Source organism: Caulobacter sp. FW305-C-30-S16, assembly GCF_058783025.1.
Genome location: NZ_JBYSYH010000002.1, coordinates 754,054 through 808,190, shown reverse-complemented (window position 1 = coordinate 808,190; position 54,137 = coordinate 754,054). Strand labels below are relative to the sequence as shown.

Below are 54,137 nucleotides of genomic sequence, written 5' to 3'. Positions count from 1 at the left end.
GATCACGAGGATCAGCGGCAGGACCTGGAAGGCGAAGACGAACGGCCCCTGGGCGTCGCTGAGGACGTAGGGCTGGTTGCCGCCGCCGAGATACCCAAACACGAACTGCGTGCCCTGGGCCGTCGCCGCCGACAGGCCGTCGACGCCATCACTGATCCCCTGGACCACGCCCCGCGCGGCGGGCAGGCCGAACAGCAGGAGCACCAGCCCGACCTGAACCGCCAGGGCGCCGAGCGCGAGCCGCCACGGGAACCGCGACCGGTCCTCCGACAGCGCCCAGCAGACAAGGAGCGTAAGGGCGATGCCCACGAGGCTTTGCGCGTTCTCGAGCCGAAACATCCAGATCCCCCGGCCGGGTCTTGAGTCCCCCGGCCCTTCACGGCGATTGACTACGAAGGCGGGCTGGCGCGCAAGGGCCGGGCGTTCTGCCCGACCCACATGCCGACTATGCCGCCAGCGACGTCGTCGCTACACCGCTGTCGGCGGTCAGCTGCTCGATCAGGCGAGCCAGCAGATCGGACGCCTCGGTGGAGAAGCCCGAGGCGGTCTGGTCCGTGGTCTGCAGGGACGCCAGCAGCTCCGCCATGCTCACTTTGCCGTCGCCGTCCGTGTCGAGCGGGTCCGTTGAGGTTGAGGCTGAAGTTACGGCCCCGCCCTCAGCGGGCGGTGGTGGAGGTCGCGGCCCCTTCGGAGCGGCGCTCTTGAACTCCTCCATCGACAAGACGCCGTCGTCGTCCGCGTCGGCCTTGCTGAGGAAGTTGGCGGCCATCGCCGCCGTGTCCGCGCCGGCTGCTCCTGGTGGTGCATGTGCCGCCATGTCAGCCGCCATTTCCTCGGCTGTCAGGGTTCCGTCACCGTCCGAGTCCGCGCCGGCGAAGACCTCGGCGGCTCGGGACTCCTGTATGGACAGCAACGAACCCATTGTTGCAGAAGCGAAATTCTCGCCGCCGCCGCCGCTGCTGTGACTCGCCCTCGCCGGTCGAGACCTGCCGGGTTCCGGCAGGTTCTGCCCTATCGACTGGAATTCGTCCCTGGATAGCTGACCGTCGGTATTGAGGTCAGCTTTGGCGAACATCGCCTGCAGCTGCTGCTGCAGGGCGGACGATCCGCCTATACTGGTTGGGGTCATGAGGTTCTCCCACTGTCAGGAGGCGCTCGCGGTCAAACCGCAGACGCCGCTCCGGAACGGCCGGAGCGCTCAGGACACAGCCAGAACCATTCCCTGTTTCAGCGCGGATACAAACTGCAGCTACTTGCCGGTCAATTCCTTCACCAGCGCATCCCGGCCGTACACCTTGGTCAGGGCCTCGGTGATGGCCGCCGTCGAGACGACGACGCTGCGGTTGACCGCCTCGTCGTAACCATAGGCGCCGGCGATGCTGTGGATATTGCCGTCAAAGACGGCGCCGATAACCTCGCCGCGCGCGTTCACGACCGGCGAACCGGAATTGCCGCCGATGATGTCGTTGGTGGTGACGTAGTTGAACACCGTGTCGGGGTTCAGACTTTCCTTCGCCGCCGCCCAGCGCGGCGGCAGGGCGTAGGGCTCCGCGCCAGTGGCCCGGGCGAACAGTCCGGCGAAGGTGGTGTAGGGGCCGGTCTCGGCTCCACGCCAGGTCCAGCCGGCGACCTTGCCGTAGGACAGCCTCAGGCTCGACGTCGCATCCGGATAGACGCTGTCGCCATAGGCCGCGAACCGGGCCTGGGCGACGCGCTCGGCGGCCTGGTCTGTCGGCGCGGTGACGTCGGTCTCCCAGGCCTTGCGCGCGGCGCGAGCCGCGGCGTCGATCTTCAGCGCGTATTTGATGAGCGGATCGTCCGACGCCTTGATGGCCTCCGCTCCGCCCTCCCACAGCGCCTTGCGGACCGCCGGGTCGCCGAGTTTGGTGGTCGTGACCAGTCGCGCGGCGAGGCCCTGGGGGTTTTCGGAACCCAGCAGCATCGTCAGGGTCGCGGTGTCGGTCCCGAGATACTCCCGCGCCTTGAGCAGCCAGAACTCGAGATAGAGCTGCTCGAGCTCCGGCTCGATCTTGCCCGGGCTCAGGGCGCGGCGTTCCGCGGCGGCGAGGCGGGCGTCGGTGAACTCCGGCAGACGCTCGGTCGAAGGCTTGGGACGCTCCTCGGCGGCGCGGACCAGCAGGCGCGCCCAGTCGAACAGGCGCGAGCTACGGCCCGCGTCCGATTCGAGCTGCCGGTAGGGCTGGTAGTCGCGGAAATAGGCAGGCTGAACCGCTTCCAGATCCGCCCAGGGGTCGCCGACCCGTGCGGCCAAAGTCTTGTCCGCGGCCACCTTGGCTCGCAGTTCTGCCTCCGCCTTGCGCCGGGCGGCCATGAAGCCGGCGTCGTTCAGGGCGAGCTGCCGGCCGTAGGCGACCTTGAAAGCGTTCTCCGTTCCGAAGATCGCGTCCGCGACCATCCTCTGCGCGGCGGGCGAGCGGCGGCCGAATTCGATCAGTCGCCCGCGCAACTCGGACCGCTGCAGCAGGCTCGTCGGCACGGCGAGGTCACGGGCGGTTTCGAGCTGGCTCATCGTCAGCAGTCGCTCGGTCGAACCCGGGCTCCCGGGAATGAAGGTCACGTCGCCGGCCTTGGGCGCCGCCGCGTTCCACGCCAGATAATAGGGCGTCTTCACCGGCTTGCCGTTGTCGTAGAGGCGCAGGAAGCTGGAATCGAGATTGAAGCGGGGGAAGTTGAAGTTGTCCGGATCGCCGCCGAAGAAGGCTGCCGCGAACTCCGGTGCGAACACCATCCGCACATCGGTGTACCGGCGGTAGCGATAGACAGCGAACTTGCCGCCCCGGAACAGGTTGATCGTCTGGCAGCGGCCGGCCGCAACGGTCTTGCAGACCTCTGTCTCGGCCGCCAGCGTCGCGGCGTCGCGCGCCTGCACATAGTCGCTGCCGGTCCTTCCGGCGGTCGCGGCGGTGATCTTCGCGGTCACGTCGGTGATCGAGACGAGGATCTCGGCGAACATCCCCGGGCAGGTCCGTTCCTCGGTCCGGGCGTCCGTCAGGAAGCCGTCCTTGAGGTGGTCGGCGTCCTCGTCGGACAGGGCGACCAGACAGGACACGATGCAGTGGTTGTTGGTCAGGATCAGACCGTCCTTCGACACCACCGAGGCCGAGCAGCCGGGAATGCGGACCGTCGCCGCCTGCACCCGCTCCAGCCACCGCTTGTCGATATTGACGCCGTAGGCCGCCCGGACGCGCGCTGACGGAAACCCGTCGAACGTCCACATGCCTTCATCCGCAAGGGCCGGAACAGCCGCGACGGCCCCGGACAGGGCGACGACCACGGCCAGCAGGAGACGGTTCATTGCACTCTCTGGAATAGCCCGTTCGGAACGATGACGTTCTTCCGACGTAGCGCGGGCCTCGGAGTCTGACCAGACCCGGAGGCAGGGCCTTACCCCGATTTAACTTGGCCGGGCGCGAACTCCGTTCCAGAACCCTGCTGCGTCCGGGTAACCCGGTTCGGGGAGTTGTTGTTGTCATGTCGCTGGCGTTGGCCACGCTGATCTACGAGTGGCGCCGCTACATGGCGGCCGTCATGGCGTTGGCGCTGTCGGGCCTGCTCGTGCTCGCCATGACCGGCGTGTTCATCGGCATCGGCCAGAGCTTCACCGCCCAGACCGAGCGCTCCAGCGCCGACATCATGGTCATGCGGCCGGGCGTCACCAACATGATGAGCGGCCCGTCCGGCGTGCCGCGCCGTTTCATCCCGCTGGTCTACAACCACCCGTCGGTGGTCGAGGTGCAGCCGTTCGACAATGCCGGCGGGACCTTCCAGTCGCTGGAGACCTTCGATCCCACCCTCAGTCAGGCCGAACGGGCCAGGATGAAGGGGCCGAAGCAGAAGTTCGTCATGACCAGCATCATCGACACCATGCCCGGGTCGGTGACGATTCCCGTCGACTATGCGCCGGAACTGGTCGACGCCCTGCGGCAACCCTACACCGTGGCGATCGACGAGACCGTGCTGCCGGTGCTCGGCGTCAAGCTCGGCGACAAGGCGATCTACAACGGCCAGACCGTCACGGTGGTCGGCGTACTGCGCGGCTACCCGAACATGATGCAGCCGGTCATCGTCATGTCGCGCGACACCCTGCGCCTGCTCGGCCAGGCCGACACCGGCGCCCGGGTCGGCCCCCTGATGGTCAAGGTCAGCGACCCGGCCCGCGCGGCGCAGGTGGCTGACGACCTGAACAAGATGGGCAACGGCCAGTGGAAGGCCTGGACCCGTCAGGAGCTGGCCGACGCCAACGCAGGCGCGATGTTCGAGGAAGGCATTCTGGTCATCATCATCGGCGGCTGCGTCGTGCTGGGGATCATCATCGGCGTGGCCATCACCTGGCAGACCCTGCGCGGCGCGATCATGGCCAACATCAAGGAGTTCGCCGCCCTGCGCGCCCTGGGCGTCGGAATGCCCTCGCTGCGGCGGGTGGTCGTCGAGCTCAGCTTCTGGGTCGGATGCGTCGGCGTCGGCGCCGCCATCGGCCTGACCTGGCTGGTCAAGCTGTTCGCCGCGGCCAACGCGGTGGTCATCGGCCTGCCGATCCCGCTTCTGATCATTGTCGGGGCCGGCCTGATCCTGATCGCCATCGGATCGGGGATGCTGTCGCTCGGCGTGCTCAAGAACAGCCAGCCTGCGGATCTGCTGCGATGAACGCTCACACCAAGGTCCACGGCAAGCACGGCGACTTCGCCATCGAGGCCAGACATCTCGTCAAGCGCTTCAAGTCGGCCAAGTCCTACATCGAGGTGCTCAAGGGCGTGGACTTCGACGCCCGCCACGGCGACCTGACCATGGTCATGGGCCCCTCCGGGTCGGGCAAGTCGACGCTGATCGCGGCCTTGTCCGGCCTGCTCCGTCCGGAGGAAGGCCGCGTCGATGTGCTCGATGTCGATGACCTGTGGACGCTGCCGTCGGGCAAGATCGACCGGTTCCGGCTCGACCATTGCGGCTTCATCTTCCAGGGCTTCAACCTGTTCCCCGCCCTGACGGCGCTGCAGCAGGTCACCACGGTGCTGAAGTACCAGGGCCTGTCGCCGGCGAAGGCGAAGAAGCGCGCCATCGAGGCGCTCGAAGAGGTTGGGCTCGGCCCGCGCCTGCACCAGCGCCCGGCCGAACTGTCCGGCGGCGAAAAGCAGCGCGTGGCCATCGCTCGCGCCCTGGCCAAGGACCCCAAGATCCTGTTCGCCGATGAGCCCACCTCGGCCCTCGACGGCGAGAACGGACAGGTGGTGATCAAGCTGCTGCGGCGCGCCGCGACCGAGCACGGCGCCGCCGTCATCTGCGTGACCCATGACCCGCGCCTGGAGGCCTGGGCCGACCGGGTGATCAAGCTCGAGGACGGCACGATCATCGACGACCAGCGCCGCACACCCGACCCCAACGCCTCTCTGGCGCAGCACTGACCGATCCCGAAGGACTGACCCGATGCCCGCTATCCTGAAGAACAAATGGCTGTGGTTCGCCCTGGTTCTGCTGATCCTGGTCGGCGCCGGCTGGACGATGTCGAACAAGGCCAAGGCGCAGAAGGCGGCGGAAGCGGCCAAGACCGCGCAGACCAAGGTCGAGAGCCCGTACGCGGCGATCGCCAACGCCAAGGTCGATGTCGAAGGCGGCATCATCCAGGTGGCCGCCCGTCGCGGCGGCGTGGTCAAGGCCGTCTACGTGCAGGAAGGCGAACGCGTTGTCGCCGGCCAGGTTCTGGCCCGTCAGGAAGACGATGAAGCCCGTCTGGCGGTTGAACGCACCCGCGCCCAGGTGCTGCAGGCCCAGTCCCAGATCCCCATCCTGCAGGTGAAGCTGGATACCGCCCGCCGCGAACTCGCCAGACTGAACGGCCTGGTCGAGGGCAATTTTGTCGCCGCCCAGCGCATGGACCAGCAGCGCGATGCGATCCGTGACTGGGAAGCGCAGATCGGCGCCCAGCGCGCGGCCGTCGCCACCACGCAGGCCGCCCTGCGCGAAGCCGAGTACAATCTTGAACTGACGGCGATCCGCGCGCCTATGAGCGGCCGCATCGCCCGCCGCTACGCGAACCCCGGCGCCGGCGCCTCGACCCTGAACGTCTCGACGATGTTCGACCTCGAGCCGGACGCGCCGCGCATCGCCCGCGCCGAGATCGTTGAAAGCGACATCCCCAACGTCCGCGTCGGCCAGCAGGTCGAGATCCAGCCCGAGGGCGATCCGTCCAAGGTCTATATCGGCACGGTGCTCCGCCGCGCGGCGGTGTTCGGCGCGCGCAAGCTGGCCTCGGACGATCCCTCGCAGCGGTCGGACGAACGGGTCGTGGAAGTGGTCGTCACCGCCGACGGCGCGCCGCTGCTGATCGGCCAGCGGGTGCTGGTCAAGTTCATGAAGCCCGGCAAGGTCGCCGGCGCCCAGAAGGTCGTCACCCGCGGCGTTCCGGCGGACCGGGCGATGAAAACCCCTGACGCCAGGCCGAATTAGTCAGACGGGCGTCCGCAGCCTCAGGCGCAGGCGCCCTCAACGCTTGACGCCTACCCTGCTGCGCCGCAAAACGCCGCCAAATCCAAACAGGCGTTAGCGCAGAGGAATACGCACATGGCCGATATCCGCTTCGACGGGAAAGTCGCGATCGTCACCGGGGCCGGCGGCGGTCTGGGTCGTCAGCATGCGCTGGAACTGGCCCGGCGCGGCGCCAAGGTCCTGGTCAACGACCTCGGCGGGTCGATGGACGGCTCGGGCGGCAACTCCGCCGCCGCTGAAGCGGTCGTGGCCGAGATCAAGGCGATGGGCGGCGAAGCCCTGGCCAACGGCTCGTCGGTCACCGACGATGCGGGCGTGGCCAAGATGGTCAAGGACGCCATGGACGCCTGGGGCCGGATCGACATCCTGATCGCGAACGCCGGCATCCTGCGCGACAAGTCGTTCTCCAAGATGGAAGTGGCCGACTTCGAGCTGGTGCTGAACGTCCACCTGATGGGCACCATGAAGCCGACCAAGGCGGTCTGGGAGATCATGAAGGCCCAGAACTACGGCCGGATCGTCGTGACGACATCCTCGTCGGGCCTTTACGGCAACTTCGGCCAGTCCAACTACGGCGCGGCCAAGCTCGGCATCATCGGCTTCATGAACACCATCAAGCTCGAGGGCCAGAAGAACAACATCCACATCAACGCCATCAGCCCGGTCGCCGCCACGCGCATGACCGAAGGCCTGATGCCGCCGGAAGTGCTGGAAAAGCTGAAGCCGGAGTATGTCACCCCGGGCGTGGTCTACCTGGTGTCGGAAGAGGCCCCCACGGGCGCGATCCTGACCGCCGGCGCCGGCGTGTTCGCGCTGTCGCGGATCATCGAGACCGAGGGCGTCTACCTCGGCGAGGGTGGCCTGTCGGTCGAGGAAGTCCGCGACAACTGGGCGAAGATCACCGACGAGGCCGGCCAGAAGGCCTATTTCGCCGGCGGCGAACAGGGCCAGAAGTTCTTCCGCAAGATGGCCGGCGGCTGATGCAGTCCGGGACATGCGCGCCGCGCATGTCCCCGCAAGGCGACATGGAGGGGGCGCGCACGCAGGTGAGCGCCCCCTTTTCCATGTCCGCGCCCTCCCCCCCTTCATGGGATGCGGACGACGCTCTGCGGCATGACTCTGGGGCGATCCACAGGAGGGACCGCAATGCGACCATGGCCCATTGTTCTGCTTTGCCTGCTCGCCGCGCCGGCGCTTGCCGCTGATGGCGGCAAGTGGCCCGTCAATCGCGAGAGCTGCGTCGGAGCCTACGGCGCACTGGACAACCAGGGCGCCATTCTCAGCGTCGTCATGCCCGAGCGCCTGAAGGGCAACATCGGCGCGATCGACTGGGCCGCGCGCCGGGCGGCGGTGCTTCGCGGAAGCTCGGTGATCGAGGCGGCCTCGGCGATCTACCTCGCCACCTTCGACGCCGCGCTGGAGGACTTCCAGACCGCCGGACCGCCCGCCGAGGCGGAAGAGGTCTTCAAGCTCGCCGCGCAGTGTGACCGGCAGTTCGGGCAGGTCCCGGCGCTCACGGCCAGGACCCGGTAGCCAGGGACGCGCCGCGGCGGCCGTCCGGACCGGCAAGGCGCCTCAGACGCGGCACTTCGCCGGATCGTCGCTGCGGACAACACAGACGATCCGACGGCCGCGATCGCTGCCGTAGACATGGAGCACGCGCTGCTCGAACCAGGCCCAGCGCATCCGCGTGTCCTCGGCCGCGACGTCCATCGCCAGGGTGTAGACGCCGCCCTGCCCGCGCGGCGCGCCCCGGGTGTCCTTGTTGAGGGTGGCGTGCTTCACCCGCCCCGCGCAGTGCCGGCTTTCCGGAAAGCCTTCATAGCAACCGCTGATGAGGCCGTCGGGAAAGCGTGCGTCGCCGAGGGTGATGTCCAGCCAGTCGATCGGCGCGGCCTGGCCCATACCCGGCGGGTCCTCCAGCCGCGCGCCCGCTCGCCGCAAGGGATCGACCCAGTTGCTGTGGGAGTAAAAGTCCTGCGCCGCGTGAAGCGCGAGACCCATGTTCTCGAGCACGTTGCACTTGGCCCGGCCGCTCCGGCCATTGTAGCGGCAGCCCGGCGTGATCGAGGCCTGCCGCATGTCGATGGCCAGGTCATCGGAAGGGGCGACCAGCGCCCCGGCGGCCTCGACCGCCTGCTCCATCCCCAGGAAGATGAGCGTCCGGCAGGACTCCAGCACGGTCCGGGCCTCCTCGCGCGAGCGCGGGTAGCCCGGACGGTCGAGCCAGTCGCCATTGTCGCAGTGAACCTCGCTGGCCGACATCAGCCCCCGGTCCGGCCGGTCCGGCGCGCCGACGGCGCCGAAGCTGCCGCGCTTGCCGGCGATTTCATCCATCGTCGCCGGGCCGATGCCGAAGCCTCCGAGCCCCTGCCGCGTGACCCGCTCATGCTCGGCGCTCTGGCCCAGGCTGCGGATGGTTCCGAAGGCCTCGGCCTGCACGGCGCCCAGCAGGACCGTCGCGCCGGCCATCGCCAGGATGACACCTGTTCGCATGGAAGCCTCCCCCTCGATCCCGGGAAGCTTGCGGCCGGTCCGCCATCCTGTCCATGGCTACGAATTCATTTGCTCTTCCCCAGCGGCATGATCCGATCCTCCCCCGGACGCACGCAGATGCGTCAGGGGAGACCGACTTGAGCAACAGCAATTCGTCCGGCCGGATCAAGGCCGGGACAATCGCCGCCTTCTCGATGGCGACCATTCCTGTCGGGGCCCTGACCACGCCGCTGCTGGTCCACCTGCCGCCGCACTATGCGGGCCTGCTCGGACTGCCGCTGGCGGCCGTGGGCGGCATCTTCTTTCTGGTCAAGGTGCTGGACCTGATCTTCGACCCGGCGTTCGGCCTGCTGATGGACCGCACCCGCACGCCGATCGGCCGTTACCGGTTCTGGCTGATCGTCGCGGCGCCCGTGCTGATGCTCGGGGTCTGGCAGCTGTTTCTCGCCAAGCCCGGCGTCAGCCAGCTGTACCTGCTGATCTGGCTGTCGGTGCTCTACGTCGGCTTTTCGCTTCTGGTGCTGTCGCAATCGGCCTGGGGCGCCGTGCTGGCGACCAACTATGACGAGCGCTCACGCGTCTATGCCTGGGCCTCCGCCAGCGGCACTTTCGGTGCGATCGCCGTGCTGATCCTGCCGCTGATCCTCAAGCTGCCCGACACCGAGGTGGTCCCGTTCATGGGGTGGATGATCGTCCTGTCGATCCCGATCACGACCCTGATCGTCGCCCTGGGAGTCAAGGAGCCGGTCGTGCCCCGCCGCGAGGCCGAGGACCGCCTGTCGTGGCGCGACTTCCCGGCGCTGATCGCGCGTCCGACCATGGCGCGACTGCTGGGCGCGGACCTGCTGTTCACGCTGGGCCCGGCAATCACCTCGCCGCTATATCTGTTCTTCTTCATCCAGGCGCGTGGCTACACCCTGACCGAAGCCAACGTCATGCTGCTGTTCTTCATCGTCGCGGGGATCTTCGGCGCGCCGCTGTGGGCGATGGCCGCCTATCGCTTCGGCAAGCACCGCACGCTGATGGCCGGCGCGGCCGCCTATTCGCTGGCCCAGGCGGCGATCTTCTTCATCCCGAGCAAGACCTTCTGGATGATGGCGCCGGCGATGTTCCTCGCGGGCGGGATCCTCGCCTCGCTCGGCTTCCTGATCCGGGCCATGGTCGCCGACGTCGGAGACGAGGTGCGGCACCAGACCGGCAAGGACCGGGTCGGCCTGCTGTACGCTCTGGTGTCCAGCACCTCGAAGATCGGCACGGCGTCAGCGGTGCTGGTGACCTTCGCTATCCTCGACTGGGTCGGCTTCAACGCCGCGCCGGGCGCAGTGAACTCGGGGAGCGCCATGAACGGGCTGGTCCTGACCTACGCCATCGCGCCGGTGGTGCTGGTGATGGCCGGCGCGTTCGCTGTCCGGGGCTACAGCCTGAGCCGCGAGCGACATGACGGCATCCGCGCCGATCTCGACGCGCGGGACGCCGCCGCCATCGCCGGACAGTCGGCGGCGGAAGCCGTCGCCGCCGCCCCGACGCCGGCGGCAGGCGCCTAGAGCAGCGCCTTCGCGGCGGCCCTGAAGGCCTCGGCGGCGGCGCTCTGGCCGCCCCCGGCGGTCAACGGCGCGCCGTCGTCGCCGGCCTGGCGCAGGGCGATCTCGATCGGGATTTCAGCGAGCAGGGGCACGCCCAGCGTCTCGGCCTCCGCCCGCGCGCCGCCGGTCCCGAAAATCGGGATCGGCGCGCCGGTCGAGGGGTCGGCGAAGAAGGCCATGTTCTCAATCACGCCGAGGATCTTCGCCCCGGTCTTCTGGAACATGCCGACCGCCCGCCTGGCGTCGATCAGGGCGATCTCCTGCGGCGTCGAGACGATGACCACACCGTCGACCGCGAAATTCTCGACAAGGGTCAGGTGGATGTCGCCGGTGCCCGGCGGCATGTCGATGACCAGGATGTCCAGCGGCGCCTCGGGCGTGGCCCAGCGCACATCGTTGACCATTTGGCGCACGGCCGAAGAGGCCATCGGCCCGCGCCAGATCATCGGCGAGCCCTCGTCGACGAGGAAGCCGATCGACATGACGGTCACGCCGTGCGCCTGCAACGGCTGCAGCTTGCCGTCGATGAACAGCGGCTCGCCGTCGACGCCCATCATCCGCGGCGCGGACGGGCCGTAGACGTCGGCATCGAGCAGCCCGACCTTGAGGCCGAGGCCCGCGAAGGCGCAGGCGAGGTTCACGGCGACCGTGGACTTGCCGACGCCACCCTTGCCGCTGGCCACGGCGATGACGCGTTTGACGTTCTCGGGCCGCTTTACCTCTTTGCGGGGCTTCAGCTCGGCCTTGGGGTCGCCGGCGACCCGCGCGCCCTTGCGCTGGCGCGTGACGCCCTCGGGTGCTGAGGCGGTCAGCACCACCTGGGCCTTTTCGATTCCCGGCAGACCGGCCAGCGCCTTCTCGGCGGCCTCGCGAATGTAGCCGTAACGGGCGGCGTCGGCGGCCGGGACCTCGAGCATAAAGCCCGCCCTGCCCTCGCGCAGAACCAGCCCCTGGACCAGTCCAGCAGCGGCCAGACCCTTGCCGGAACGGGGGTCGATGATCTTGTCCAGGGCCGCAAGGGCGGCATCTCGGTCGGCGGATGTATGAAAGCTCATGTCGGACAGCTTGCCTTGGCGGGCGCGGCGTCACATATCCGCTTGACCGCGCCGGCTTGCAAGCCCGCCGAAACACGACGGAAAAGCGACGCACAAAACATGCCCTGGAACGACAACGGCAATCCCGGACCCTGGGGCGCTCCGCCCCCGTCCGGAGGGAAGAACGAGCCCGAGCGCCCGGAGCGCGGGGGACCGGCTCCGCGCGGTCCTGGCCGCGGCCCCGGCGGGACCCCGCCTGACCTCAACGATATCCTGCGCCGGATCGAGGCGTACCTCGGCGGCCTGACGGGCGGCGCGGGCGGCGGCAACGGCCAGATTCCGCTGCGAAAGCTGGCTCCGCTGGCGGGCGGCGGTCTGCTGGCGCTGTACGTGCTGGCCGGCATCATCGTGGTCGGCCCTCGCGAAGAGGCCGTCGTCACCACGTTCGGCGCCTGGACCCGCAGCTATGGTCCGGGCATCGGCTATCACCTTCCGATGATCGAGCGGGCCGAGAAGCTGGACGTCACGACGCTCCGCACCCAGAGCGTCGGCGGCGGCACGGGCGAGGATGACACGCTGATGCTGACGGGCGACGAGAACATCGTCGATCTGAGCTTTTCGGTAACCTGGCGCGTGTCCAGCCCCGGCCGCTTCCTGTTCAACATCAGCGATCCGGAGGCCACCCTCTCGGCCGTGGCCGAAAGCGCCATGCGCGAGGTAATCGGCCGCAGCGAGCTGGACGCTATCATCAGCCGCAGCCGCGGACAGATCCAGATCGAGGTCGCCTCGCTGATGCAGCGCATCCTCGACAGCTACGGCGCGGGGATCATCATCGACGGCGTGCAGATCAGCGACGCCAATCCGCCGAAGGAAGTCGTCGACGCCTTCCGCGATGTGAACAACGCCAGCCAGAACGCCGCCTCGCTCGCCAACCAGGCCCGCGGCACCGCCGCCCAGGTCCGGAACCAGGCGATCGGCTATCGCTCGCAGGTCGTGCGCGAGGCCGCCGGTGAAGCGGCGCGCTTCAACCAGGTCTACGCCCAGTACAGGCTGGCTCCCGGGGTGACCCGTGACCGCCTCTACATCGAAACCATGGAGCGGGTGCTGACCAAGACCAACAAGGTGATCATCGACAGCAAGGGCGCCAGCGCCCCGATCATCCTGCCGCCGGACGTCTTCCGCCCGCGCGTGACGACGCCGTCCACCAGTACGCTGACCACCCCGGCCCTGCCCCAGCGCGTTTCGGGAGGCGCCCAATGACCAATCCTCGCCTGACGTTCTACGGCATCGTCGCCGCCGTCGCCCTGATCGTCCTCAGCCAGACCTTCTACGTCGTCGACCAGACGCACCAGGCCCTGGTGATCCGCCTCGGCGAAGTGGTCCGCACGGTGAACGCTTCGCCCGATGACGGCCCCGGCCTGAAGATCAAGGTTCCGTTCCTCGAGAGCCGCCTGCTGTTCGACAAGCGCAACCAGCCCATCCAGGTCGTCCGGCAGGAAATCCTGACGGCGAACCAGGAACGCCTGATGGTCGACGCCTTCGTGCGCTATCGCATCAACGATCCGGTCCGCTTCTACACGGGCCTGGGCGACGACCGGACCGCGAAGGACCGGCTGAACTCGGTGGTCAACGCCTCGCTCCGCCAGGTGCTGGGCTCGGTCAGCTCGGAGGACATCATTTCGCGCCGCCGGGCCGCGCTGACCCGCCAGGTTCGCGACAACCTGTCCGACCGGACGACCCGCTCGCGGCTCGGCCTGCAGGTCATCGACGTTCGCATCCGCAGCGCCGACCTGCCGGAGGCCAACCAGGAGGCCGTCTTCGACCGGATGAAGACCGCTCGCCAGCAGGAGGCCGCGCGCATTCGCGCCGAGGGCGCCCAGCGCCAGCGCGAAATCGTCGCGACCGCAACGCAGGAAGCCGAGACCATCCGGGGTGAAGCCGACGCCGAGCGGGCGAAGATCTTCGCCTCCAGCTTCGGCCAGGATCCGTCGTTCGCGGCCTACTATCGTTCACTGCAGGCCTATGACGCGTCGCTGGGACAGGGCACGACCCTGGTCCTGTCGCCGGACAGCGCCTTCTTCCGCTACTTCAGCAAGGGCCCGACCGGGCAGTAGGCTCAATCGGGGACATGTACCGTCTTCGGTACGTGTCCCCTGGAGCCAAGGCTCGATTGGGGGACACGTACCTGCGGTACATGTCCCCGGCCTAAGCGAAGGCTTCGGCCCGGTAGCCCTGGAAGTACAGCAGGGCGGTGAGGTCGGCGTGGTCGACGCGCGCATCGGCCTGCGCCGCGACCACCGGCTTGGCGCGGTAGGCGACGCCCAGACCCGCAGCCTCGATCATCGCCAGGTCATTGGCGCCGTCACCGACCGCGAGCGCGTCGGCGGGCATCGCGCCCAGCGCCGCGACTTCTTCCTGCAGCGCCGCCAGCTTGGCCTCCCGGCCAAGGATCGGCTCGCCCACGCGGCCGGCGAGCGCCGCGCCGTCCTCGATCAGGGTGTTCGCCCGGTTGTCGTGAAATCCGGCCGCCGTCGCCACGCGACCGGTGAAGAAGGTGAAGCCGCCCGACACCAGCACGCAGCGCGCCCCGTGGGCGGCCATGGTCCGCACCAGGATCTCCGCGCCGGGGTTGAGCCGCACGCGGTCGTCGTAGCAGGCCTGCAGGGCGTCGAGCCCCAGCCCCTTCAGCATCGCCACCCGCTCGCGCAGGGCGCCCTCGAAGGCCAGCTCGCCGGCCATGGCCCGCTCTGTGATCGCCGCGACCTGCGCCTTGACCCCGGCGAAGTCGGCCAGTTCGTCGAGGCATTCGACGTTGATGATCGTTGAGTCCATGTCGGCGATCAGCAGCCGCTTGCGGCGGCCCTGGGCGGGCTGGACGCAGACATCGACCCGGCGGCCGGCGAGCGCTGCCTCGGCCTGCTCGCGAACGACAGCCGGCGCCGCGCTCTCGACCGGCAGGTCCGCCGCGTTCGGACCCAGCAGGTCGGCCTCGCCCACCAGCGTCCCGCCGCCGGCGACGGCGAGTTCGACCGCCTCAAGCGCGGCGGGAAGATCATGGGGATCGGCGGCGACCAGGGTGACGACGAGCTGCATCCGCGCGGCCTAGCCTGCTTTCGCGGGGTTGGGAACAGCCGCAGCCGTTCCTGACCCCCTCTTCCTCGATGGACGAGGGGGAAGTCTGGCAGGCTGCCCCCTCATCGCGTAAGTCCGCCCCATGACCCCGCCCATCCTGCTGATCGCCGGACCGACCGCGAGCGGCAAGACCGCGCTGGCCCTGCGCGCTGCGCGGACGCTGGGCGGCGAGATCGTCAATGCGGACGCGCTGCAGCTCTATGCGGACCTGCGGGTGCTGTCCGCGCGACCGAGCGACGAAGAGACGGCTGTCGCGCCTCACCACCTGTTCGGCGTGGCGGACGGCGCGGACGGCTGGTCCGTCGGTCGCTGGCTGCGCGCGGCCTCGCCGATCCTGGACGAGATCCGCGGCCGTGGCCGGACGCCCGTCGTGGTCGGCGGCACCGGCCTCTACTTCAAGGCCCTGACCGAGGGGCTGGCTGATGTGCCGCCCACGCCCGCCGCCATCCGCCAGAGCGTCACGGCAATGTACGACGCCCTTGGCGAGGCCCGCTTTCGCGAGCTGCTGGCCACCGCCGATCCGGACGCCGCCCGCCGTATCGAGGCCGGCGACCGGATGCGCCTTTCCCGGGCGATGGAGGTGCTCGAGGCGACAGGCCGCCCCCTCACCGCCTGGCAGGCCGACACGGCGCCGGCGCTGGAGGCTGACGACTGGCGTGCGGTGGCGATCACGCCCGACCGCGCCGACCTCTACGCCCGCTGTGACGCGCGGTTCGACGCCATGCTGGCGGCGGGGGCGCTGGACGAGGTCCGGACCCTGCTGACCGCGGGCCTGGATGCGGATCTGCCCGTGATGAAGGCGGTCGGCGTGCGCGAACTTCAACGGCATCTGGCCGGCGAGATCTCCCTTGCCGAGGCCGCCGACCTCGCGCGTCAGGAAACCCGGCGCTACGCCAAGCGGCAGCTGACCTGGCTGCGCAACCAGACGCCGGACTGGCCGAAGATCACCGAAACGGACACGGACGCGGCCTGGGGGCAATTCCTTGCGCTGGAGCCAGCCTTGACGCCAAAGCCGTAGCGTGGCATCTCAAACGGACGCGATTTGGAGCAATCTTCGTGCGCAACACGATCATCGTACTTACCAAGCGGCCGACAGCGGCGTGACCTGACCCGTCACGCTGTCGCCGGTCGCGCGCATCCCAGGCCCCTCACGGGCCTTTTTTATTGCCTTTTTCGCCCCACGAACGAGCCCGACAATGACCGCTTCCACGACCCGATCCGCCCCCACCGACGCCGCCAGTCGCGAGATGACCGGCGCCGAGATCGTCGTGCAGGCGCTCATCGACCAGGGCGTCTCGACGCTGTTCGGCTATCCGGGCGGCGCGGTGCTGCCGATCTATGACGCGCTGTTCCAGGACAACGAGCGCAACGGCGACCGCCTGCGCCATATCCTCGTCCGCCACGAACAGGGCGCGACCCATGCGGCCGAAGGCTATGCGCGCTCGACCGGCAAGCCCGGCGTGGTGCTGGTCACCTCGGGCCCTGGCGCCACCAACGCCATCACCGGCATCGTCGATGCGCTGATGGACTCGATCCCGATGGTCGTCTTCACCGGCCAGGTCCCGACCCATCTGATCGGCACGGACGCCTTCCAGGAAGCCGACACGGTCGGCATCACCCGCGCCTGCACCAAGCACAACTACCTGGTGAAGGACGTCGCCGACCTGCCGCGGATCATCCACGAGGCCTTCCACATCGCCACCAGCGGCCGTCCGGGCCCGGTGCTGATCGACATCCCCAAGGACGTGCAGTTCTCCAAGGGCGTCTATCAGACCCCCGACGAGGTCAGCTTCAGCCATGGCTATGCGCCGCGCACCAAGGGCGACGCCGGCAAGATCGCCGAGGCGGCGCGGATGATCGCCAAGGCCCGCCGGCCGATCTTCTATACGGGCGGCGGCGTCATCAACGCGGGTCCGAAGGCCAGCGAGAGCCTGCGCGCGTTCGCTGCGATGACCGGCGCGCCGGTGACCTCGACCCTGATGGGCCTGGGCGCCTTCCCGGCGGCTGACCCGGCGTGGCTCGGCATGCTGGGCATGCACGGCACGTTCGAGGCCAACCACGCGATGCACGACTGCGACGTGATGATCTGCGTCGGCGCCCGTTTCGACGACCGGGTCACCGGCCGGCTCGACGCCTTCTCGCCGGGCAGCAAGAAGATCCACATCGATATCGACGCCTCCTCGATCAACAAGAACGTGCGGGTCGACATCGGCATCGTCGGCGACGCCGGCAGCGTTCTGGACGACCTGATCGCGGCCTGGAAGGCTGAAGGCCTCAAGGCCAACCGCAACGCCCTGGACGACTGGTGGCGGCAGATCGACGGCTGGCGCGCCCGCCAGTGCCTGAGTTTCCGCACCAACGACACGACCATCAAGCCGCAACAGGCCATCGACCGGCTGTATGCGCTGACGAAGGATCGCGACACCTACATCACCACCGAAGTCGGCCAGCACCAGATGTGGGCCGCCCAGCACTACCGCTTCCAGGACCCGAACCGCTGGATGACGTCCGGGGGCCTCGGCACCATGGGCTATGGCATGCCGGCCGCGATCGGCGTGCAGCTCGCCCACCCGGACAGCCTGGTCATCGACATCGCCGGCGAAGCCTCGATCCAGATGTGCATCCAGGAGCTGTCGACCGCGATCCAGTACGACCTGCCGATCAAGATCTTCATCCTCAACAACGAGTGGATGGGGATGGTCCGCCAGTGGCAGCAGCTGCTGCATGGCGAGCGCTATAGCCACAGCTACTCCGAGAGCCTGCCGGACTTCGTCAAGCTGGCGGAGGCCTATGGCGCCGTCGGCATCCGCTGCACCGACCCGGCCGAGCTGGATGCGAAGATCCTCGAGATGATCGACAGCCCGCGCCCGGTGGTCTTCGACTGCCGCGTCGAGAAGAACGAGAACTGCCTGCCGATGATCCCGTCCGGCAAGGCGCACAACGAGATGATCCTGCCCGAGGACGGCGCCGACATCGGCTCGGTGATTGACGACGCCGGGCGGCGGCTGGTCTAGACAACGCCATGACCACCGATCCCCAGCCCGCCTCCGCCTACGATCTCTCGCATGTCGACGAGACCGAGAACCTCGCCACCTTCGCCCTGCTCGTCGACAACGAGGCGGGTGTCCTGCACCGCGTGGTCGGGCTGTTCGCCGCGCGCGGCTACAACATCGAAAGCCTGACGGTCGCCGAGACCGACCGGAAGGCTCACACCAGCCGCATCACCATCGTCACCCGCGGCGCGCCGCACGTGCTGGACCAGATCGAGGCCCAGCTCAGCAAGGTCATCAGCGTCCGCCGCGTGCATGATGTCACCCGCGACCCGCGCGGCATCGAGCGCGAACTGGCCCTGGTCAAGGTGCGCGGAACCGGCACGGACCGGGTCGAGGCCCTGCGCGTATCGGACATCTTCCGCGCCAAGGTGGTCGACACGACCTCCGAGAGCTTCGTGTTCGAGATCACCGGCGCGCCGTCGAAGATCGACAGCTTCGTCGACCTGATGCGGCCCCTGGGTCTGGTGGAACTGTCCCGCACGGGCGTGCTGAGCATCGAGCGCGGCGCCGAGGGGATGTAGGTCCGCCGCCGCCCGGATCATTCCGAACGGCGGCTTTGGCCCTATGCCTTCAACAGATTGAACCGGAACAGCGCGCCGCCGATCACTGCGCCGATGGCCGGGGCGACGATGAACAGCCACAGTTGCGAAACGGCCTCGCCGCCCGCCAGTACGGCCGGACCGAAGCTGCGCGCCGGGTTGACCGACACGCCGGTGACCTGGATGCCGACGATGTGGATCACCGCCAGGGTGATGCCGATGGCCAGGCCCGCGAACGCGCCCTGCCCCTTCTCGCCGGTCACCCCCAGGATCACGATGACGAAGATGGCGGTGAACACGATCTCGAAGATCAGCGCCGCGTGCATGGAATACTCACCGAGGTAGCCTGCCCCCCAGCCGTTGCGGCCGAGACTGCTGGCCGCACCTTCCTTGGCGAGCAGCATCAGGATCGCCGCGCCGGCGAGAGCGCCGAGGAACTGCGCGACCCAGTACAGCCCCATGTCCCTGACCGACATCCGGCCCGCGACACAGGCGGCCAGACTGACCGCCGGATTGACGTGACAGCCGGAGATCGGCCCGATGCCATAGGCCATGGCGACGATGGCGAAACCGAACGCCAGGGCGATGCCCAGCTGTCCGACGTTGTCTCCGCCCAGAACGGCCGCGCCGCAGCCGAACAGCACAAGCACAAGCGTGCCGATGAACTCGGCAATGAACTTGTTCATTGGATTGCCTCCCGTTTCCCCCGCCTTGAAGACCGGCGTTCGCTGAGCCTGCCTCTTTTGCGTGAGTCCGGGAATAGCGGCGTCCCGGCGCGCAGCGTCCTTCCCCCGGCGACGGATCGCCCCTATATTGGGTTTGTCCGGGCTTGCCCGGACTATGGACATAAACGCGCGCGTAATAACCGGACTGGACCCGGGTGCGATTCCCGGCGGCTCCACCATTTCCTTCTTCGGGTTATCGCCGGAAGTATGGGGCCGATCAGCATCGACAGACGTCTAAAGGCGTAGCTTTGTCCCGGCGTGGCTCACCGATCCGGGCCATTAAACTAACTGCGAACGATAACTTCGCTGAAGAGTATGCAATCGCCGCGTAATGCGGTGCTAGCGCACTCAGCCTAAACTCCGGGGGGTTCAGATCCTCCGGCGGGGCCCGGGGGAGCCTGCCAACAGAATCCCCCACCTTCTCCCTGCCTGCTTGCCGAACCTTCGCCAACGTCGTGACTCGGCATGGCTTTGCGAGTCCGTCGCGACACGCTACGCTCGCTGTTCAAACCGGTGTTCGAGTCATGGCCCAGCAGCAGAAACCGCCTGAAGACCTGATGAACTACGAGGCGCTGGCCCAGGACGCGCTGCGCGGCGTGGTCAAGGCCGCCTTGAAAGTGGCGGCGGCGCCGGGCGGCATTCCCGGCGACCATCATTTCTACATCACCTTCCGCACCAAGGCGCCGGGGGTCTCGGGGCCACCCGATCTGCTGGGCAAGTATCCCGACGAGATGACCATCGTCCTGCAGAACCAGTACTGGGACCTGGCGCCGGGCGAGACCTTCTTCACGGTGACGCTGAAGTTCGGCGGTTCGCCGAAGAAGCTGTCGGTCCCCTATGCGGCGGTGACCCGTTTCGTCGATCCGCACGTCAAGTTCAGCCTGCATTTCGAGCCGCCGCCGGTGGATGTCGAGCCGGTCGGTCTCGACGAGCCGGAAGAGCCGGCCGCCCCGGCCCGGCCCGTCGACGACGGCCCGAAGGTCGTTTCACTCGACCAGTTCCGCAAGAAGTGAGGCCGGGTTGACGGACGTCGCTTCGCAGGAGCCGGAAAGCCTCACCGACGAGGCCATCCTGGCGCGGTTCACCAACGCCAAACGCCGCCCGCCGGGGTCCGAGCTGCTCGGCTTCCGGATCGTGCGGGTCAGCCAGGCGGACCGTGAGGTCGAGGTGGCCTTCACCGCCACCGAACAGCTGACCAATCCGATGAAGCAGATCCAGGGCGGCTACCTCTGCGCCATGCTGGACGAATGCATGAGCGTGGCGTGCATGGTCGCGTCCGGCATGACCAGCGTCGCGCCGACGGTCGAGATGAAGACCAGCTTCTTCCGCCCCGCCCTGCCCGGCGAGATTACCGGCGTCGGTCGGGTGGCGCGCTGGGGCAAGACCATCGCCTTCACCGAAGGCGAGTTGAAGGACAGCGAGGGCCGCATCCTGGCCCGGGCCACCGGCACGGCGATGCCGACTCCTTTCGCCCGGTACAAGGGCTGAGCCCCGGTGCGCGGCTGGCTCCTGGCGATCGTCGGCCTGCTGGCCGTTCTCGCAGGTCCCGCCGCGGCCCAGACCACACCCGCCAGCCCGTTCAACAGCTGGGCCTCGGTCGTCATCGCCGGCGACTGGCGCGCCGCCAACGGCAGTCAGGCTGAAGCCTTCGACAATGCGCGCCGCGATGTCGCCGCGACGCTTGTCGGCATGGGCTTCAGGCCGGAGACGATGACGCAGTTCTCGACCAAGCCCGAACGCTATCCCGACACCCGGCCCGAACGCCTGACGGCCCAGTCGATGCTCGACGCGCTCAAGGCTTCCGCCGCGAAGGCTCCGGCGGGCTGCCTGATCTACTACACCTCGCACGGCGCGCCGCGGCAGGGCGTGGTGATGGACGTGATGGGCAAGGCCTACATGTTTTCGCCCAGCGAGATGGCCGCGCTGGTCGAGGAGGCCTGCCCGGCCCGGCCAACGATCGTGATCATCTCCGCCTGCTACTCCGGCGCCTTCCTGCCCTACCTCGTCGGGCCCCAGCGCATGGTGATGACGGCCGCCCGGCCCGACCGCAGTTCCTTCGGCTGCAGTTCGGAGGACAAGTACCCCTACTTCGACGCCTGCTTCCTCGAGACCGTGGAGTCCGTGCGCAACTTCCCGGCTCTGGGACCGGCGATCCAGGGCTGCGTAAGCCGCCGCGAGGGGCGGATGAACCTCTCGCCGCCCTCCGAGCCGCAGGTGTCGATCGACGGCACGCTGCGCCTGCGCCTCGGCATGATGCCGTTTCCGGCGGGCGCGAAGGGTGTCCAGTCACCCTGACGGCGGACTTGCCGCAGACTGACCTTTGCCCGGCGTCCCCGGCGCCCTAGAAGTCGCTGGAACCACCTTTCCCCGGGGATACGCCTTGCGCTCGCCTGTCAAAGCCGCCCTCGCGGCTGCCCTGTCCATTCTGATCGGCATTGCGCCGGCCGCCGGCACGGCCCAGATCGCCGCGGCACCTGCGCAGAGCCTGACGCCCGCAGCGGCCCCGACATTCGCCCGGGGTCCCGCGAGGCCACCCGCCGCGGCGCCCCTGCCCGCACTGGCCATCGCCGGCGTAGCCCCCCTGACGCCCGCCGAGCTCGAGGCCTTCGTCGACGGGATGGTCCGCGACGCGATGTCCGCCGACCACATTCCCGGCGTGACTATCTCGGTCGTTCAGAACGGGCAGGTCGTGCTCAAGAAGGGCTACGGCTTCGCCAAACTGGACCCGGCCCGGCCGGTCGATCCCGACCGGACGCTGTTCCGTATCGCGTCGATCTCGAAGACCTTCACCTGGATCGCGTTGATGAAGGAAGTCGAGGCCGGCCGGATGCGGCTGGACGGCCCGATCAACCTGTATCTGCCTGAGAAGATCCAGGTTCGCGACAAGACCGGCTGGTTCGACAAGGAGTTCGACCGCCCGGTCCGGGTCATCGATCTGATGAGCCATTCCCCCGGCTTCGAGGACCGCGCCCTGGGTCAGCTGTTCGAGCGCGATGCCGCGCGCGTTCGGCCGCTGGACATCTATCTGCGTCAGGAGCGTCCGCGCCGGGTGCGCGAGGCCGGTTCCGCGCCGGCCTACTCGAACTACGGAGTCGGTCTGGCCGGTGCCGCGGCCGCCTGGGTTTCCGGCAAGCCGTTCGAGCGACTGATCGAAACCGGCATCACCGGCCCGCTGGGCATGACCCGGACGACGTTCCGCAACCCCTACCCCGCCCGCCCCGACCTGCCCGCGCCGATGTCGGCCGCGCTCGCGGCGGACCTGTCGGAGGGCTTCCTCTGGACCGGCGCCGGCTGGCGGGAGCGCCCGTTCGAATACACGACCCAGCTGGCCCCGGCGGGCGGCGTCTCGACCACCGCCGGCGACATGGCCCGCTACATGACCATGATCCTGAACGGCGGCACGCTGGACGGGGTGCAGATCTACAGCCCGGCGACCGCCGCCGGCTTTTTCCGCGAGCAGTCGCGACCCGCGCCCGGCGTAGCCGGCTCCGGACACGGCTTCCTGCAGTTCCAGTTGCCGGGCGGACGCACCGGCTGGGGCCATGACGGGGTGCTGCTGTCCTACCGATCCTCGATGATCCTCGTCCCGTCGCTGGGCCTGGGCGTCTTCGTGGCCGCCAACGGCGAGAGTGGCGAGCGCCTGGTGAACCAGGCGACCAGCCGCATCGTGCAGCGGTTCTACGGCCCGGCGCAGACCCTTCCCGAGGCCGGCTCGCCCTGGCTGAAGCAGAACGCCCGGGACTTCGAGGGCGAGTATGTCAGCACCCGGCGCTCCTATCGCGGGCTCGAGCAATTCATCGGCCTGGTCAACGCCCGCAGTCAGGTCGCGGTGACCGACGCCGGCTATCTGCGCATCAGCAGCCGCGACAGCTCATCGCTCTGGATTCCGGAAGGGACCGCGGGTCGCTTCAAGGAAGTCGGCGGCTGGCGAAAGATCACCTTCGTCCTGAAGGACGGCCGCGCCAGCGGCTACTACCCGGCCTCAGGCATGCAGTTGTTCCAGCGGGCCGGCTTCTTCGGAACCCAGGGGTGGCTGGTCAATCTTGCCCTTCTGGCGGCCATCGCCGCCCTGGCGACCCTCGGCGGCCTCATGATGCGCGACCGCAAGGACCATCGCGAGACGCCCATGCAGCGTCGCGCCAGCCTCATGCAGACGACCCAGGCGATCCTCTGGCTGCTGGCCATGGGCGCGCTGGCGATCTGGGCGGGCAAGGCCGGCGACATCGCCGCGATCTTCTTCGACTGGCCGGGCGGCTGGATGCTGACCGCGTCGTCCTGCGCGCTGGTCGCCGCGATTCTATCGCTCGTGACCCTGGTGCTGCTGCCGTTCATCTGGCGCGGCGGACGACGGGTCGAAAGCTGGACCGTCGGCCGCAAACTGCGCTTCACGGCGACGACGCTGATCTATGTCTGCCTGTCGATTGTACTGCTCATGCGCGGCGCACTCGTGCCGTGGGCGAGCTGACTTTCCAGCGCCGCGACCATAGGCCACCTTTCTGGCGCCACCCTCGCATCCCAAGGATGGAAACGGGTGGTTCGGGGTGGTTGTCGTGTCAAAAGAAGACGGTCTGACCTTCGGTCTGGCGGGCCTGCTGGCCTTTCTGGTCTCGACGGGCTGGTACGCGGCCTTCGGGTCAGGGCTGCTGGAGAAGGCGTTCTGGTTCTACGCCGCGAACGCGTTTCTCGTCGGCGGCGCGGTGGTGTTCCTGTTCCATGTGGCCAGCCGCGTGCGCCGGCTGCAGCGTCGCAACCGGCTGCTGGCTGCGGCGATCTTCGCCGCGCCCGGACTGATCGGCGCGGGAATCATGCTGGCGCTGTTCCGGGATATCTTCCCGACCTGGGATCCGGTCAGCCTCGGCCGCTACGCCGCCTTCGTTCTGGTCGGCGACGCCCTGCTGGCCAGCGTGGCGCTGGACCGCTCTAGGCGAGCCGCGTCGCGCGCACGGTGATCCGCTCACGCTCGCCCTGGCGGCGCTCGACCAGCAGCCGGGCGACCTGACTGTCGTCGTGGAAGGCGTGGCCCTTGATCGAGTCGAGGATCGCCTTGGCGAGGTTGTCGAGGTCGAGCCAGGGCGGGTCGCCCTCGTACTCCATGATGATCTCGACCGCGAAGTCGCCCCACGCCGGCCGCGAACCCCGCCACTGCTTGCGGAAGAACTCGTAGATCAGCGGCTTGTAGTATTTCGCCTGGGTCGTCAGCCCGTCGACGACGATCTCCAGCGTCGCCCCGGCCTCCCGCGCGCGCACCTTGCCGAAGGTTGTCCAGTCGTCGGTCATTGGCGTCCATAACGCCTTGCGCGCTTGCAGTCTCCTCCCCCGGCGCTAAACCGGCGCTGCAAGTTTCGCCGGGAAAGATCATGACCGCCACGCGCACCGAGACCGACACCTTTGGCCCCATCGAGGTCGCCGCCGACCGCTACTGGGGCGCCCAGTCGCAACGCAGCCTGGGCAACTTCAAGATCGGCTGGGAGAAGCAGCCCCTGCCCGTCGTCCGGGCCCTGGGCATCGTCAAGCGCGCTGCGGCCGAGACCAACCTGGCGCTCGGCAAGCTGGACCCGCAGATCGCCGCGACCATCGTCAAGGCGGCCAACGAGGTCATCGAGGGCAAGCTCAACGACCACTTCCCGCTGGTGGTCTGGCAGACCGGCTCGGGCACCCAGTCGAACATGAACGCCAACGAGGTGATCTCGAACCGCGCCATCGAGATGCTGGGCGGGGAGATGGGCTCCAAGAAGCCGGTCCACCCCAACGACCACGTCAACATGAGCCAGTCGTCCAACGACACCTATCCGACGGCCATGCACATCGCCTGCGCCGAACAGGTGGTTCACGACCTGCTGCCGGCGCTGAAGCACCTGCACGCGGCGCTGGCGGCCAAGGCGGACGCTTGGGCCGGCATCATCAAGATCGGCCGCACCCACACCCAGGACGCCACCCCGTTGACGCTCGGCCAGGAGTTCGGCGGCTACGCCCAGCAGATCGCCAACGGCATCCACCGCATCGAACAGACCCTGCCGGCGCTGATGGAGCTGGCCCAGGGCGGAACGGCGGTCGGCACGGGTCTCAACGCCCCCGTCGGCTTCGCGGAGAAGGTCGCCGAGCAGATCGCCGCGATCACCGGCCTGGCCTTCACCACCGCCCCCAACAAGTTCGAGGCCCTCGCCGCCCACGACGCCATGGTCTTCAGCCACGGCGCGATCAACACGGTGGCCGCCAGCCTGTTCAAGATCGCCAACGACATCCGCTTCCTGGGCTCCGGCCCGCGCTCGGGCCTGGGCGAACTCAGCCTGCCGGAAAACGAGCCGGGCAGCTCGATCATGCCGGGCAAGGTCAACCCGACCCAGTGCGAGGCCCTGACGATGGTCTGCGCCCAGGTGTTCGGCAACAACGCCGCCATCACCTTCGCCGGCGCCAGCGGCCACTTCGAGCTGAACGTCTTCAACCCGGTGATGGCCTACAACTTCCTGCAGTCGGTCCGTCTGCTGGCCGACGCGGCGATCAGCTTCACCGACAACTGCGTCGTCGGAATCGAGCCGCGCGAGGACAACATCAAGCGTGGCCTGGACAACTCGCTCATGCTGGTCACGGCCCTCAACGGCAAGCTCGGCTACGACGCCTGCGCCAAGATCGCCAAGACGGCCCACAAGAACGGCACGACCCTGCGCGAGGAAGCCGTCGGCGGCGGGTATCTGACCGACGCGGAGTTCGACGAGGCGGTGCGTCCGGAAAAGATGATCTCGCCGGGGTGAGGTGAATGGCCGGCCTCACCCGCCCCTACTGGATCGAAGCGCAGTTCCTGCGCCGCGACGGCTGGGATGAGGCCGCCTACCCCTTCAACCTGCCGGTCGTACGCAGCCTGCACAGCCTGAAATTCCACCCGCGCGTGACCTTCCTGGTCGGCGAGAACGGCTCGGGCAAGTCGACCCTGATCGAGGCGCTGGCGGTGGCCTGGGGGTTCAATGCCGAGGGCGGCTCAAAGGACCACCAGTTCGCCACCCACGCCAACCATTCGGTCCTGCACCAGTTCATCCGCCCCATCCGGGACGGCAAGGCCTACGCCCACGACGGCTTCTTCCTGCGGGCCGAGAGCTTCTTCAACGTCGCCACCTACCTCGAACAGACCGGCGGCAAGCGAACCGGCGAGCGGCCCCTGCACGAGCAGTCGCATGGCGAGGCCTTCTTCGCGCTGTTCGAGAACCGGCTGATGGGCGATGGCCTCTACATCATGGACGAACCGGAGGCGGCGCTGTCGCCACAGCGCCAGCTGGCGTTCCTCGCCAAGCTGCACCAGCTGGTGCAGGCGCGGTCGCAGCTGATCATCGCCACGCATTCGCCGATCATCCTCGGCTACCCGGACGCCTGGATTTACCAGGCCTCGGAGCACGGCCTTGAGCGGATCGAGTACGAGGACACCGAGCATTTCACGGTGACCCGCGGCTTCCTCAACCGCCGCCAGACGTTCCTGGACATCCTGCTGGAGGAGGACGAGGGGCCGGCGCCGCGCTGAGCGTGGCGCGGCTACCGCTTCTCGACCACCGCCAGACCGATCGGCGCGAGCGCGATGCGGGCCAGTTGCAGGTCCTTGAAGGCGAACGGGATGCCGACGATGGTCACGGCCTCGGCGATGGCGATCAGGATGTGCGACAGGGCGATGTACCAGCCGGCGAACAGGAACCAGATGACGTTGAGCACAAAGCCCAGCGGTCCGGTGCCCAGGTCGCTCTTGCCGGTGACGATCTCGCGCGAGACGATCTCCTTGCCGAACGGCCAGAAGGCAAAGCCGGCGATGCGCCAGGCCGCGAAGCTGTAGGGGAGACCGACAATCGTGATCGCCAGGATCAGTCCGCCCAGCAGCCACAGCAGGCCGCTCAGCCAGCCGCCGAGGATGAACCACAGGATGTTGAGCAGCAGGCGCATGGACAGGGTCCCTGGAAGATCGTGACGCTAGACGTGGTGAATATCCTGCGCGTTGTCGAGGCCCTGCCACATGGATTCGACGTCATGTGCGCCGAGGCGGCCGCCGAGGGCGTGCGCAACATGGCCATGCTGGCCAGTGAGTTCGGCGGTCCCGACGACCCCTTCACCGAACCCGGCGCGCTGTTCGCGGCGGTCGTCGACGGCGACCTGGCCGGCGTCGGCGGCGTGACACTGGAAGCCGGGCTCGCCGAACCGGCGATGCGGATGCGACGTCTCTATGTCCGCCCCGGCTTCCGTCGCGCCGGCGTGGCGCGCGCCCTTGCCGGCGCGATGATGCAGCAGGGCTTCCAGTCCGCGCCGCTGCTGACGCTGAACGCCGCCGCCTCACCCGCTGCGCCGCCGTTCTGGGAGGCGATGGGCTTCGAACCGGTCGACTGGCCGCGGGCGACACACGTCCTGCGATTGTAGCTTCTGGTCCATTCCCGCCGATGTAGCGTTTGCGCATGGGCAGGCCTGCCCCCTCCGCAGGCGCGGCTTGTTCTGCGACCAATTCCGCCGCTGGCAACGGGTGCGACAGTTCGACGTCCTGGTGAACCCGCCGCGCGCTGGACACGCTCTTCAGCGGCTTCCGAAACCACCCTTTTGAGGCGAGCGTCCGCCCTGACAGCGGTCAATCCTCGGCCTCTCCCTGGAGGGACGCATGATGGACCGCAGACAGCTTCTCGGAGCCGGCGTCAGTCTGGCCGGCGTGACCGCCCTTTTCCCCGATGGCTCGTGGGCCCGGACGGGGATCGATGCATCGACCGCCACAATGGGCGACCGCAAGATCCTCGCGAAGATGCTCAAGGCTACGCCCCGGGTCGGGATTCTGGCCGCGCGGGTCGCCACCCAGACCGGCAGCTACGTCTACCAGTCCTCGGCGGTCGGCACGGGCGGGTGGCGATCGACGCTCAACATCACCGGGCTCATGGACACGGACCTGCGGGCGGTGGCGGATGCGGGCGTCGAAGACCTGTCCGGCCGCATGGCCGCGCTCGGAAGAACCATCGTGCCGCGCGCCGAGGTCCTGGCCCATCCGGCCATGGCGGAGTTCAGCGTCGTCGAGCAACCCGCGCTGAAGACATGGAAGTACCCGAGCGGCGGCCCGCCCCTCGACCTGGCCTGGGCGTCCGATAGCGGCGGCAGGCTGTTCTTCTATCACATGGAGGCCTGGAACCCCTTCGGGGCCCTGGCGATCAAGAACTGGCAGCGGACCAACTGGGTGTCCAAGGATCTGAACGCCGTCCTGCTCATGCCCACCTACGTCTACACCTTCGGCGACACGTCCCTGACGCTCGGCGAGGTGACGACCAACGGCGCCATCCGCAGCCAGGGCGCCCGCGCCGAGGTGAGCGGCGGCATGAAGCTGGTCGACCATCCCTCGTCGGTCTGGGCGACCCGCGGCCTGATCAAGATCGCCGGCGAAACCTCGGACCTCCGGTTCAAGGGCGACCTCGATCTCGGCATGCCCGGCCGTTTCGAGCAGCTGGGGTCATCGGGCCAGACGGCCAACTTCGCCTTCCAGGTCGATCGGGCGATGTTCCGCGCGGCGGCCTTGCGCGGCGTACAGGCGATGAACCAGTTTACCGCGGACGTGTTCAGCCAGCTGGCCTGAGGCCGCCCGCCGCCGCCCAGACCCGGTCGACGTCCAGGTCCGCCAGGTCCGGCTCGCGGAGGATCGCCACCGGCTGATCCGGACGGACCGGCCGGGGCGCGCTCATGTCGGGGTTACTCTCGGCGGAGAACAGGACGAGGGTCGGGCATCCCGCCGCCGCGATCACATGGACCGGGCCGGTGTCGTTGCCGACGGCCAGGGCGGCCCCGCGCGCCAGTCCGGCGATATCGGCGATGCTGGTCTCGCCGACCAGGCTGACCGCGCCCGGCGCGGCGGTCAGGATCACCTGGGCCAGCGCCGCCTCTTCCGCGCCATGGCCGACGACCACGGGCGTGATCCCCTGGGCCAGCAGGCGTGAGGCGAGCTCGCCGAATGACGGCGCGGGCCAGCGTTTGGCCGGCCGATGCGCCGCACCGCCGGGCGCCAACAGGGCATAGGGTCCGGCGATGGCGAATCTGGCCGCGTCGCCGACCAGCCAGGACAGGTCCGGCGGCGGGACGTCCGTTATCCCGGCGAGCGCCAGCTGCTTCACCCACAGGTCCTGGATGTGCAGCCGGTTGCGGTCGGGCTCGCGATAGGACATGGCCGCGCCCGGCGCATTGCCGGACCACGGCGGCCGGTGCGGCCACAGAAGCTGGAAGTAGCGATTGGTCCGCCCCTGGCACTGCAGGTCATAGACCCGGTCGAACCGCGCCGCGCGCAGCCGGCCGATCAGACGCGCCACCGCCGGCAGGTCGCTCCATCCCGGTCGGCCATCGCTCCAGACCTCGTCGAACCAGCCCGTCGCCTTGCCCATCGCCGCGAAAGGCGCGGTGGTCAGGAGGGTGAGGCGCGAGCCCGGATGCTTGCGCCGGATGGCCTTCATGGCGCCTGTCGCCTGCACGAAATCGCCCAGGGCCGACAGCTTGATGACGAGAATGCGCTCGCCGTTCATCCTGTTTCCGTTCTATCTGAGGCGACTGCCAGTTGGCCCGTCATCGGAGACCTGAATGTTCGCGCGGGAAGCCGCCTGGATTGCTGCGGCCCTCGCGCACCTGGACGCGGGCGAGCTCAGTCCGTTGCTCAACGTCGGCGCCTCGACCCACCAGTTCCGGACCCAGGACCAGCCGTGGATCCAGGAGCAGCTGATCGCGCCGCTGGAAGCCCGCGGCGTCCGCTTCATTCATCTGGACCTCAAGGCCGCAGAGGGCGTCGATGTCGCCGCCGACATCATGTCCGAAGAGGGCTTCGAGACCGCCCGGCAGCTGGGCGCGCGCGCGCTCCTGCTCTGCAACATCCTCGAACATGTGCTTGATCCCGGCGCCCTCTGCCGCAAGGCCATGGCCCTGGTCGGACCGGGCGGACTGGTGGTGGTGACCGTGCCGCGCAGCTATCCCTACCACCGCGACCCCATCGACACCCTGTTCCGCCCGACGCCCGAAGACGTGGCGGCGCTCTTTCCCGGCTCGACGATCGAGAAGGCGGAAATCCTGCCCTGCGGCTCGTACCGCGACAACGTCCGGGCCCGTCCGTGGATCCTGCTGCGGCCTGTTCTGCGGTTCCCGTTCCCGTTTCTGGGCTGGGACAAGTGGAAACGGTCCATGGGCAAGCTCTACTGGCTGTTCCATCCCTATCTGACCACCTGCGTGGTGCTGCGCGCGCCCGGGTGAAGGGGGACGCGGCCGGTCACGTCCGCCGGCTGACCGCGAAGTCCGCCAGATCCTCGAGGGCGGCGCGCCAGGCGTTGGCGTCGGTCTTGACCAGGGCGGCCTTGGCCTCCTCGGCGAACTGATGGGCCAGATCGAGCGTCGCCTCGGCGGCGCCGGTGCGCAGGATCAGATCGCGGGCCCGGCGGAAGTCTTCGTCGGTCTGCTCCCGGCGACCGATGGTGCGCTCCCAGAAGGCCGCCTCGGCCGCGCCGGTACGGGCGATGGCCAGCAGCAACGGCAGGGTCGCCTTGCCCTCCCGGAAATCGTCCCCGGCGTTCTTGCCCAGCGCCTCTGTCGTGCCGTCGTAGTCCAGCGCGTCGTCGACCAGCTGGAAGGCGAGGCCGAGGTTCAGGCCATAGGACCGCATCGCGCGGCGCATGTCGTCCGACGCGCCGGCGCTGACGGCGCCCGCCTCGGCGGCGGCGGCGAACAGCTCTGCGGTCTTGGCCCGGATGATCTCCAGATAGATGTCCTGCGACAGGTTCAGGTCGTGGGCGCGCGTCAGCTGCAGCACCTCGCCCTCGCTGATCACTCCGGCGGCCTTGGCGAGGATGTCCAGCGCGGTCAGGGAGCCGGCCTCGACCATCAGCTCGAAGGCCCGGGCGAACAGGTAGTCGCCGACCAGCACGCTGGACGGCGCGCCCCAGATCAGGTGCGCCGCCACCTTGCCGCGGCGCAGCTGCGAGGAGTCGATGACATCGTCATGCAGCAGGGTCGCGGTGTGGATGAACTCCACCGCCGCCGCCAGCTTCAGGCAGGAGTCATCCGTCGCGCCGGTCAGCCGGGCGCAGGCGACGGTCAGCAGCGGACGCAGCCGCTTGCCGCCGGCGTTGATCAGATGGTCGGCCAGCGCCGGAATCACCGACACCGGGCTTTGCATCCGCGCCGAAATGATCGCGTTCACGCCCTGCATGTCGGAGGAGGCCAGCGCCACCAGACCGTCGACGGAGCCCGCCGGACGGGCTACGGCCGCATTCGCTGCGTCCAACACCTGAGCTCCTTCATCTTCCGGCCGCGGCCCAAGCGCCGTTGCGGGAAGCCTCACGGGCGGGATAGGTCAGGGAAGAGACGAGGGCAAGGCCGAGATGGCTGACCAGGGCGACACAAGCGAAGATCGGCTGCTGAACGGACGGGTTTTGCTGCGTCAGCCGACCCGCGGCTATCGCGCGGGGATGGACGCCGCCCTGCTCGCGGCGGCCTGCGACCCGAAGCCGGGCGAGCGGGTTCTGGAGGCCGGCTGCGGGCCCGGCGCGGCGCTGCTGGCGGCGGCGGCGCGTCATCCGGGGGCAGGCTTCACCGGCGTCGAGCGCGACGCGGGCGCCGCGGGACTGGCGCGGGAAAACCTTGTCCTGAACGGGTTTGGCGAGCGGGTTCAGATCCTCGAGGGCGACGTTCAGGCCGGCTTTCGCGCGCTCGGCCTGCCGGTGTTCGACGCGGTGATGGCCAATCCGCCGTTCTTCGACGACCCGGACGCCCTGCTCGCCCCTGCGCCGGAGAAGACCGGCGCCTGGATGGCCGACGGCGGCCTGGCGGCTTGGACGGGCTTCCTGATCAAGGCCGTGCGCGAGGGCGGGTCGATCACGATCATTCATCGCGCCGACCGGCTGGGCGACCTTCTGTCGCTGCTGGGCGACAAGGCCGGCTCGTTCCGCATCCGGCCGATTCACCCCTTTGCCGATGCGCCGGCCAAGCGGGTGCTGCTGCGGGCGGTGAAAACCGGCAAGGCCCCACTGATCCTGTTGCCGCCGCTGGTCCTGCATGAGCGGGACGGCGGGAAGCACAGCGTTGCTGCCGAGGCGATCCTGCGGGGTGAAGCGGCGCTGGCCTGGGACTGAGGGGACATGTACCGCGGGTACGTGTCCCCCAATCGAGCCGCCACGGTTTGCCGGACACGTACCTACGGTACATGTCCCCGTTCCTAGTCGTCCGCGTATTCCCGCAGCGCGTCGAGGCACAGCTGCAGCCCCGTCACGTCGCCCAGCACGTCCGGCGTCACGATCACGAACAGTCGCCGCGCTTCCGCCCAGAGCATGATCGTCTCGGGCAGGCCGAAGTCTTCGATCAGGCAGCCTTCACCGTCACGCCAGACGCCGTCCTCGTCGAGCTGGGCGCCGATGTGGGCGTCGACGCGGTCGCGGAACTCGGCCTCGTGTTCGTAGGCGACGTTCATGTAGGCCATGACCGGCTTGCCGAGGCCTGACAGGAAGCCGGCCTCGAACGCCGTGCCGGGGTCGGCCGTCGGACCACGCCACGGGGTCAGGTTGACGATCGCCGCGTCGGCCCGGCGCATCCGGGCGACACGCTCGGCGTAGATCTCCCGCGCCATGATCTCGCCGGGCTCCAGCTCGCGGAGCTCGCTGGTGTCCGCCTGCAGCATGGAGAAGCCGACGGCCTCACACATCGCCTGGCGCAGCGCGAAATGCGCGCCGACGTTCGGGAACCAGACCTCGGGTCCGGAGAGATAGAGATTTGAGATGCGGCGGACCACAGGCGTCAGGGCGCCGCGGGCGTCGGCGCGACGGCCAGGACTTCGATGCGGATGGGCACGTCCTCGCCGATCAGACCGGGCGGCAGGGCGGCGCCGATGCCGAAGTCGCGGCGCTTGACCGATCCGGTGATGGTGAAGCCGGCGGCCTGCTTGCCCGAGCCCGGGGCCTTGCCGATCTTGTTGAGCTTGACCTTGAAGGTCACCGGCTTGGTGACCCCGTTCAGGGTGAAGTCGCCCGTCACGTCGGCGGTATCGGGGCCCGTGGGCGCCACCTTGGTCGATTTGAAGGTGATCAGGGCGTTGGCGGCGGCGTTCAGCCAGCGCTCGCCCTTCAGATGCTCGTCGCGGGTGGGATCGCCGGCGAACAGGCTGGCGACCGTCACCTGGGCCTCGACCCGGCTCGCGGCCGGTGCGGCCTCGTCGATCCAGATCGTGCCGGAGGCGGCCGTGAAGGCGCCCAGGACGGTGGTGAAGCCGAACCGGTCGACCTGGAAGGTCGTCTGGGTGTGTGTCGGGTCAATCGTATAGGCCACGGGCGCGGCCATCGCCGGCGCGGCGGTCAGGGCCAGCACGGCGGCGAGGATCATGCGTTTCATGGGCGAACTCCGGAAGGACCCGACCAAGGTAGTGCGCCTACTTGCGTGTGAACAGGGCCACGACCTGGGCTTCTGCCTGGGCGGTCACGGTGCAGGCGGCGCCGTTGGCCACGGGCTCGCACCCGACCCACTGGACGGACCAGTCGACGCCATAGCGCCCGTTGGCCTGGGCGGTCAGGATGACCGGCGTCCGGCGCTTGATGCGCAGCCAGCACTGGCGGTTCGACTGGGTCATGTACTGGTACTGGACGCCGCCGCAGGCGAGGCCCGGCGGGGCGCTGGCGACATAGGTGGTCTCGCCGATGTCGCCACCGACCGCGACGACCAGGCGAACGTCGAGATCGGCGACCACGGTCACGCCGTCGACGGTCGTGGCGACGGGATCCACCGTCGCCGCCAACCCGCTTCCCGCGACGGCCCAGAGGCCGGCCGCGATCAATCCAGTGAAAACCCGAGACGCCAAGGCGACCCCCTGCCCGCAAACCTGAGGCGGGAGATGGATCAGTTCTTCGCCTTGTCCACCAGTTGATTCTTCGTAATCCAGGGCATCATGGCGCGCAGGCGGCCGCCGACTTCCTCGATCTGGTGTTCGGACGCCCGGCGGCGGGTGGCCTTGAAGCTGGGCTGGCCCACGGCGTTCTCGGCCATGAAGTCGCGCACGAAGCGGCCCGACTGGATGTCCTCGAGGATGCGCTTCATCTCGGCCTTGGTGTCGGGCGTCACCACCCGCGGACCGCTGACATAGGCGCCGTACTCGGCCGTGTTGCTGATCGAGTAGCTCATGTTGGAGATGCCGCCCTCGTAGATCAGGTCGACGATCAGCTTCACCTCGTGGAGGCACTCGAAATAGGCCATTTCCGGCGCGTAGCCGGCCTCGACCAGGGTCTCGAACCCGGCCCGGATCAGTTCGACCAGACCGCCGCAAAGCACGGCTTGCTCGCCGAACAGGTCGGTTTCGCATTCCTCGCGGAAGTTGGTCTCGATGATGCCCGAGCGGCCGCCGCCGATGGCGCTGGCGTAGGCGAGGCCCAGGTCCATGGCGTTGCCGGTGGCGTCCTGGTGGATGGCGATCAGGCAGGGCACGCCGCCGCCCTTCAGGTATTCGCCGCGCACGGTGTGGCCCGGGCCCTTGGGCGCGACCATCAGCACGTCGACGGTGGCCTTGGGCTCGATCAGGCCGAAGTGGACGTTCAGGCCGTGGGCGAACAGCAGCGCCGCGCCGTCGCGAATGTTCGGGGCGATCTCGTTCTCATAGATGCCGCGCTGCAGTTCGTCGGGCGCGAGGATCATGATGCCGTCGGCCCAGGCCGCGGCCTCGGCCACGGTCATGACCTTCAGGCCTTCGCTCTCGGCCTTCTTGGCGGAGGCGGAGCCGGGGCGCAGAGCCACGGCGACGTTCTTGAGGCCCGAGTCCCGGAGGTTGAGCGCGTGGGCATGGCCCTGGCTGCCATAGCCTACGATCGCGATCTTCCGGTCCAGGATGCGGGCCAGGTCTGCGTCGCGGTCATAGTAGACGCGCATGATTTTTCTCCAGTCAGGTCATTTGCGCCGCACCCGCGCAACGGCAGTGCAGCAAAGGCCGGGCTATCGAGCGGAAAATTGCCGGAAGGTCAAGGGTTACAACCCCTCTGAACGCACATCCTCTATGCCGGACGGATCGTCGACCATACGAAAAAGCCCCGGAGTCGCCTCCGGGGCTTCATCGTTGCGCGGTCTGCGGCCTACCAGAAGAGGCCGTAGTAGACGGTCACGATCCGGCCGGTCCAGATGTCGACCAGCAGGGCGTCCTGGCCGACGCGGACCCATTCGCAGCCGATCGGCGGGTACGGCAGGCCGTAGGCGCCGGCGTTCAGGTAGTAGCTGCTGGTGAACCAGCCGAACGGCAGGAAGTCACCGAAGCTCCAGCTGCGGGCGTACCAGCCGCTGGGGTAGCGGTAGGGCGAGACCCGATAGCGCTGATGGGCGCGATACGACCGCTGCCACGACCGCTCGTCGTACCAGCGACGGCCATGGTCCCGGTTGCGCATGCCGCGGCCTTCACCCGGACGACGCCCGTCCCAGCGCCGGTCGCCGCCGCGGCCGTCGCGATCCCAGCCGCCGCGCCCGTCACGGTCGCGGTCCCAGCCGCCCTGGCCGGGGCGACCATCGGGACGCCCGTCGCGGTCGCGATCCCAGCCACCCTGGCCTTGACCCTGGCCGCCCGGGCGGCCGTCGGGACGACCATCACGGTCGCGATCCCATCCGCCCTGACCTTGTCCCTGGCCCTGACCGCCGGGACGACCCGCGCCCGGCCGACCGTCCGGACGGCCGTCGCGATCACGATCCCAGCCGCCCTGACCTTGTCCCGGGCCCTGACCGCCGGGGCGACCCGCGCCCGGCCGACCGTCCGGACGGCCGTCGCGATCACGATCCCAGCCGCCCTGACCTTGTCCTTGTCCTTGTCCCTGGCCCTGACCACCGGGACGGCCGCCCGGGCCCTGCCATTGACCCTGACCACCGCCCTGGCCCTGCCACTGGCCCTGGCCGTCGCCGCCGGGACGACCCGGGCGACCACCCGGCGTCTGACCCTGGCCGCCGCCCTGACCTTGCCACTGACCCTGACCCGGGCCGCGACGATCACCCTGGCCGCCGGCGCCGGCGGGGCCGCGCGGGCGACCGCCCTGCCCCTGCCACTGCGGCTGACCGCCGCCCTGGGCGCCCGGACCACCCGGACGCGGGCCACGGGGTTGCCCCTGGGGCTGACCCTGCGGGCCCTTGGCGGCCGGCGGCGGCGCGTCGCGAAGCGGCGGAGGCGGCGGAACCCGCGACTCCTCACCGCCGTTCTGGCGGCCCGCGCCACGGCGGCCCTCGTCCTGGGCGTAGGCGGCCGTGCTGGCCAGAAGCGTCAGCACGAGCGCGGTCGAGATGGTCTTTTTCATCATTTGCTCCGTGGTTCCGACGTCCGCCGGTCCCTGCTTGTCCCTATGGAACAACGGATGCGCGCGCCAACCTGAACCGTGGTTGAACGGAAATGAACTCTGCGCCAGCCTGTCCGCATGAGCGCAGCACCTATCGACGTGATCGGCTTCTGGCGGATCGCCGGGCCGGCGAAGTGGTTCCGCAAGGACTGGCGGTTCGACGAGGCCATCCGCCTGCGGTACGAGCCGGTCCATTTCGCCGCCGCACGGGGCGAGTACGAGCACTGGATGGCGACCGCGGACGGCTGCCTCGCCCTGCTGCTGCTGCTCGACCAGTTCCCGCGCAATCTCTGGCGTAAGTCGCCGCATGCCTTCGCCACCGACGCCATGGCCCGGCGGGTCGCGAGGCACATGGTGCAGTCGGATTTCGACCAGGAGATCGAGCCGGCGCTGCGGGCCTTCTGCTACCTGCCGTTCGAGCATTCCGAGGACATGGCCGACCAGGACCTCAGCGTGCGGCTCTGCGAGGCCCTGCGCGACGCTACCGGCGACGAGGAGACGCTGAAGTTCGCGATCGTGCATCGCGACATCATCGCCCGGTTCGGTCGCTTCCCGCACCGCAACGGGCAACTGGGCCGCGAGACGACCGACGAGGAGCAGGTCTTCCTCGACGAAGGCGGGTTCGCCGGCTGACGCGAATCAACTGTGGACGGTCGCAGAAGGCGCCTTGGCGAGGCGCTGATTCGGACCGACCTTGGTTGCCATCATGAACGCCATCGCGCCCGTCATCGCCGTACAGGAACAGGCCGCCGCCGATCATCCGGAGCGGCAGTATCTCGGCCTGCTGGCCGACATCATGACCAACGGCGTGCAGCGCGGCGATCGCACCGGCACCGGAACGCTGGGCGTTTTCGGCCGCCAGATGCGCTTCGACCTGGCGCAGGGCTTTCCGCTGCTGACGACCAAGAAGGTGCATCTCAAGTCGATCGTGCTGGAACTGCTCTGGTTCCTGCGCGGCGACACCAATGTCCGGTGGCTGCAGGATCAGGGCGTCAGCATCTGGGACGAATGGGCCGACGAGGCGGGCGAACTCGGTCCCGTCTACGGTCGCCAGTGGCGCAGCTGGGCCGCGCCGGACGGCCGGGTGATCGACCAGATCGCCGCCGTCGTCGAAAGCCTGAAGACCAATCCCAACAGCCGTCGCCACATCGTCAGCGCCTGGAACCCGGCCGACGTCGATGACATGGCCCTGCCGCCCTGCCACTGCCTGTTCCAGTTCTTCGTCGCGGACGGAAAACTGAGCTGCCAGCTGTACCAGCGCAGCGCCGACGTGTTCCTCGGCGTGCCGTTCAACATCGCCAGCTACGCCCTGCTGACCCAGATGATGGCCCAGGTCACCGGCCTGCAGCCGGGCGAGTTCGTGCACACCTTCGGCGACGCGCACCTCTATCTGAACCACCTGGATCAGGCGAAGGAGCAGCTCCGCCGCGAGCCCCACCCCTTCCCGACCATGCGGATCACGCCGCACCGGGACCTGCTGTCCTACCGCTACGAGGATTTCGTGCTCGAGGGCTACCAGGCCCACCCGGCGATCAAGGCGCCGATCGCGGTTTAGTCGACACGCCGGCACACTTGAAAGTTGTTCCCGGTTCGTTCAGGATCGCCGGGTGACCAGCGACCTCCCGCCTCCGGCCCACGATCTGCGCCATCTCGATCCAGAGGTGCGCAAGGAGCGCGTGAAGCTGGCCGCGAACGCCTCAAACGCCTTCGGGCTGGCGTTCCTGATCGGATCCCTCGTCGCGCCTCTGGTAGACCCGACGCGATTGATCGATCTCCGCCGCGCGGTCCCCGGTCTTCTGATCGGTTTGGTCTTCATTCTCGCGGCGACCTTCCTTCTGCGCTATATGAAGGCCAAGGAGCCGAGCTGATGGACCCATTCATCGCAACGGGATTGTTCATGATCGCTCTTGCCGCGATCGTTGTGCCACCTTTCATTTGGCTGCTTCCGAAGCTCGACCGCGCCGCAGGCCGCCTGTCTGACTATCTCGACGCCCGCAAGGCTCGCTGAGCGCGCGCACCTCGCCGCGCAGTCGATGGTCACGCGGCCGCTGGCGGGGTAGTCAGGGGCCATGCCAATGCCCGCCCTCCGCCTCGCCATCCTCTGCGCAGCGCTGCTCGCCCTGCCCGCCTCGGCGCAAACCCCGGCCGTGACACCCGCCGGCGCGGCTGAAGCGCTCGCCTGGCGCGCGCTGCAGGCCTGCGTGGCCATCAGCAAGGGCGCGCCGCTCGAGACCGCCGCCGCCCAGGCCGGCTTCGTCAAGGACGACGCCGGCTGGGCCGCCGAGATCGCCGAACGCTCCCTGACGCTGGAAGTCGCCACGCCCCCCGCCCCGCCCGGCGCCAAGGCCTGCATCATGGTCGCGCGCGGCCCGCTGGCCGACCACGAGGGCCTGCGCAAACGCCTCGATGCCTGGGCGCTGAAGGAAGGCTTCCAGGCGGCCATCGAGGGAACCACGCCGGGCGGCGGACAGTCCGTCCGATACGCGACGCCCGACGAGGCGCGCGCCATCGTGCTGGCCCGCTATCCCGAGACCGGCAATCCCGCCCAGCCGACCCGCAGCGTCCTGTTCCTCGGCTGGGTGGCGCCATGAAAGTCGGCATAACGCTCGGCCCCGTCGCCCGCGGCCGAAATGGCGTCATCGGCGTCAACGGCAAGCTGCCCTGGCGGCTGAAGTCTGATCTGGCCCTGTTCAAGCAGGTCACCATGTTCAAGCCGGTGATCATGGGCCGCAAGACCTGGGACAGCCTGCCGTTCAAGCCCCTGCCGGGCCGCCTGAACGTGGTGCTGTCGAAGGACGGCTCGTTCGAGCCCAACGGCGCGGTGGTCTGCGAGACCTTCGGCGAGGCGGTCGAGATCGCCCGCGAACAGGCGGAAGAGGACGGCGCGGAAGAGGTCTGCGTCATCGGCGGCGCGGCGCTCTACGCCCTGGCCATGCCGCGTGCGACCCGGATGTATGTGACCGAGGTCGACGCGGCGCCCGAGGGGGATGTGCTGTTCCCCCCCTTCGACGAAGCCGGCTGGAAAGAAGTGCGCCGCGAGGCCCACGCCGCCGGCGAAGGCGACGACCACGCCTTTGTCTTCCGGGTGCTTGAGCGGCGCTAACCGTGCGACTTGCGCTGACGCAGCGTCAGGCGGTTCTATCCCTGCAACCAGAAAAGACAGGGAGTGCGCCGCATGAACATCGAACTCGTCGCCGAGGGACTCCGCTTCCCGGAAGGCCCGATCGCCATGGCCGACGGCTCGGTGATCTTCACCGAGATCGCGGCGCAGCGGCTGACGCGCGTGACGCCCGACGGGACCATATCAGTGGTGGCCGAGACCGGCGGCGGTCCCAACGGCGCGGCGATCGGCCCGGACGGCGCGATCTATGTCACCAACAACGGCGGCAGCTTCGAATGGCTGGAGATGGAGGGCCTGCTGATCCCCGGCCCGACCCCGGCCAGCCACGTCGGCGGATCAATCCAGCGCGTCGATATCGCCACCGGCAAGGTCGAAACCCTATACGACAGCTGTGACGGCAAGCGGCTGGTCGGCCCCAACGATCTGGTCTTCGACAAGCAGGGCGGCTTCTGGTTCACCGACCACGGCTGTACGACGCCGGAGGGCCGCAAGTTCGGCGCGCTCTACTACGCGAAGACCGACGGCTCCCACATCAGCCGCCAGCGCGACCACTTCGTCTCGCCGAACGGCGTGGGTCTCTCGCCGGATGAGAAGACCGTCTACATGGCCGACACCAACCTCGGCCGCCTGTGGGCTTTCGACATCGCCGAACCCGGCGTGCTGGCCGAACCGCCGCCGTTCCAGCCGGGGCGGGTGATCTGCAACCTGCCGGGCTACCAGTTGCTCGACAGCCTGGCCGTCGAGGCCGGGGGCAAGGTCTGTGTGGCGACGATCATCAACGGCGGGATCACCGCCTTCGACCCGGACGGGACGACCGAGCACTACCCGTTCCCGGACCTCCTGGTGACCAACATCTGCTTCGGCGGACCGGACATGACCACGGCCTGGATCACCGCCTCCGGCACCGGCAAGCTCTACAAGGCGACCTGGCCGCGACCGGGCCTGAAGCTGAACTTCAACGCCTGACGCGAGGGGACATGTACCGCAGGTGCGTGTCCCCCAATCGAGCTGCTGATTTAGGGGACACGTACCTTTGGTACATGTCCCCTCCGGCTACCGCGACATCCACGGCTTGGACTTGGAGGACGAGGTCTGCGCCGCCGCCTGTTCGCGCTGGAAACGCCCGCCGCGCGGCGGCTTGGGCCGGGCGGCGATGGCCGCCTGCTTCAGGCGCAGGGCCTTCTGCATCGGGGTCTCTTCGGCGGGCGGATCGTCGGGCGTGTCGGTCACAGATCGTATCTCGGCTGCGGGGACAGAGGCTGAAGTGCCTGTCCCCGCCGCCATTGTCTACTTCGGCTCGGGCTTTTCCGCGGCCTTGCCATCCTTGCCGAAGGCGGCCTTGACCTCGTCTTCGGTGATGCAGGCGGCGGGGTTCCCGGGCTGGCCGAGGTTCTGCTCCTCAGTCCCGTCGCCCATCACGCCAGGCTGCGAGCCGTCGTTCTTCTCGTTTGCATTGGTCATCGGGGACTGCTTTCCGTTGGAGCCGCCTGCTGGAGGCGTTCAGGGTCAACGGATTGCCACGGCGCCTGTTCCCGACGGCCGTCCCATCCCCTGTTCGTGTGATAGCCGCCGGCATCGGCAAGGCGGAAACTGGGAAACCGCGACGCTCCGGAACCAGGAGGAGTGGCTTTGGCGGCGCTGACGGATAGTCTGGCGGCGCGGTCGGGAGGACGCCCTGTGGCGGAGGCGAAAAGACGCAAGCGGGTGGCCATCATCGAGGACGACTTCGTCCTGCGCGATGAGTTGGCCCGCGTCGTCGCCCTGGCGCCGGATCTGGAGGTCGTCGGGGTCGCGGACGGCCTGACCCGCGGTCGGGAGCTGCTGAACCGCGACATCGACGTTCTGTTGATCGACCTGGCCCTGCCCGACGGCAGTGGGATCGATCTGATCCGCGAGATCGACGCCCGGCGCGGCAAGATCCGGATCATCGTCATCAGCGTCTTTGGCGACGCCCTCAGCGTGGTGCGGTCCATCGAGGCCGGCGCCGACGGCTACCTGCTCAAGGGCGCGGAGCCGGCCGAGGCCGCCGCCGCCATCCGCACGGTGCTGGAAGGCGGCGCGCCGATCAGCCCTGCCGTGGCCGGCCATATCCTCGCCCGCATGCGAAATCGCGAGCGGACCCCGACCGCGGCCGGTCCCGCTCTGTCGCCCCGCGAGGTGCTGGTCCTGACGGACCTGGCCAAGGGCTTCCGCTACAAGGAAGTCGCCCGGCTGCAGGGCATTTCGCCCAATACGGTCGGCGACCACGTCAAGTCCATCTACCGCAAGCTGGCCGTCAGTTCCCGCAGCGAAGCAGTGTTCGAGGCGGTCCAGGCCGGCTTGATCCGGCTCAAGGAATAGCCCGCTTGGCCGACCCGCTGACGGCCAGGATGTTTCCCCCTACGGCGTTCCGGGCGTGGAGCCTGGCGCTGCTGATCATCCTGCTGCAGCTGCTGTTCAGCGGCGGCCTGCTGTGGGCCAACACGGTGGCCGAGTCCGCGCCCGGCCGGCAGATCGCGCGGGCGGCGCTGGCGGAGGCCGGCGATCGTGACCCGGCCGCCCTGCCCGATGCCGCCTTCGCATCGGAGGCCCTGCCGGCCTGGCGATGCTGCGCCCGCACGCCGCTGGTCTTCCGCACGCGCCTGACCGAGGCGGACGCCCGCCTGTCGGCGCCCGCCGTGCTGGTGCCGAGCGCGCACGACAACGTCTGGCTCTATGTCGACGGCGACCTGATCGCGGGCCAGGGCCGCTTCGACTCGACCGTCACCAGCCGCCGGCCCCAGCTGCTGCGCATCCCCGATCGCTACGTCCACGCCGGCGCCCGGATCGACCTGGTCGTCAGCCGGGCCATCGGCTTCGGCCACCTGCGCCCCTTTCACGTCGGCGAGTATTCCGCCCTCTACCCCTCCTGGCAGGCGCTGCGGCTGCTGCGGTCGGACCTGCCCCTGGCCAATGCGGTGATCGGGGCCTTCGTGGCTGCCTTCTGCCTGTGCGCAGCGCCGCTGTTCGGCGCCCGGGGCCTGCTGTTGTCCCTCGGAGGACTGGCCGGCAGCTGGGCCCTGCAGCACGTCGGACTGATGGCCGAAGACGCGCCGTGGGGCGCGCTGGCCAACGCCGGCCTCTATCTTTGGGCCTTCCTGGCGACCCTGGTCTTCCTCGTCTGGTTCTTTGTCGAATGGACATCGGTTTTCGCGCCGCCCGACCGGCCGCCGGCCCGGACGGTCGGCGGCATGCTGTTCGGCGCCTGGAGCCTGCCCGCCCGCACCCGGCTCGGGCTGGTCTCGATCGCCGTCATCGTCCTGGCGGTCGGCCTGATCGCATTGCGACTGCAGGACGATCCCGCCGTCGGCCTGCAGGACATCGACCGGATCGTCGGCCTGTGCGGCCTGGTGGCCATGGCCTGGTGCCTGCTGCGGCTCGCCGCCTTCTATCTGCGCGGGGGGCGCGCCAACCCGCTGGAGTCCTCGGCCTTCATCTTCGTCCTGTTGGCGGCGGCGGCGGACATCATCACGGTGCGTTTCGTCCACAGCTACGGCATCTTTCTCGGCCCGGCGGCGACCTTCTTTCCCCTCGCTCTGCTGGTGTCTCTGGCCGTCCGGGCCCGTGGCGTGTTCGAGGCCGCCAACGCCACCGCGGACAAGCTCAACGCCCTGGTGGCCGAACGGGAGGGCGAGATCCTGGCCGGGATCAACGACCTGCGCCGCCGTGAACACGAGAGCCTGCTGCTCGAGGAACGGGCGCGGATCATGCGCGACATGCACGACGGCATCGGCGGCCAGCTGCTGGGCCTGGTCATGCGCGCCCGGGCCAATCGGCTGACAGGCCCCGAGCTCGTCCACGGCCTCGAGGAAAGCCTCGACGACCTGCGGCTGGTCGTCGGTTCGCTGGAACAGGGCGACGGCTCACTGGCGACGGCTCTGGGCGCCTATCGCGCCCGGATCGAGCCCCGCTGCGAGGCCGCCGGGGCTACGCTGGTCTGGCAGATCGAGGATGTCGGCGAAGCGCCCGGCTTCGGACCGGACCGCACGCTGCAGGTTTACCGCATCCTGCAGGAGGCCTGCACCAATGCGCTCAAGCACGGGCGGCCGGACCGGATCGCGGTGACGCTCCGCCGGGTGGCCGACGGCCGGGTGCGGCTGTCGCTCGAGGACAACGGCCAGGGGTTCGATCCGGACGCGGCTCCGGCCGGGCGCGGTCTGGCCAACATGCGCTACCGCGCCGGCCGTATCGGCGGGCGGATCCTGATCGAGTCCGGCCCTGCCGGCACACACATCGCCCTCGACATGGACGCGGACATGACAGTCCCTGATCCCGAGAATCTGGTCTAGGTTCGGGCCCGACGTCCGGCAGTACGCCGGGTTGGAGGCGTCGGGTCAGTGCCGAAGAAGACCGGGTATTCCCTGTCGGAGGTTGTGCGCAGCCGCCTGGCCGATGGCCGGCCGGTCGAGGCGCTGATGGACCATTTTCGGACGCTGGAAGCCTCGGCCCTGCGCGAGCCGGAGGCGCTGGCGGCGGTCCTTGAGGACGCGGCCCGTCTCGACCTTTCCGAAGCGCTGTTCACGTTGATCCCGGGTCGGGCGCTCGGGGTGGCGATCGTCGGCTCCGGCGGCCAGACCCTGTGGACCGACGACGCCTTTGCGGCCTGGTTCGGCGATCCGGCCGAGGACGCGGCGGCGCGGCGGCTGCTTCGGCTGGCGATGCGCGGCGGCCAGGCGTCCGGACTGCTCGAGGCGTCCGACGGCGCGGTGATCGCGGCTTGCGCGGCGACCGGCGCCATGGCCCTGCGCTGGCCGCTGCCCGCCGAAGCGCTCGCCCTGCTGGCGGCGGATCCCCGTCGCGTCGCCCTGCTCGGCTTCGCGCCATCGCGGGTCAGCGAACTGGCCGCCCGGGCCGCGGAGGCGTTCGGACTGACGCCGCTGGAATCCCGGCTCGCCGAGGCCCTGCTGGACGCGCCCGGCCTGGACGCCGCCGCCGATCGCGTCGGCGTGGGGCGCGAAACCGCCCGCGACGCCATTCGCAGCGCCCAGCGCAAAACGGGCGCGCGGCGATCCTCGGACCTGGTCCGGCTGTTGCTCGACATGATGTGCGGCGATCAGCCCGAACCGCCGGACCTGGCCGAGGTTTTCGTGACCGCGTTCGGCGCGACCCCGGCAGAGGCCCGCGCGGCCGCTCATTTCGCCCGCGGCCTGACCGCGCGGGAGGCCGCTGAGGCCATGGGCACGGCCGAAAGCACGGTCCGCGGTCAGCTCAAGGCCATCTACGCCAAGGCCGGGGTGAGCAAGTCCCGGGACTTCGTGCGGCTGGCGGCTGAAGCCGGCGTGCTCGTGTCGATGTCGCGCACCGCTGAAACCGTCGCCGAGGTCGAGGGGCTCGCGGGCCGGCTGCGGCTGGTGCTGCGGCCGGACGGTCGGCGGATCGCCTTCTGGGACTACGGCCCGCGCGGCGGCAAACCGGTTCTGGTGACCCACGGCACGATCACCGGCCGCACCCTGCCGCCGGCGCTTGTCGCGGGCCTCCACCGGGGCGGCTTCCGGCCGATCGTGCCGCAACGTCCCGGATTCGGCCTGACGGACATCGCGACGGGGGACTATGTCGAGACGGCCGCCGATGACATGGCCGGGATACTCGACGCCCTGCGGCTCAAGGGCGCCTTCCTGCTGACGAGGGACGACGGGGCCGCCTCCGCCCTGGCCTTTGCGCGGCGCCACGCGACGCGCATCCGGGCGGCGATGCTGGTCAACCCGCGCTGGCCAGGATCAGCCGTCCGCAGCCCCGACACCGTCATGGGTGCGGTGACCCGGGCCTTTGTCGCCCGGCCAGAACTGGTGACGGTGTTCAGCGAGATGATGCGCCGCCAGACCCGCACCGACATCATGGCCGCCATCGTTCAGCGCTCGGCCGACCATGTCCCGGCGGACAAGGAGGTGCTGCAGCGACCCGGCGTGCTGACCAGCATGGTCCGCGACATCCAGGCGATGGCGGCGCGCACCAGTCACGGCTTCGCCCACGAACAGGGCCTGTACGCCCGCGGCTGGACGCCGCCGGCGCTTGAGCCGGGGATTCCCTGGCTGGTGGTCGAGTGCGGCCCGCTGTCGCTGCCCGGCGTCGAGCGGGCGTTCGCGGCCCTGCCCGCCGCGCGTTTCAAGGTCCTGCCGGACGCCGGGCTGCTGTTGTATCACTCACACCCCGACGCCGTGGTGGAGCTGTTCGCCGACCATGCCCGCGGCCACGCGGCTTAGGCGGTGTGCGAGGTCTTCAGGTCGCCTAGAACAGCACGCCCATCGCCGACCGCTCGAAGCTCCGCAGCTCGCTCGTGCGGCCATCGCGGACCTTCACGACCCACTCCGGATCCTGCAGCAGCGCGCGGCCGACGGCGACGAGGTCGAACTCGCCGCGGTCCATCCGTTCCAGCAGGTTGTCGAGGGAGGCCGGCTGGCTGGCTTCGCCGCCGTAGGCCGCGATGAACTCGCCCGACAGGCCGACCGAGCCGACGCTGATGGTCGGCTTCCCGGTGAGCTTCTTGGCCCAGCCGGCGAAGTTCAGGTCGCTGCCGTCGAACTCCGGCTCCCAGAAGCGGCGCTGCGAGCAGTGGAACACGTCCGCGCCGGCATCGGCCAGCGGCTGCAGCCAGGCTTCCATTTCGGCGGGCGTTTCGGCCAGCCGGGCGTTGAAGTCCTGCTGCTTCCACTGCGACAGACGGATGATCACCGGATAGTCCTCACCGACCTCCCGGCGCACGGCCTTGAGGATCTCGGCGGCGAATCGCGAGCGCTCCGGCAGGGTCGCCCCGCCCCACCGGTCGGTGCGCAGATTCACACCGTTCCAGAAGAACTGATCGATCAGATAGCCGTGCGCGCCGTGCAGCTCGATCGAATCGAACCCCAGCGCCTTGGCCGCGCCCGCCGCCTTGCCGAAGGCGTCGACGGCGTCGGCGACGTCTTCGTCGCTCATCGCCTCGCCGAACTGCTTGCCCGGGCTGGAGAGGCCCGACGGGCTGTCGTAGCCGCCTTCGGGGTTCCAGTCAGGGTCGCGCGAGCGCACGGCGCCCACGTGCCAGAGCTGGGGCGCCATCGCGCCGCCCGCGGCGTGCACATCGTCGATGACGGTCTTCCACGCCGCCAGTTCCTTGTCGCCATGGAAGCGCGGAACGTTCCGGTCGTTGAGCGAGGCGGGGCGAGCCACACCCGTGCCCTCCGACACGATCAGCCCGACATCGTTGGCGGCCCGCCGCTCGTAGTAGGCCGCCACCTCCGCCGTCGGCACGCCATCCGGCGAGAACGAGCGCGTCATGGGGGCCATGACGATGCGGTTCTTCAGGGTCAGGGACTTGATCTGGAACGGCTGGAAGAGGACGTCGGACACGGGGGGCTCCGGTAAGGTTTCCCCTCCGTTTAAACGCTTGTTCGACCCGACCGCCACGCAGAAATTCTCGTCCCCGTTATGGGGAATCACCGACTCGGCGAGTCCTGTTCTCCGGGGCCCGAAACAGACTATGATGGTGAGGCATCCGGTCGAGGGACCCGGATGGAGGCGACGACGTGCTGAAGACAGTTGAGTACGGCTTTCCGGAGATTCTCCGCGAACGGCTTGCGCAAGGACGTCCGTCCCAGGCCATCCTGGAAGACTGGGCGGCCATGGCCTCGTCGCTCGACCGCGAGCCGGAGGCGCTTGCCGCGGCCCTGAGAGAGGCGGCGGAGTTCACCACCGCCGACGGCGCCGCCAACGTTGCGCCCCGGTCAGCCATCGGCGTCGCCGTCGTTGAGGTGGACGGGGAACTGGCGCTCGCGGACGAGGTCTTCTCCCGATGGTTCGGCGGGAAGCCCGATGTTTCCACGTTCCGGAGCCTGATCCGCCAGGCGCTGAAGGATGGACAGGCGAACGGGCTGGTCGAGGGTCAGGACGGCGCGGCCATGGCCGCCTGCGCCGGGGTGTGGGAGTCCGCGAGCGGCTGGCCGCTGCCGGAGGCCTGTCGGGCGGCGATGGCGGGGCCCGTGCGGCGGATCGCGCTGATGTGCTTCGCGCCGTCTCGGTCGAGCGATCTGGCCGGCCGGGCGTCAGAGGCGTTCGGGCTTACCCCGCTCGAGGCGCGCCTTGCCGTGGCTCTTCTCGACGCCCCCAACCTCGAAGCCGCCGCCCTGCGGATCGGCGTCGGCCGTGAAACGGCACGCGAGGCGCTGAAGAAGGCGATGAAGAAGGCCGGCGCCCGCCGCTCGCCCGACCTCGTCCGCCGGATGATGGACCTGATGTGCGGCGACCACGCCATGCCGCCGTCGATCGAGGACGTTCTGGCCACTACCTTCGGGGCGACGGCCGCCGAGGCCCGGGCCGCCGCCCGGTTCGCCCAGGGCATGACCGCACGGGAGGTCGCCCAGTCCCTCGGCGTGAAGGACGCCACGGTCCGCGGACAGCTCAAGGCGGTGTTCGCAAAGACCGGCGTGAACAAGGCCAAGGACCTCGTGCGGCTCGCCGCGGAGACCAGCACCCTGGCGGCCCTGACGGGGGTGGCGGAGACGGTCATGGAGCCGGCCGACCCCAACGGCCGGCTGCGCGTGGTCGCGGCCGGCGAGCGGCGCATCGCGGTGACGGACTACGGCCCGCGCAGCGGCAAGCCGGTGATCATCATGCACGGCGCCGCCACGGGCCGCCGCCTGCCCCCCGCGCTCGTCATCGCCCTGCATGCGCGGGGCTACCGGCCGCTGGTGCCGCAGCGCCCGGGATACGGTCTCACCGACATCGCCGACGGCGACTATCTGCAGCAGTGCTCGGACGACATGGCGCGGGTCATGGACGCTCTCAGGATCGACCGGACCCGGCTGATGATCCGCGACTCCGCCACCCCTGCCGGTCTGTTCTTCGCCCGGCAGTACGCGGACCGCATTCTGGCCGGCGTGGCGGTCAATCCGAAGTGGCCCCTGACGGCGGACCACCACCTGATCAGGCGTCCCGGCTCCATGATGGCCGCCCTCGGCAAGGCCTTCATCGCCAATCCCGCGCTGATCGACCTGGTCGCGCAGATCCTGCGCCGCCAGACGCGCACCGACCTGCTGGAAAAGGTCATGCGCCAGTCCGTCGCCCACCTGCCGCATGACCGGGAAGCGCTGCAGTCGCCCGGCGTGCTCGACGCGCTGGTCCAGGATGCCCAGGGGATGTTCGCCCGGTCGGGCGGCGGGTTCGTCGCGGAGCACCAGGCGTTTGTCGCCGGCTGGACCGTACCGGAGGGCGTCGGCGGCGGTTGCTGGACCGTGGCCCTGAGCGACCACCTGACCCTGCCGGATGCGGAAGCGGTCTGGGGCGGACTTCCCAATCCGCGTTTCACCGTTATTCCCGACGCCGGTTTGCTGGTCTATTTCACCCACCCGACGATCATCGCGGATCTGCTCGACCGCGCCTGACAGGTCCCCCCCAATGGGGGACGCCCGCGAGACCGGCGGATCATAGGGTTCGATGGCAAGGCTGAGGATATGATTCCGCGGCGACGACAGTGCGGAGCATGATCGGGGCGACCCGTTCCCCGGCTTCATCAAGCAGTTGGCAGACCCGGATTTCCGCGGCTCGGCCAGAAGAGACGACCTTGGAGGACTACATGCGCAAGATCACCACCGGCGTGCTGGGCCTGGCCCTGGCGGCCCTGGTCTCGGCCCAGACCACCCCTGCGTTCGCGCAGTTCGGAATGGACAAGAAGAAGCCGGCGACCGCCGCGACCCCGGAAATGCCCCGCTGCGACCGGCCGCTCGGCGTTATCGCCGTTCAGGAACCGGATAACCGCTGGTGGACCGAACTGGGCCTTTCCAGCCCGGAAGTCCTGATCAAGCTGTTCGCCCAACGCTCGGGCTGTTTCCGCGTGGTCGACCGCAACGCCGGTCTGGCGATGCGCGGCCAGGAGCGGGATCTGGCCGGCTCCGGCGACCTGCAGCGCGGCGCGAACATCGGCCGCGGCCAGGTTGTCGCCGCTGACTTTTTCCTCGTGCCGGACATCGCCAACTCCAACTCGAACGCCGGCGGCAACGCCATCGGCGCGATCGCCGGCAGCGTCATCCCGGGCGGCTTCGGCGCCCTGGCCGGCCAGATCCGCACCAAGAAGTCCGAGGCCCAGGTGATCATCACCGTGGTCGACGCCCGCACGACCGAGCAGCTCTACGTCGCTGAAGGCACGGCCAAGAAGACCGACATCGGCTTCGGCGTCGGGGGCGGCGCGCTCGGCAGCACGGGCTTCGGCGCGGCGGCCGGCGGCGGCTACAGCAACACCGAAATCGGCAAGGTCATCACGGCCGCCTACTTCAACGCCTTCATCGAGCTGATCCGCTACGCCCAGTCCGGCGCCATGCCGACCGGCGCGGAAGCCTCCGGCAATGCCGGCCAGGCCGCCGTCGTCGCGACGCAGTCGATGCCGATGCGCTCGGGCGCCAGCCCCACGGCGAGCGTCGTGCTGACCGTGCCGACCGGCGCGATCCTCTACCCGACCGGCGGCCGCAACGGCGTCTGGATGGAAGTGGACGACGAGCACGGCAACCGCGGCTGGATTTCGTCCGCCTTCGTGACGGCCCGATAGCCGCACCGGCCTGCTGAAACGACGAAGGGCGGAGCGCCGGGCGCTCCGCCCTTTTTCATTGCGCGGATGCCGGGATCAGAGCCCCAGAACCAGCTTCGCCATGATGTTGCGCTGGATCTCGTTGGAGCCGGCGTAGATCGAGGCCTTGCGATAGTTGAAGTAGCTGGGCGCGACCGGGGCGGCGTAGTCCGGGCCGGGCCGGGGATCGTTGGTCATCGCCCAGGTGTCCTGGACGAACGGCGCGGCGTAACCGCCGACCGCTTCCAGGGCCAGTTCGGTGATCGCCTGCTGGGCTTCGGAGCCCGCGCACTTGAGCATCGAGGAGGCCGGCCCGACGGGCTTGCCCGATCCCATCGCCGAGAAGATCTGCATCTCGGTCGCGTTGAGCGACTCGATGCGGATCTCCATCTCCGCCAGTTTGCGCTGGAAGTCGCGGTCCCGGATCAGCGGCTCACCGCCGTCGCCGAGCTCGGCCGAGGCGATCTTGCGCACCTTCTGCAGCTGGTTCATCAGCCCTGGCGCGTAGGCGTTGCCCCGCTCGAACTCGAGCAGATACTTGGCGTAGGTCCAGCCCTTGCCCTCTTCGCCGATGCGGTTGGCGACGGGGACCCGGACATTGTCGAAGAAGACCTGGTTGATCTCCTGTTCGTTGTCGGCCGGGCCGTCGAGCGTCGGCAGCGCCTTCACCAGGATGCCCGGCGTATCCATCCGCAGCAGCAGGAAGGAGATGCCGTTCTGCGGCTTGCCGCTGTTGTCGGTGCGCACCAGACAGAACATCCAGTCCGCCCACTGGGCGTGGGTGGTCCAGATCTTCGAGCCGTTGAGGATGTAGTCGTCCCCGTCCCGCTCGGCCTTCATCTGCAGGCTGGCGAGGTCGGAGCCGGAGCCGGGCTCGGAATAGCCCTGACACCACCAGATGTCGGAGTTGATGATCGGCGGCAGATGCTGCGCCTTCTGCTCGTCGGTGCCGAAGGCCATGATCACCGGCGCGACCATCTTCAGGCCCATGGGCGAAGCCGTCGGCACGCCGGCCAGGCTCATCTCCATGTTGTAGATATAGGCCTGGCTGGGGGTGAAGCCCGGCCCGCCGTATTCCACCGGCCAGTTGACCGTCGCCCAGCCCTTCGAGGCCAGCTTCTTCTGCCACTTCACCTGGCCGGTCTTGTTGAGATAGCCGTTCTTCGACTGGCTCATCATCCGGCGCAGGTCGTCGTCGTAGTTCTCGGCGATCCAGTCGCGGACCTCGCGCTGGAAAGCCTTGTCTTCAGCCGAAAACGCGAGGTCCATGGGATCAGACCGCGTCGAGGTATTCGATGGTCGGACGGCCGCCGAGGCAGGCGCCGATGCTCGGGCCGGCGGCCTTGAAATACTCGGTCTGGCCGTGCGCCGTCAGGGCGTCCTGCGAGGCATACATCTCCAGCACCTTGTAGGTGTTGGGCTCGGTGCGGCTCTTGGTCAGCTGATACATCAGGCAGCCGGACTCATTGGCCTTCACCTTGGCGGCCAGGTCGCCAAACACCTTCTCCAGGTCGGGGCCCTTGCCCTCGGCCACCGTCAAAGTCGCCACTACGCCGATCATGTTCCGCTCCCGAACGCTTGTTTGAAGGCGCGACAATGCAGCGCGCGGCGGGGCGGCGCAAGCATGACGCTGGGAGACCGGAGCGCCGGCTTGACTCATTTCGACGATTAGCTAATCATCGATCCATGAGCAGTGTCTTCAAGGCCCTTTCCGATCCGACCCGCCGCCGGGTGCTTCAGCTCCTGCGCGGCGGACCGATGACGGCCGGCGACCTGTCACAGCACTTCGACGTGTCCAAACCGACCATGTCGGCCCACTTCGCGGTGCTGAAGGAGGCCGACCTTGTCCACACCGAACGGTCGGGCAAGTCGATCACCTACTACCTCAAGCTCTCCGTCCTCGAGGAAGCGCTGATGGGGTTCGCACACACGTTCGGGCTTGGATCGACGGCGGGAGACTCCGCCGCCCCCGGCATCAGGAAGAAGGCTACATCGACATGAACAAGGCCATCAAATCCGGTCTGTTGCAGGCCGGCGCCACCCTGGCGGTCGCCGTCGTGGCGACCGTGCTCCAAAGGACCGGCGTCATCAGCCAGGACACCACCGTGCGTGTCCTCATGGCGACGATCGGGCTGGTCGTCGCCTGGCAGAGCAACGCCGTCCCCAAGTCGCTGCCCGTCCGGAGCGCCCGGTCCCAAGCCTACAAGAGACTATCCGGTTGGGCCTTCGTCCTGTCAGGGCTGGCGTTCACGGCCGTCTGGGCTTTCGCGCCGATGGACGTGGCGGCCACGCTGTCGATGGCGCCGATGTTGATTGCAATGGTGACGGTGTTCGTCGTCTGCCTGTCGAACCGGATCGGCAGGGCGAAGGTCGCTGACTAGCGCCGCTCGTTCCAGCCGTAGGCGACCCAGGAGTGGCCGCCGACGTTGCGGGCTTCGATGATGTCGGGATCACCGGTCGGGCGTGCGCGGACCGTGCGGCGCGCGCGTACGGCCAGACCGGCCAGCGCCAGCAGCGCGCTCGACATCAGGGCGATGAGCACGACGGTGGCGGCGGCGAACACGGCCAGAACGGCGCCAACGGCCAGCGCCGCGCAGGTCGCCAGAGCTCCCGCCAGCCAAGCCAAGCTCTTCAGAGCCGATCCAGAACCCCCCGCAGAGTCCAATCTGTTCATCGTGTCCTCGACGAGCCGCGAGAGGCGCGGCCACGGCATACTATTTTGTTGTTAACCGCTGAACGTCAACTGAACACGCGCGGAAAGCGTACGAATTCCGGGACTGCCCGATCAGTCGGCGCCGACCAGGGCCATCTCGCGACGCTCCCGCATCACCGAATCGAAGGCGGCGTTGATCGTCGCGGTCTTCGTCTCGGCCACGGCGATGAACTCGCTGGGCAGGCCCCGGGCCCGCGCGCGGTCGGGGTGCGCGGCGGACACCTGCGCCCGCCAGGCCGCATGAACCGCGTCGTCGGCGGCGTCGGGCAGCACCCCCAGGATCACATACGGATCGTCAGGTCCTGCGCCGAGGTGGGTCGCCTTGAGCCGGCGGAACGTCAGCGGCGAGAAGCCGAACAGATCCGACACCGCCTCCAGATAGGCCAGCTCGTCGGCCGTCACCGCGCCGTCCGACCCGGCGATATGGAACAGGCCGTCGAGAACGTCTTCAAGCAGCTGCGGGCAACTTCGATAGCGCCTGGCGAGTCGCTTGGCGTAGCTTTCGAATCCCCGCGTGGTCTGGCGGGCGAGATCATAGAGGCGGTGAACATTGCGCTCGGAGCCCGCATCCGGCTGGAAGACGGTCGCGAAAGCGTCGAATTCACCCTGGTCCGCGCGGCCGTCGGCCTTGGCCAGCTTGGCCCCGAGCGCCGTGACGGCCGTCGTGAAGGCGGGGTCCTCTCCCGGAGGGCCGGGAGGACAGTCGGGGCATTCGGCGTCGTCGACGCGACGCGCCGCGAGGCCTGCTATGGTGCGCCAGAAACTCATTGGATCGACTTGCAGCTTATGATCGTGGCGCTGGCATGACAACGGTTGCTGATGACGCGGCCGGATGGACCTTCTGGATCGATCGCGGCGGCACCTTCACCGACGTGATCGGGCGTGCGCCGAACGGCGCCGAGCGCACGCTGAAGCTTCTTTCAGCCTCGCCGTCCTATCCGGATGCGGCCGTTGAAGCCATGCGCCGCCTGCTCGCGGTTGAACCGGGCGCGCCGTTTCCCGCCGCGAGCGTCGCGGCGATCAAGATGGGCACCACGGTGGCGACCAACGCCCTGCTGGAGCGCAGGGGCGCGAAGACCCTGCTGGTGACGACGCGCGGCTTTCGCGACTCGGTGCTGATCGGCGACCAGTCCCGGCCGGAACTGTTCGCCCTCGATCTGGTCCGGCCCGAACCGCTCTACAGCGGCGTCGTCGAGGCGGTCGAGCGGCTGGCGGCGGATGGCGCGGTCGTGACGACGCTTGAGGCGGCCGCCCTGGACGCGGATCTTCGCCGGGCGCGGGCCGAGGGCTTCACCAGTGTCGCCATCGCCTTCCTGCACAGCGACCTGAACCCCGTCCATGAACTGGCCGCCGGCGCGATCGCCCGGGCGGCGGGCTTCGACTATGTCGCGCTCAGC

At 68.9% G+C, this 54,137-nt stretch carries 61 protein-coding genes and 1 other RNA gene (2 of these 62 only partly in view); 39 read left to right on the top strand and 23 right to left on the bottom strand.

Features of this window, described 5'->3' with window-relative positions; translation table 11 throughout:
- From AC3WJT_RS10925 to AC3WJT_RS10915, 3 genes are all read right to left on the bottom strand, one after another.
- Positions 1-339: the start of a NupC/NupG family nucleoside CNT transporter gene (locus AC3WJT_RS10925; protein ID WP_492343144.1), read on the bottom strand. The gene continues 942 nt to the left of window position 1, outside the view; the window shows 339 of its 1,281 coding nt (coding positions 1-339); the start codon lies at positions 337-339; its stop codon lies beyond the left edge, outside the window.
- 106 nt (positions 340-445) lie between these two features.
- Entirely contained in the window at positions 446-1,129 is a 684-nt protein-coding gene (locus AC3WJT_RS10920; protein ID WP_492343143.1) for an EF-hand domain-containing protein, read from the bottom strand.
- A 120-nt stretch (positions 1,130-1,249) separates the two neighbouring features.
- Complete coding sequence (locus AC3WJT_RS10915; RefSeq protein WP_492343142.1) at positions 1,250-3,316, bottom strand: S46 family peptidase; 2,067 nt, start codon at positions 3,314-3,316, stop codon at positions 1,250-1,252.
- A 176-nt stretch (positions 3,317-3,492) separates the two neighbouring features.
- Here AC3WJT_RS10915 and AC3WJT_RS10910 point away from each other — a divergent pair, with 176 nt between their 5' ends.
- The 5 genes from AC3WJT_RS10910 (at position 3,493) to AC3WJT_RS10890 (ending at position 8,031) form a co-directional block, all read left to right on the top strand.
- Positions 3,493-4,665, top strand: a complete 1,173-nt coding sequence (locus AC3WJT_RS10910) for an ABC transporter permease (RefSeq protein WP_492343141.1) — start codon at positions 3,493-3,495, stop codon at positions 4,663-4,665.
- On the top strand, positions 4,662-5,417 hold the full coding sequence (locus AC3WJT_RS10905) for an ABC transporter ATP-binding protein (RefSeq protein WP_492343140.1): 756 nt from the start codon (positions 4,662-4,664) through the stop codon (positions 5,415-5,417). The genes AC3WJT_RS10910 and AC3WJT_RS10905 overlap by 4 nt, the downstream gene beginning before the upstream one ends.
- 22 nt (positions 5,418-5,439) lie before the next feature.
- The gene (locus tag AC3WJT_RS10900) at positions 5,440-6,459 is read left to right on the top strand and encodes an HlyD family secretion protein (RefSeq protein ID WP_492343139.1); all 1,020 of its coding nucleotides are present in this window, start codon (positions 5,440-5,442) and stop codon (positions 6,457-6,459) included.
- 114 nt (positions 6,460-6,573) lie between these two features.
- A complete protein-coding gene (locus AC3WJT_RS10895; RefSeq protein ID WP_492343138.1) occupies positions 6,574-7,479 on the top strand; it encodes an SDR family NAD(P)-dependent oxidoreductase in 906 nt (301 codons plus the stop codon).
- A 165-nt stretch (positions 7,480-7,644) separates the two neighbouring features.
- Entirely contained in the window at positions 7,645-8,031 is a 387-nt protein-coding gene (locus AC3WJT_RS10890) for a hypothetical protein (protein WP_492343137.1), read from the top strand.
- A gap of 42 nt (positions 8,032-8,073) precedes the next feature.
- Here the strand turns inward: AC3WJT_RS10890 and AC3WJT_RS10885 are convergent, their stop codons facing one another.
- The gene (locus AC3WJT_RS10885; RefSeq protein WP_492343136.1) at positions 8,074-8,994 is read right to left on the bottom strand and encodes a hypothetical protein; all 921 of its coding nucleotides are present in this window, start codon (positions 8,992-8,994) and stop codon (positions 8,074-8,076) included.
- A 137-nt stretch (positions 8,995-9,131) separates the two neighbouring features.
- Between AC3WJT_RS10885 and AC3WJT_RS10880 the strand changes: the two genes are divergently transcribed.
- Positions 9,132-10,538: an MFS transporter gene (locus AC3WJT_RS10880; protein WP_492343135.1), complete on the top strand. Its 1,407-nt coding sequence runs from the start codon at positions 9,132-9,134 to the stop codon at positions 10,536-10,538.
- On the opposite strand, the gene AC3WJT_RS10875 is transcribed toward AC3WJT_RS10880, so the two are convergent.
- The gene (locus AC3WJT_RS10875) at positions 10,535-11,632 is read right to left on the bottom strand and encodes an Mrp/NBP35 family ATP-binding protein (RefSeq protein WP_492343134.1); all 1,098 of its coding nucleotides are present in this window, start codon (positions 11,630-11,632) and stop codon (positions 10,535-10,537) included. The two genes, AC3WJT_RS10880 and AC3WJT_RS10875, sit on opposite strands and share 4 nt — an antisense overlap.
- 99 nt (positions 11,633-11,731) lie before the next feature.
- On the opposite strand from AC3WJT_RS10875, the gene hflK reads away from it, so the two are divergent.
- Together hflK and hflC are read left to right on the top strand one after the other, a co-directional pair.
- The gene (hflK, locus tag AC3WJT_RS10870; RefSeq protein WP_492343133.1) at positions 11,732-12,871 is read left to right on the top strand and encodes an FtsH protease activity modulator HflK; all 1,140 of its coding nucleotides are present in this window, start codon (positions 11,732-11,734) and stop codon (positions 12,869-12,871) included.
- Positions 12,868-13,725 (top strand): protease modulator HflC, encoded by an 858-nt coding sequence (hflC, locus tag AC3WJT_RS10865; RefSeq protein WP_492343132.1) that lies wholly within the window; start codon positions 12,868-12,870, stop codon positions 13,723-13,725. The genes hflK and hflC overlap by 4 nt, the downstream gene beginning before the upstream one ends.
- A gap of 91 nt (positions 13,726-13,816) precedes the next feature.
- Here the strand turns inward: hflC and serB are convergent, their stop codons facing one another.
- Entirely contained in the window at positions 13,817-14,704 is an 888-nt protein-coding gene (serB, locus tag AC3WJT_RS10860; RefSeq protein ID WP_492343131.1) for a phosphoserine phosphatase SerB, read from the bottom strand.
- Between the two features lie 121 nt (positions 14,705-14,825).
- Between serB and miaA the strand changes: the two genes are divergently transcribed.
- The 3 genes from miaA (at position 14,826) to ilvN (ending at position 18,317) form a co-directional block, all read left to right on the top strand.
- Complete coding sequence (gene miaA, locus AC3WJT_RS10855; protein WP_492343130.1) at positions 14,826-15,761, top strand: tRNA (adenosine(37)-N6)-dimethylallyltransferase MiaA; 936 nt, start codon at positions 14,826-14,828, stop codon at positions 15,759-15,761.
- 178 nt (positions 15,762-15,939) lie between these two features.
- On the top strand, positions 15,940-17,757 hold the full coding sequence (locus tag AC3WJT_RS10850) for an acetolactate synthase 3 large subunit (protein WP_492343129.1): 1,818 nt from the start codon (positions 15,940-15,942) through the stop codon (positions 17,755-17,757).
- Positions 17,758-17,765: 8 nt separating this feature from the next.
- Entirely contained in the window at positions 17,766-18,317 is a 552-nt protein-coding gene (gene ilvN / locus AC3WJT_RS10845) for an acetolactate synthase small subunit (RefSeq protein WP_492343128.1), read from the top strand.
- 41 nt (positions 18,318-18,358) lie between these two features.
- On the opposite strand, the gene AC3WJT_RS10840 is transcribed toward ilvN, so the two are convergent.
- Positions 18,359-19,021 (bottom strand): aquaporin, encoded by a 663-nt coding sequence (locus AC3WJT_RS10840; RefSeq protein ID WP_492343127.1) that lies wholly within the window; start codon positions 19,019-19,021, stop codon positions 18,359-18,361.
- A gap of 96 nt (positions 19,022-19,117) precedes the next feature.
- Between AC3WJT_RS10840 and ssrA the strand changes: the two genes are divergently transcribed.
- From ssrA to AC3WJT_RS10810, 6 genes are all read left to right on the top strand, one after another.
- Positions 19,118-19,479: a transfer-messenger RNA gene (gene ssrA / locus AC3WJT_RS10835) on the top strand.
- 105 nt (positions 19,480-19,584) lie between these two features.
- On the top strand, positions 19,585-20,073 hold the full coding sequence (locus AC3WJT_RS10830; protein WP_492343126.1) for an SspB family protein: 489 nt from the start codon (positions 19,585-19,587) through the stop codon (positions 20,071-20,073).
- 7 nt (positions 20,074-20,080) lie between these two features.
- Positions 20,081-20,548, top strand: coding sequence for a PaaI family thioesterase (locus tag AC3WJT_RS10825; RefSeq protein WP_492343125.1), 468 nt, complete (start codon positions 20,081-20,083; stop codon positions 20,546-20,548).
- Between the two features lie 6 nt (positions 20,549-20,554).
- A complete protein-coding gene (locus tag AC3WJT_RS10820; protein WP_492343124.1) occupies positions 20,555-21,355 on the top strand; it encodes a C13 family peptidase in 801 nt (266 codons plus the stop codon).
- 85 nt (positions 21,356-21,440) lie between these two features.
- A complete protein-coding gene (locus tag AC3WJT_RS10815) occupies positions 21,441-23,525 on the top strand; it encodes a serine hydrolase domain-containing protein (protein WP_492343123.1) in 2,085 nt (694 codons plus the stop codon).
- Positions 23,526-23,610: 85 nt separating this feature from the next.
- Positions 23,611-24,009: a DUF5367 family protein gene (locus tag AC3WJT_RS10810; RefSeq protein ID WP_492343122.1), complete on the top strand. Its 399-nt coding sequence runs from the start codon at positions 23,611-23,613 to the stop codon at positions 24,007-24,009.
- On the opposite strand, the gene AC3WJT_RS10805 is transcribed toward AC3WJT_RS10810, so the two are convergent.
- The gene (locus tag AC3WJT_RS10805) at positions 23,981-24,337 is read right to left on the bottom strand and encodes a RusA family crossover junction endodeoxyribonuclease (RefSeq protein WP_492343121.1); all 357 of its coding nucleotides are present in this window, start codon (positions 24,335-24,337) and stop codon (positions 23,981-23,983) included. The genes AC3WJT_RS10810 and AC3WJT_RS10805 overlap by 29 nt on opposite strands.
- An 80-nt stretch (positions 24,338-24,417) precedes the next feature.
- Between AC3WJT_RS10805 and fumC the strand changes: the two genes are divergently transcribed.
- On the top strand, positions 24,418-25,809 hold the full coding sequence (fumC, locus tag AC3WJT_RS10800) for a class II fumarate hydratase (protein WP_492343120.1): 1,392 nt from the start codon (positions 24,418-24,420) through the stop codon (positions 25,807-25,809).
- A gap of 5 nt (positions 25,810-25,814) precedes the next feature.
- Complete coding sequence (locus tag AC3WJT_RS10795) at positions 25,815-26,567, top strand: AAA family ATPase (protein WP_492343119.1); 753 nt, start codon at positions 25,815-25,817, stop codon at positions 26,565-26,567.
- An 11-nt stretch (positions 26,568-26,578) separates the two neighbouring features.
- On the opposite strand, the gene AC3WJT_RS10790 is transcribed toward AC3WJT_RS10795, so the two are convergent.
- Entirely contained in the window at positions 26,579-26,977 is a 399-nt protein-coding gene (locus AC3WJT_RS10790; RefSeq protein WP_492343118.1) for a YccF domain-containing protein, read from the bottom strand.
- Between the two features lie 21 nt (positions 26,978-26,998).
- Between AC3WJT_RS10790 and AC3WJT_RS10785 the strand changes: the two genes are divergently transcribed.
- Together AC3WJT_RS10785 and AC3WJT_RS10780 are read left to right on the top strand one after the other, a co-directional pair.
- Positions 26,999-27,445, top strand: coding sequence for a GNAT family N-acetyltransferase (locus tag AC3WJT_RS10785; RefSeq protein WP_492343117.1), 447 nt, complete (start codon positions 26,999-27,001; stop codon positions 27,443-27,445).
- A 232-nt stretch (positions 27,446-27,677) separates the two neighbouring features.
- On the top strand, positions 27,678-28,631 hold the full coding sequence (locus AC3WJT_RS10780) for a hypothetical protein (RefSeq protein ID WP_492343116.1): 954 nt from the start codon (positions 27,678-27,680) through the stop codon (positions 28,629-28,631).
- Here the strand turns inward: AC3WJT_RS10780 and AC3WJT_RS10775 are convergent.
- Positions 28,615-29,565: a glycosyltransferase family 9 protein gene (locus tag AC3WJT_RS10775; protein ID WP_492343115.1), complete on the bottom strand. Its 951-nt coding sequence runs from the start codon at positions 29,563-29,565 to the stop codon at positions 28,615-28,617. The genes AC3WJT_RS10780 and AC3WJT_RS10775 overlap by 17 nt on opposite strands.
- Positions 29,566-29,620: 55 nt before the next feature.
- Here AC3WJT_RS10775 and AC3WJT_RS10770 point away from each other — a divergent pair, with 55 nt between their 5' ends.
- Positions 29,621-30,280 (top strand): class I SAM-dependent methyltransferase, encoded by a 660-nt coding sequence (locus AC3WJT_RS10770; protein WP_492343114.1) that lies wholly within the window; start codon positions 29,621-29,623, stop codon positions 30,278-30,280.
- A 16-nt stretch (positions 30,281-30,296) separates the two neighbouring features.
- Here AC3WJT_RS10770 and AC3WJT_RS10765 read toward each other — a convergent pair whose 3' ends face one another.
- Complete coding sequence (locus AC3WJT_RS10765) at positions 30,297-31,307, bottom strand: polyprenyl synthetase family protein (protein ID WP_492343343.1); 1,011 nt, start codon at positions 31,305-31,307, stop codon at positions 30,297-30,299.
- Between the two features lie 97 nt (positions 31,308-31,404).
- Here AC3WJT_RS10765 and AC3WJT_RS10760 point away from each other — a divergent pair, with 97 nt between their 5' ends.
- Complete coding sequence (locus tag AC3WJT_RS10760; RefSeq protein WP_492343113.1) at positions 31,405-32,154, top strand: tRNA1(Val) (adenine(37)-N6)-methyltransferase; 750 nt, start codon at positions 31,405-31,407, stop codon at positions 32,152-32,154.
- Between the two features lie 83 nt (positions 32,155-32,237).
- On the opposite strand, the gene AC3WJT_RS10755 is transcribed toward AC3WJT_RS10760, so the two are convergent.
- The 5 genes from AC3WJT_RS10755 to AC3WJT_RS10735 form a co-directional block, all read right to left on the bottom strand.
- Positions 32,238-32,807 (bottom strand): nucleoside 2-deoxyribosyltransferase, encoded by a 570-nt coding sequence (locus AC3WJT_RS10755; protein ID WP_492343112.1) that lies wholly within the window; start codon positions 32,805-32,807, stop codon positions 32,238-32,240.
- 5 nt (positions 32,808-32,812) lie between these two features.
- Positions 32,813-33,403 carry a YceI family protein gene (locus tag AC3WJT_RS10750; protein ID WP_492343111.1) on the bottom strand — a complete coding sequence of 197 codons (591 nt, stop codon included), beginning with the start codon at positions 33,401-33,403 and terminating at the stop codon, positions 32,813-32,815.
- A 37-nt stretch (positions 33,404-33,440) separates the two neighbouring features.
- Positions 33,441-33,866 carry a hypothetical protein gene (locus AC3WJT_RS10745; protein WP_492343110.1) on the bottom strand — a complete coding sequence of 142 codons (426 nt, stop codon included), beginning with the start codon at positions 33,864-33,866 and terminating at the stop codon, positions 33,441-33,443.
- Between the two features lie 38 nt (positions 33,867-33,904).
- A complete protein-coding gene (gene ilvC / locus AC3WJT_RS10740; protein ID WP_492343109.1) occupies positions 33,905-34,924 on the bottom strand; it encodes a ketol-acid reductoisomerase in 1,020 nt (339 codons plus the stop codon).
- A gap of 200 nt (positions 34,925-35,124) precedes the next feature.
- Positions 35,125-35,430, bottom strand: coding sequence for an RcnB family protein (locus tag AC3WJT_RS10735; protein ID WP_492343108.1), 306 nt, complete (start codon positions 35,428-35,430; stop codon positions 35,125-35,127).
- Between AC3WJT_RS10735 and AC3WJT_RS10730 the strand changes: the two genes are divergently transcribed.
- The 8 genes from AC3WJT_RS10730 (at position 35,413) to AC3WJT_RS10695 (ending at position 40,447) form a co-directional block, all read left to right on the top strand.
- Positions 35,413-36,396: a hypothetical protein gene (locus tag AC3WJT_RS10730; RefSeq protein ID WP_492343107.1), complete on the top strand. Its 984-nt coding sequence runs from the start codon at positions 35,413-35,415 to the stop codon at positions 36,394-36,396. The genes AC3WJT_RS10735 and AC3WJT_RS10730 overlap by 18 nt on opposite strands.
- Positions 36,397-36,438: 42 nt before the next feature.
- Positions 36,439-36,993, top strand: coding sequence for a DUF924 family protein (locus tag AC3WJT_RS10725; RefSeq protein WP_492343106.1), 555 nt, complete (start codon positions 36,439-36,441; stop codon positions 36,991-36,993).
- Between the two features lie 73 nt (positions 36,994-37,066).
- Positions 37,067-37,915: a thymidylate synthase gene (locus AC3WJT_RS10720; protein ID WP_492343105.1), complete on the top strand. Its 849-nt coding sequence runs from the start codon at positions 37,067-37,069 to the stop codon at positions 37,913-37,915.
- Between the two features lie 52 nt (positions 37,916-37,967).
- The gene (locus AC3WJT_RS10715) at positions 37,968-38,228 is read left to right on the top strand and encodes a hypothetical protein (RefSeq protein ID WP_492343104.1); all 261 of its coding nucleotides are present in this window, start codon (positions 37,968-37,970) and stop codon (positions 38,226-38,228) included.
- On the top strand, positions 38,228-38,368 hold the full coding sequence (locus tag AC3WJT_RS10710) for a hypothetical protein (protein WP_492343103.1): 141 nt from the start codon (positions 38,228-38,230) through the stop codon (positions 38,366-38,368). The genes AC3WJT_RS10715 and AC3WJT_RS10710 overlap by 1 nt, the downstream gene beginning before the upstream one ends.
- A 67-nt stretch (positions 38,369-38,435) precedes the next feature.
- Positions 38,436-38,951, top strand: a complete 516-nt coding sequence (locus tag AC3WJT_RS10705; RefSeq protein ID WP_492343102.1) for a hypothetical protein — start codon at positions 38,436-38,438, stop codon at positions 38,949-38,951.
- Positions 38,948-39,463: a dihydrofolate reductase gene (locus tag AC3WJT_RS10700; RefSeq protein ID WP_492343101.1), complete on the top strand. Its 516-nt coding sequence runs from the start codon at positions 38,948-38,950 to the stop codon at positions 39,461-39,463. Before AC3WJT_RS10705 ends, AC3WJT_RS10700 begins: the two co-directional genes overlap by 4 nt.
- 72 nt (positions 39,464-39,535) lie before the next feature.
- Positions 39,536-40,447: an SMP-30/gluconolactonase/LRE family protein gene (locus AC3WJT_RS10695; protein ID WP_492343100.1), complete on the top strand. Its 912-nt coding sequence runs from the start codon at positions 39,536-39,538 to the stop codon at positions 40,445-40,447.
- An 87-nt stretch (positions 40,448-40,534) separates the two neighbouring features.
- Here AC3WJT_RS10695 and AC3WJT_RS10690 read toward each other — a convergent pair whose 3' ends face one another.
- Together AC3WJT_RS10690 and AC3WJT_RS10685 are read right to left on the bottom strand one after the other, a co-directional pair.
- Positions 40,535-40,669 carry a hypothetical protein gene (locus AC3WJT_RS10690; RefSeq protein ID WP_492343342.1) on the bottom strand — a complete coding sequence of 45 codons (135 nt, stop codon included), beginning with the start codon at positions 40,667-40,669 and terminating at the stop codon, positions 40,535-40,537.
- A gap of 99 nt (positions 40,670-40,768) precedes the next feature.
- Positions 40,769-40,942, bottom strand: a complete 174-nt coding sequence (locus AC3WJT_RS10685; RefSeq protein ID WP_492343099.1) for a hypothetical protein — start codon at positions 40,940-40,942, stop codon at positions 40,769-40,771.
- A 216-nt stretch (positions 40,943-41,158) separates the two neighbouring features.
- Between AC3WJT_RS10685 and AC3WJT_RS10680 the strand changes: the two genes are divergently transcribed.
- Genes AC3WJT_RS10680 through AC3WJT_RS10670 form a run of 3 tightly spaced genes read left to right on the top strand, consistent with a single transcriptional unit; the run spans position 41,159 to position 45,699 of the window.
- Complete coding sequence (locus AC3WJT_RS10680; RefSeq protein ID WP_492343098.1) at positions 41,159-41,821, top strand: response regulator; 663 nt, start codon at positions 41,159-41,161, stop codon at positions 41,819-41,821.
- Between the two features lie 5 nt (positions 41,822-41,826).
- Positions 41,827-43,788 (top strand): sensor histidine kinase, encoded by a 1,962-nt coding sequence (locus AC3WJT_RS10675; protein ID WP_492343097.1) that lies wholly within the window; start codon positions 41,827-41,829, stop codon positions 43,786-43,788.
- Positions 43,789-43,836: 48 nt separating this feature from the next.
- A complete protein-coding gene (locus AC3WJT_RS10670; protein ID WP_492343096.1) occupies positions 43,837-45,699 on the top strand; it encodes an alpha/beta fold hydrolase in 1,863 nt (620 codons plus the stop codon).
- A gap of 25 nt (positions 45,700-45,724) precedes the next feature.
- On the opposite strand, the gene AC3WJT_RS10665 is transcribed toward AC3WJT_RS10670, so the two are convergent.
- The gene (locus tag AC3WJT_RS10665) at positions 45,725-46,822 is read right to left on the bottom strand and encodes an NADH:flavin oxidoreductase (protein ID WP_492343095.1); all 1,098 of its coding nucleotides are present in this window, start codon (positions 46,820-46,822) and stop codon (positions 45,725-45,727) included.
- Positions 46,823-46,998: 176 nt separating this feature from the next.
- On the opposite strand from AC3WJT_RS10665, the gene AC3WJT_RS10660 reads away from it, so the two are divergent.
- A complete protein-coding gene (locus tag AC3WJT_RS10660) occupies positions 46,999-48,852 on the top strand; it encodes an alpha/beta fold hydrolase (RefSeq protein WP_492343094.1) in 1,854 nt (617 codons plus the stop codon).
- Between the two features lie 191 nt (positions 48,853-49,043).
- Complete coding sequence (locus tag AC3WJT_RS10655; RefSeq protein ID WP_492343093.1) at positions 49,044-50,009, top strand: CsgG/HfaB family protein; 966 nt, start codon at positions 49,044-49,046, stop codon at positions 50,007-50,009.
- Positions 50,010-50,084: 75 nt separating this feature from the next.
- Here AC3WJT_RS10655 and AC3WJT_RS10650 read toward each other — a convergent pair whose 3' ends face one another.
- Together AC3WJT_RS10650 and AC3WJT_RS10645 are read right to left on the bottom strand one after the other, a co-directional pair.
- Entirely contained in the window at positions 50,085-51,296 is a 1,212-nt protein-coding gene (locus AC3WJT_RS10650; RefSeq protein ID WP_492343092.1) for an acyl-CoA dehydrogenase family protein, read from the bottom strand.
- Positions 51,297-51,300: 4 nt separating this feature from the next.
- Positions 51,301-51,588, bottom strand: a complete 288-nt coding sequence (locus AC3WJT_RS10645) for a putative quinol monooxygenase (RefSeq protein ID WP_492343091.1) — start codon at positions 51,586-51,588, stop codon at positions 51,301-51,303.
- Positions 51,589-51,713: 125 nt separating this feature from the next.
- Between AC3WJT_RS10645 and AC3WJT_RS10640 the strand changes: the two genes are divergently transcribed.
- Positions 51,714-52,028 carry an autorepressor SdpR family transcription factor gene (locus tag AC3WJT_RS10640; protein WP_492343090.1) on the top strand — a complete coding sequence of 105 codons (315 nt, stop codon included), beginning with the start codon at positions 51,714-51,716 and terminating at the stop codon, positions 52,026-52,028.
- Positions 52,025-52,408, top strand: a complete 384-nt coding sequence (locus tag AC3WJT_RS10635; RefSeq protein WP_492343089.1) for a hypothetical protein — start codon at positions 52,025-52,027, stop codon at positions 52,406-52,408. Before AC3WJT_RS10640 ends, AC3WJT_RS10635 begins: the two co-directional genes overlap by 4 nt.
- On the opposite strand, the gene AC3WJT_RS10630 is transcribed toward AC3WJT_RS10635, so the two are convergent.
- Positions 52,405-52,653, bottom strand: a complete 249-nt coding sequence (locus AC3WJT_RS10630; RefSeq protein WP_492343088.1) for a hypothetical protein — start codon at positions 52,651-52,653, stop codon at positions 52,405-52,407. The genes AC3WJT_RS10635 and AC3WJT_RS10630 overlap by 4 nt on opposite strands.
- A 159-nt stretch (positions 52,654-52,812) precedes the next feature.
- The gene (locus tag AC3WJT_RS10625) at positions 52,813-53,508 is read right to left on the bottom strand and encodes a TerB family tellurite resistance protein (protein WP_492343087.1); all 696 of its coding nucleotides are present in this window, start codon (positions 53,506-53,508) and stop codon (positions 52,813-52,815) included.
- Positions 53,509-53,543: 35 nt separating this feature from the next.
- Here AC3WJT_RS10625 and AC3WJT_RS10620 point away from each other — a divergent pair, with 35 nt between their 5' ends.
- Positions 53,544-54,137 carry the 5' portion of a hydantoinase B/oxoprolinase family protein gene (locus AC3WJT_RS10620; protein WP_492343086.1) on the top strand. The gene runs 3,012 nt beyond the window's last position, so the window shows 594 of its 3,606 coding nt (coding positions 1-594); the start codon lies at positions 53,544-53,546; its stop codon lies beyond the right edge, outside the window.

Bases quoted from the DNA above. Each gene is read 5' to 3' on its own strand.
- AC3WJT_RS10915 (WP_492343142.1), bottom strand. From the start codon at position 3,316: ATGAACCGTCTCCTGCTGGCCGTGGTCGTCGCCCTGTCCGGGGCCGTC.
- hflC (WP_492343132.1), top strand. From the start codon at position 12,868: ATGACCAATCCTCGCCTGACGTTCTACGGCATCGTCGCCGCCGTCGCC.
- AC3WJT_RS10905 (WP_492343140.1), top strand. From the start codon at position 4,662: ATGAACGCTCACACCAAGGTCCACGGCAAGCACGGCGACTTCGCCATC.
- AC3WJT_RS10840 (WP_492343127.1), bottom strand. From the start codon at position 19,021: ATGAACAAGTTCATTGCCGAGTTCATCGGCACGCTTGTGCTTGTGCTG.
- miaA (WP_492343130.1), top strand. From the start codon at position 14,826: ATGACCCCGCCCATCCTGCTGATCGCCGGACCGACCGCGAGCGGCAAG.
- AC3WJT_RS10790 (WP_492343118.1), bottom strand. From the start codon at position 26,977: ATGCGCCTGCTGCTCAACATCCTGTGGTTCATCCTCGGCGGCTGGCTG.
- AC3WJT_RS10775 (WP_492343115.1), bottom strand. From the start codon at position 29,565: ATGAACGGCGAGCGCATTCTCGTCATCAAGCTGTCGGCCCTGGGCGAT.
- AC3WJT_RS10920 (WP_492343143.1), bottom strand. From the start codon at position 1,129: ATGACCCCAACCAGTATAGGCGGATCGTCCGCCCTGCAGCAGCAGCTG.
- AC3WJT_RS10735 (WP_492343108.1), bottom strand. From the start codon at position 35,430: ATGCGCAACCGGGACCATGGCCGTCGCTGGTACGACGAGCGGTCGTGG.
- AC3WJT_RS10710 (WP_492343103.1), top strand. From the start codon at position 38,228: ATGGACCCATTCATCGCAACGGGATTGTTCATGATCGCTCTTGCCGCG.
- AC3WJT_RS10760 (WP_492343113.1), top strand. From the start codon at position 31,405: ATGGCTGACCAGGGCGACACAAGCGAAGATCGGCTGCTGAACGGACGG.
- AC3WJT_RS10805 (WP_492343121.1), bottom strand. From the start codon at position 24,337: ATGACCGACGACTGGACAACCTTCGGCAAGGTGCGCGCGCGGGAGGCC.
- AC3WJT_RS10895 (WP_492343138.1), top strand. From the start codon at position 6,574: ATGGCCGATATCCGCTTCGACGGGAAAGTCGCGATCGTCACCGGGGCC.
- AC3WJT_RS10730 (WP_492343107.1), top strand. From the start codon at position 35,413: ATGGTCCCGGTTGCGCATGCCGCGGCCTTCACCCGGACGACGCCCGTC.
- AC3WJT_RS10625 (WP_492343087.1), bottom strand. From the start codon at position 53,508: ATGAGTTTCTGGCGCACCATAGCAGGCCTCGCGGCGCGTCGCGTCGAC.
- AC3WJT_RS10830 (WP_492343126.1), top strand. From the start codon at position 19,585: ATGGCCCAGCAGCAGAAACCGCCTGAAGACCTGATGAACTACGAGGCG.
- AC3WJT_RS10645 (WP_492343091.1), bottom strand. From the start codon at position 51,588: ATGATCGGCGTAGTGGCGACTTTGACGGTGGCCGAGGGCAAGGGCCCC.
- AC3WJT_RS10635 (WP_492343089.1), top strand. From the start codon at position 52,025: ATGAACAAGGCCATCAAATCCGGTCTGTTGCAGGCCGGCGCCACCCTG.
- AC3WJT_RS10770 (WP_492343114.1), top strand. From the start codon at position 29,621: ATGTTCGCGCGGGAAGCCGCCTGGATTGCTGCGGCCCTCGCGCACCTG.
- ilvC (WP_492343109.1), bottom strand. From the start codon at position 34,924: ATGCGCGTCTACTATGACCGCGACGCAGACCTGGCCCGCATCCTGGAC.
- AC3WJT_RS10900 (WP_492343139.1), top strand. From the start codon at position 5,440: ATGCCCGCTATCCTGAAGAACAAATGGCTGTGGTTCGCCCTGGTTCTG.
- AC3WJT_RS10720 (WP_492343105.1), top strand. From the start codon at position 37,067: ATGAACGCCATCGCGCCCGTCATCGCCGTACAGGAACAGGCCGCCGCC.
- AC3WJT_RS10850 (WP_492343129.1), top strand. From the start codon at position 15,940: ATGACCGCTTCCACGACCCGATCCGCCCCCACCGACGCCGCCAGTCGC.
- AC3WJT_RS10875 (WP_492343134.1), bottom strand. From the start codon at position 11,632: ATGAGCTTTCATACATCCGCCGACCGAGATGCCGCCCTTGCGGCCCTG.
- AC3WJT_RS10640 (WP_492343090.1), top strand. From the start codon at position 51,714: ATGAGCAGTGTCTTCAAGGCCCTTTCCGATCCGACCCGCCGCCGGGTG.
- hflK (WP_492343133.1), top strand. From the start codon at position 11,732: ATGCCCTGGAACGACAACGGCAATCCCGGACCCTGGGGCGCTCCGCCC.
- fumC (WP_492343120.1), top strand. From the start codon at position 24,418: ATGACCGCCACGCGCACCGAGACCGACACCTTTGGCCCCATCGAGGTC.
- AC3WJT_RS10655 (WP_492343093.1), top strand. From the start codon at position 49,044: ATGCGCAAGATCACCACCGGCGTGCTGGGCCTGGCCCTGGCGGCCCTG.
- AC3WJT_RS10690 (WP_492343342.1), bottom strand. From the start codon at position 40,669: ATGCAGAAGGCCCTGCGCCTGAAGCAGGCGGCCATCGCCGCCCGGCCC.
- serB (WP_492343131.1), bottom strand. From the start codon at position 14,704: ATGCAGCTCGTCGTCACCCTGGTCGCCGCCGATCCCCATGATCTTCCC.
- AC3WJT_RS10910 (WP_492343141.1), top strand. From the start codon at position 3,493: ATGTCGCTGGCGTTGGCCACGCTGATCTACGAGTGGCGCCGCTACATG.
- AC3WJT_RS10780 (WP_492343116.1), top strand. From the start codon at position 27,678: ATGATGGACCGCAGACAGCTTCTCGGAGCCGGCGTCAGTCTGGCCGGC.
- AC3WJT_RS10795 (WP_492343119.1), top strand. From the start codon at position 25,815: ATGGCCGGCCTCACCCGCCCCTACTGGATCGAAGCGCAGTTCCTGCGC.
- ilvN (WP_492343128.1), top strand. From the start codon at position 17,766: ATGACCACCGATCCCCAGCCCGCCTCCGCCTACGATCTCTCGCATGTC.
- AC3WJT_RS10695 (WP_492343100.1), top strand. From the start codon at position 39,536: ATGAACATCGAACTCGTCGCCGAGGGACTCCGCTTCCCGGAAGGCCCG.
- AC3WJT_RS10750 (WP_492343111.1), bottom strand. From the start codon at position 33,403: ATGAAACGCATGATCCTCGCCGCCGTGCTGGCCCTGACCGCCGCGCCG.
- AC3WJT_RS10685 (WP_492343099.1), bottom strand. From the start codon at position 40,942: ATGACCAATGCAAACGAGAAGAACGACGGCTCGCAGCCTGGCGTGATG.
- AC3WJT_RS10705 (WP_492343102.1), top strand. From the start codon at position 38,436: ATGCCCGCCCTCCGCCTCGCCATCCTCTGCGCAGCGCTGCTCGCCCTG.
- AC3WJT_RS10725 (WP_492343106.1), top strand. From the start codon at position 36,439: ATGAGCGCAGCACCTATCGACGTGATCGGCTTCTGGCGGATCGCCGGG.
- AC3WJT_RS10700 (WP_492343101.1), top strand. From the start codon at position 38,948: ATGAAAGTCGGCATAACGCTCGGCCCCGTCGCCCGCGGCCGAAATGGC.
- AC3WJT_RS10885 (WP_492343136.1), bottom strand. From the start codon at position 8,994: ATGCGAACAGGTGTCATCCTGGCGATGGCCGGCGCGACGGTCCTGCTG.
- AC3WJT_RS10890 (WP_492343137.1), top strand. From the start codon at position 7,645: ATGCGACCATGGCCCATTGTTCTGCTTTGCCTGCTCGCCGCGCCGGCG.
- AC3WJT_RS10650 (WP_492343092.1), bottom strand. From the start codon at position 51,296: ATGGACCTCGCGTTTTCGGCTGAAGACAAGGCTTTCCAGCGCGAGGTC.